Raw genomic sequence first — 57,671 nt, 5'->3', positions numbered from 1 at the left:
CTACAAGTCGGAGCCGGCCAAGTTCGCCGCCGTCGTCGAGGACATCGCCGAGAAGCACGAGAAGGGCCAGCCGGTGCTGGTCGGCACCGTGTCGGTCGAGAAGTCCGAGTACCTGTCGCAGGAGCTGCGCAAGCGCGGCATCCCGCACGAGGTGCTGAACGCCAAGCACCACGAGCGCGAGGCGCAGATCGTCGCGCAGGCCGGCCGCAAGGGCGCCGTCACCGTCGCCACCAACATGGCCGGCCGCGGCACCGACATCATGCTCGGCGGCAACCCGGACCACCTCGCGGCGGCCGAGCTGGCCCAGCGCGGGCTCTCCGCCGGGGACAACCCGGACGAGTACGAGGCCGCGTTCCCGGCCGCGCTGGAGAAGGCCAAGGCCTCGGTCAAGGCCGAGCAGGACGAGGTCAAGGAGGCCGGCGGCCTCTACGTCCTCGGCACCGAGCGGCACGAGTCCCGCCGGATCGACAACCAGCTGCGCGGCCGCTCCGGCCGTCAGGGCGACCCGGGCGAGTCCCGGTTCTACCTGTCGCTCGGCGACGACCTGATGCGCCTGTTCAAGGCCGGCATGGTCGAGCGCGTGCTCTCGATGGCCAACGTGCCCGAGGACGTGCCGATCGAGTCGAAGATGGTCACCCGGGCGATCGCCTCCGCGCAGACCCAGGTCGAGCAGCAGAACTTCGAGATCCGCAAGAACGTCCTGAAGTACGACGAGGTGCTGAACCGCCAGCGCGAGGTCATCTACGGCGAGCGCCGCCGCGTCCTGGAGGGCGAGGACCTGCAGGAGCAGGTCGGCCACTTCATGGACGACACCGTCGAGGCCTACGTCAAGGCGGCCACCGGCGAGGGCTTCGAGGACGACTGGGACCTGGAGAAGCTCTGGTCCGCGCTCAAGCAGCTCTACCCGCTCGCCCTGGACCTCGGGGAGCTGGAGGAGGAGGCGGGCGGCTCCGGCGGTCTGACCTCCGAGTTCCTCACCAAGGTCGTCCAGGAGGACATCCAGGCGCAGTACGGCGCCCGCGAGGACCAGCTCGGCGAGGAGATCATGCGCGAGCTGGAGCGCCGGGTCGTCCTGTCGGTGCTGGACCGCCGCTGGCGCGAGCACCTCTACGAGATGGACTACCTCCAGGAGGGCATCGGCCTGCGGGCCATGGCGCAGCGCGACCCGCTGATCGAGTACCAGCGCGAGGGCTTCGACATGTTCACCGCGATGATGGAGGGCATCAAGGAGGAGTCCGTCGGCTACCTGTTCAACCTGGAGGTCCAGGTCGAGCAGCAGGTCGAGGAGGTCCCGGTCGAGGACGCCGAGGTGGTGCTCGACAAGCTGGAGAAGGACGCCGCCCGCCCGGAGATCAAGGCCAAGGGCCTGGAGGCCCCGAAGCCGCAGCGGCTGCACTACACGGCCCCCTCGGACGAGATCGGCGGCGGCGTGGTCGAGGGCGACTTCGACGACCTCGCGGCGGAGGACGAGGGCGACGGCCTGACCCGCGCCGAGCGCCGCAAGGCCGCGAAGTCGGCCAAGGGGCGCCGCCGCAAGGCCTGAGCCGCCACCGCGCCACAGCACAGGGCGCCGTTCCCGTACGGGGGCGGCGTCCTGCGCCGTCACCGGGCCTCCACGGCGGTGCACTGCCACTGACCGGCCGGGCCGCGCTGTTCGAGGCGGAAGGCCACCATGTGGTGCCGCCGGCCGAGGTCGACCCGCACGCACGCCTCGACGGCGTCGGGCGAGGGCGATCTGTCGTGCACCGGGCCCAGGCGCGGCCGGGCGCCGGCGCCGCCGCGGCGCAGGGCGCCCGTGCGGACGAGGGAGGCGAGCTGGCCGTAGCCGTCCAGGCTGGTGTGCCGCATCAGCTGGCCGGACGGGCGGGCGCCGGTGAGCACCTCGACGAGCCGGTGCGCGAAGCGCGCCGCGAGTGCGCGGGGGTCGTGCCCGGGCGGGGCGCCGGCGCAGTCGGCCCGGGGGTGCCGGGGCCGCCGCCCGGCGGGGTGCGGTGCGCCGTCGTGCAGGTGGCGGTGGGGGCGGGCGGCGAGCGGTGGGGTCACGGGTGTCTCCTCGGGGCCGGGTGGGCGGGCGGTGGTGCTCCGGGGCGTGGTCACGGGTGCTTCCTCGGGTGGACGGCGGGGGTGGACGGCAGGACTGGATGGCGGGGGTGGACGGCAGGGCTGGACGGCGGGGGTGGACGCGGACGGGTCGGGGGTGCTTCCTCGAGCGAGTGGTGCGGGTACGGACGGGTCCTTGGTAGCGGCGGTCGGGAGGGGGCGGCAAGGGGATTGCGCAACCGTGGGGAGCGGAGGGTGAAGTTCACCTATCCGGGCGAACAGCCCGTTGCGGCGGCGGCCTCCCGGGCCGTCCCGGAGGCACGCGGTTGACGTGCGACGACGGGCGGGTAGGCCCGAAAGGGGACGGCCGCGTTCGCCGGTCCGGGTGGTGCGGCCGGGGTCACGCGTTGCGGCGGTCCGCGGTCGGCGCGCAGGATCGGATCCTGACCGGGAACCGCGGGAGCGGGCGCGACGCCCCACGACGACAGGCGGCCGGCATGACGACACCCGGCATGACGACACGGGCAGCAGCGGCGCAGTCCCCGGCCCGGACGGGTGCCGCCCGGGGAGCACCCCGGCGCGGGCTGGTCCTGGGCGGCGGCGGCATGCTCGGCGCGGCCTGGACGGTCGGCGCGCTGTGCGCCGTCGAGGAGGCGACCGGCTGGCGCCCCGGCGACGCCGACGTGCTGCTGGGCACCTCGGCCGGCTCCATCCTCGGCGCGCTGCTCGCCGCCGGCGTGCCGGTCGACCAGCTGCGCGACCACCAGCGCGGACTGCCGCTCACCGAGGGCCCGCTGGCCGGCGTGGCCTTCGACTACGAGACGGCCGTCGGCGGCGCCCTGCCGCCCCGGCCGCGGGCCGGGATCGGCTCGCCTGGCCTCCTGCGGGACGCCGTCCGCCACCCGCGCGAGTACCCGCTGCTGACCATGGTGTCGGCGGTGGCGCCGCACGGCCGCGGCTCGCTCGCCCCGGTCGGCGCGCTGGTCCGCGACCTGCACGGGCCGGGCGGCTGGCCGGCCGGCTCCGCGCTGCGGGTCGCGGCCGTGGACTACCGCAGCGGCCACCGGGTGGTCTTCGGCGACCCGGACGCCCCGGCGGTCGCCATCGCGGACGCCGTGATGGCCTCCTGCGCGATCCCCGGCTGGTTCGCGCCCGTCCGCCTGGACGGCTCGGCGTACGTGGACGGCGGCTGCTGGTCGGCCACCAACGCCGACCTGCTGCTCGGCCGCGGTCTGGACGAGGCGTACGTGCTCGCCCCGATGGCCCTGCGCCTGCACCCCCGCGCCGGGCGCGCCGACCGCGGCACCCTCGCCGCGCTGTACGAGTGGCGCGCCCGCGACCGCCCGCGCGGCGTGCTGGCCCAGGTGGTCAGCCGCTACCGCCGCGCGGTGACCAGGCAGCTGCTGCGCGAGGCCGCGTTGCTGCGGGCGGAGGGCGTGCGGGTGCGGCTGCTCGCGCCGACGCCGGCGGACCTGGCGGCGATGGGTCCGAACATGATGGACCCGGCCCGCCGCGGCGCGGTGCTGGAGAGCGCGCTGCGCACCAGCCGGGAGGCGCTGGCGGCGGCGCGCTGATCCGCGGCCCGCCGATCCGGCGGGACGTGATCACGGCGGGCGCCCGGCGCTTATTCTTGGGGGCGCTGGAAGCTGTGCCGCTGGACGAACGCTGGACGAACCGGAGAGTGCCACCGATGCGCGTGTACGTGCCCACCACCCTGACCGGCCTGGCGGCGGCGCACCCGGGCGGCGTCCTGGACCAGGCCGCGGCGTACGCCGTGACGCCCGCGCTGCGCGAGTGGTACGTCAGCGACGACATCGAGGAGCTGGAGTACGCGGCGCTGAACCGGGCCGCGCAGTCCTCGCTGCGGCTGCTGGCCGCCGATCCCGACGCGCCGCGCCGCCGCGTCGTGGTGGCGCTGGACGTGGCGGACTCCGCCGTGCGGCCCTTCCCCGGCGACGAGTACCAGGACCAGGCCTCGCTGGGCCGCGTGGTGCTGGCCGGTCCGGTGAAGCTCGCGAAGGCGGCGGCCGTGCACGCGGACGTCGCCGACGACGAGGTGCTCGCGGACGTGACGGCGGCCGTGGCCGCGGTGGCCGCCGCCGACGAGGGGGACCAGGACGCCCAGTTCACCGTGGACGGCGCCGAGGACCACGACCTGCTCTGGTTCGCGACCCAGGAGATCCCCGGGCTCCTCGCCTGACCGCCCGCCCGGCCGGTCCGCGGCCGCCCCTGCGTGAGCCCCGTCCTACCGGCCCGTCGGTGCCCGGAGTTACCGTTCGGATCGTGCGTAATCACATCGTCTGGGACTGGAACGGCACGCTCTTCCACGACATGGAGGCGGTGCTCGGAGCGAGCAACGCCGCGTTCGCGACCATCGGCGTCGGGCCGATGACCATGCAGGAGTACCGCGAGCAGTACGAGATCCCGATCCCCCGCTTCTACGAGCGCCTGCTCGGCCGCATGCCGTCCCGGGCCGAGTGGCTCCGCCTCGACGACGCCTTCCACGACCGCTACCGCGAGCTGAGTCCGGCCTGCGGCCTGACCGACGGCGTGCGCGAGCTGCTGTCGGGCTGGCAGGAGGCGGGGCACAGCCAGTCCCTGCTGTCGATGTACGAGCACGACAAGCTCGTGCCGCTGGTCGACGGCTTCGGCCTGACCGGCACCTTCCTGCGCGTGGACGGCCGCAGCGGCCCCTCCGGCGGGCAGAAGGGCGAGCAGCTGGTCCGCCACCTGGCGGCCCTCGGCGAGCGCGTGGACCCCGCCCGTACGGTCCTCATCGGGGACGCCGCGGACGACGCCCTCGCGGCGATCGGCGCGGGCGCGCACGCCGTGCTGTACACCGGCGGCTCGCACACCAGGGAGAAGCTGGAGCCGGTCGGCGTGCCCGTCGTGGACACCCTCGCGGAGGCGGTCGAGCTGGCCGGACGGCTGACGGCCTGAGCTGCGGCGATGCCGCCGTCCTGACGGCGGACGTGGCGCGCGCCACGTCCGCCGTTGGCGTGTCTGGACGGGCGGATCCGCCGGGGGCTGGTCAGGCTGGACTGACATCGGTACAGCAGCAGGACGGAGCCGCCATGCCCATCGACGCAGTGACCCAGGTGCCGGAGCCGGTCAACGAGCCGGTGCGGGCGTACGGGCCCGGCAGCGCCGAGCGGGAGCGCCTGGTGCGGCGCCTGGACGAGCTGGCGGCCGAGCAGGTGCCGCTGCCGATGACGATCGGCGGGGAGCAGCGCTTCGGCGGCGGCGAGCGGATCGACGTCGTCCAGCCGCACCACCACGCGGCCAAGCTGGGCGTGCTCGGCAACGCCACCCGGGAGGACGCCCGCGCGGCGGTGGACGCGGCGCTGGCGGCCGCCCGGGAGTGGCGCTCGCTGTCCTTCGACGACCGCGCGGCGGTGTTCCTGCGCGCCGCGGACCTCCTCGCCGGGCCCTGGCGGGAGACGCTCAACGCGGCCACGATGCTCGGCCAGTCCAAGACCGCGCAGCAGGCGGAGATCGACTCGGCCTGCGAGCTGATCGACTTCTGGCGCTACAACGTCCACTTCGCCCGGCAGGTCCTGGCCGATCAGCCGGTCTCGTCCCCGGGGGTGTGGAACCGCACCGACCACCGCCCGCTGGAAGGTTTCGTCTACGCGATCACGCCGTTCAACTTCACCGCGATCGCCGGGAACCTGCCCACCGCCCCCGCGCTGATGGGCAACACGGTGGTCTGGAAGCCCGCGCCGACCCAGGCGCTGGCCGCCCACCACCTGATGCGGCTGCTGGAGGCGGCCGGCCTGCCGCCCGGGGTGATCAACCTGGTGACCGGCGACGGCCTCCAGGTGTCCCCGGTCGCGCTGGCCGACCCGGCGCTGGCCGGCCTGCACTTCACCGGCTCGACCGCGACCTTCCAGTCGCTGTGGCAGACGATCGGCGCGAACATCGGCGGCTACCGGACGTACCCGCGGATCGTCGGCGAGACCGGCGGCAAGGACTTCCTGCTCGCCCACCGCTCCGCCGACCCGGAGATCCTCAAGACGGCGCTGATCCGCGGCGCCTTCGAGTACCAGGGCCAGAAGTGCTCGGCGCTCTCCCGCGCCTACCTGCCGCGCAGCCTCTGGCAGCGGATCAAGGACGACTTCCTGGCCGAGGTCGACGCCCTCGCCGTCGGCGACGTCACCGACCTCTCCAACTTCATGGGCGCGCTCATCGACCGGCGGGCCTTCGAGAAGAACCGGGACGCCATCGAACGGGCCAAGCGCGACCCCACGATCGAACTGGCGGCCGGCGGCCAGTACGACGACGCGATCGGCTGGTTCGTCCGGCCCACCGTCCTGGTCTCCTCCGACCACCGCGGCGAGATCTTCCGCACCGAGTACTTCGGCCCGATCCTCGCCGTCCACGTCTACGAGGACTCCCGCTGGGACGACGTGTTCGCCAGGATCGACGCCGCCGCCCCGTACGGCCTGACCGGTGCCGTCATCGCACAGGACCGCTACGCGATCGCCCGTGCGGTGGAGGAACTGCGCTTCACCGCCGGGAACTTCTACATCAACGACAAGCCGACCGGCGCCGTCGTCGGCCAGCAGCCCTTCGGCGGCGGCCGTGCCTCCGGCACCAACGACAAGGCGGGCGCCGCCCAGAACCTGCTGCGCTGGACCTCGGCCCGTTCGATCAAGGAAACCTTCGTGCCGCCGACGCACCATGCGTACCCGCATATGGGCTGAAAGCGAACATCCGGTTCCGGTTTGGACATGGTGTCCAGGACGGACCGGTCACCCGGCAGCTTTGCGCCTCCCTGTCCCTGTCCACCTTCGATTGATCCGGTTAGGCTGGCTGGCGTCGTCGGGTGGCTCCGCAGGACGAATCGTCCTACCCACTGCGAAGGCGTTTCATGCGCGCCATGAACCCTTTTCAGTCGGATGGTGCGGCAGGATTGCGGTAGACCCGTCGGTGTTCATCCACACACGACCGAGTCACGCAACGGCGCGCGACAGGAGCCAAGAAGTCATGCAGACCAAGCTGGACGCAGCCAAGGCCGACCTGCTCAAGAAGGCCGCCGCAGCCGCTGAGAACAGCCAGGTGGGGGGAGCGGCGCCGGGGGAGGGTCTGAGCAACGGCGCTCTTACCGCGTACCTGCACCACTACTACCTCCACACCGCGCCCGAGGACCTGGTCGACCTCGACCCGGTTGACGTCTACGGCGCGGCCGCCTCGCACTACCGCCTGGGCCTCAAGCGCCCCCAGGGCACCGCCGAGGTGCGGGTGCACACCCCCTCGGTCGAGGAGAACGGCTGGTCCTGCGGCCACACGGTCGTCGAGGTCGTCACCGACGACATGTCCTTCCTGGTCGACTCCGTCACCAACGAGCTGTCCCGCCAGGACCGCGGCATCCACATCGTGATCCACCCGCAGCTGGTCGTCCGCCGTGACATCACCGGCAAGCTCCTGGAGATCCTCGACGTCGACGCGTGCGCGCGCAGCCAGGCCGCCGGCGCCGAGTGGCCCGCCGACGCGACCGTCGAGTCGTGGATGCACATCGAGATCGACCGCGAGACCGACCGCGAGGACCTGCGCTCGATCGAGTCCAACCTGCGCCGCGTGCTCGGCGACGTCCGCGAGGTCGTCGAGGACTGGACCAAGATGCGCGACAGCGCGCTGCGCCTGGCCGACGAGCTGGCCGAGGAGCCCCCGGCCGGCCTGCCCGAGCAGGAGGTCGGCGAGGCCTGGGAGCTGATGCGCTGGCTCGGCGACGACCACTTCACCTTCCTCGGCTACCGCGAGTACGACCTCGTCGAGCACGAGGGCGAAGAGGTCCTCAAGGCCGTCGCCGGCACCGGCCTCGGCATCCTGCGCGCCGACCCGCACAGCCACGACGACCGCCACCACTCCGTGAGCGAGGCCTTCGGCCGCCTCTCCGCGCCGGTGCGCGCCAAGGCCCACGAGAAGAAGCTGCTCGTCCTCACCAAGGCCAACAGCCGTGCCACCGTGCACCGCCCGGCCTACCTGGACTACGTCGGCGTGAAGAAGTTCAACGCCGCCGGCGAGCCCATCGGCGAGCGCCGCTTCCTCGGCCTGTTCTCCTCCGCCGCGTACACCGAGTCCGTCACCCGGATCCCGGTCGTGCGCCGCAAGGTCCAGGCCGTCCTGGACGGCTCCGGCTTCTCCAGCGAGAGCCACGACGGCCGCGACCTGCTGCAGATCATGGAGACCTTCCCGCGGGACGAGATGTTCCAGACGGCGGCCTCCGAACTGCTCTCGATCGCCACGAGCGTGCTCTACCTGCAGGAGCGCCGCAAGCTGCGCCTCTTCCTGCGCCAGGACGAGTACGGCCGCTACTACTCGGCGTTCATCTACCTGCCGCGCGACCGGTACACCACCCGGATCCGCCTGCTGCTCACCGACATCCTCAAGGAAGAGCTGAACGGCGACGCCATCGACTACACGGTGTACGCCACCGAGTCGGTGCTGACCCGCCTGCACTTCGTCGTCCGGGTGGCCCCCGGCACCGAGCTGCCGCAGCTCACCGACACCGACATCGAGCGGATCGAGAACCGCCTGGCCGAGGCCGCCCGGTTCTGGATGGACGGCTTCCACGACCAGCTGCACACCGAGCTGGGCGAGGAGAAGGCCGCCGAGCTCGGCCACAAGTACGCCAACGCCTTCCCCGACGGCTACCGCGCCGACTTCCCGCCGCGCACCGCCGTCTCCGACATCAAGCAGATCGAGTCGCTGCACGGCGCGGGCGACTTCCGCCTCAACCTGTACCAGCCGGTCGGCGCCGGCGACGACGAGCGCCGCTTCAAGATCTACCGGGTCGGCGGCCCGATCTCGCTCACCGAGGTCCTGCCGGTGCTCCAGCGCCTGGGCGTCGAGGTCCTGGACGAACACCCGTACGCGCTGCGCCGCTCCGACGGCACCACCGCGTGGGTGTACGACTTCGGCCTGAAGCTGCGCGAGGCCACCGAGCTCACCGACGAGGCGCGCGAGCGCTTCCAGGAGACCTTCGCCGCCACCTGGACCGGCCGGGCCGAGAACGACGGCTTCAACGAGCTGGTCCTCACCGCCGGGCTGACCTGGCGCCAGGCGATGATGCTGCGCGCGTACGCCAAGTACCTGCGCCAGGCGGGCTCCACGTTCTCCCAGGACTACATGGAGGACGCGCTCCGCAACAACACCCACAGCACCCGCCTGCTGGTCAACCTCTTCGAGGCCCGGCTGAGCCCGAGCCACCGCTCGGGCGCCCTGGAGCTGACCGAGGGCATCCTGGAGGAGCTGGCCGGCGCGCTCGACGAGGTCGTCTCGCTGGACGAGGACCGCATCCTGCGCTCCTTCCTGAACCTCATCAAGGCCACCCTGCGGACCAACTTCTTCCAGCACGACGGCTCCGGCGAGTGGCACTCCTACGTGTCGATGAAGTTCGACCCGAAGGCCATCCCGGACCTGCCGGCCCCGCGCCCGGCGTTCGAGATCTGGGTCTACTCGCCGCAGGTCGAGGGCGTGCACCTGCGCTTCGGCAAGGTCGCCCGCGGCGGTCTGCGCTGGTCCGACCGGCGCGAGGACTTCCGCACCGAGATCCTCGGCCTGGTCAAGGCGCAGATGGTGAAGAACACCGTCATCGTGCCGGTCGGCGCCAAGGGCGGCTTCGTCGCCAAGCAGCTGCCGGACCCGTCGGTGGACCGCGACGCGTGGCTGGCCGAGGGCGTCTCCTCGTACAAGACGTTCATCTCGGCGCTGCTCGACATCACCGACAACCTGGTCGGCGGCGAGGTCGTCCACCCGGCCGACGTGGTCCGCCACGACGAGGACGACACCTACCTGGTCGTCGCCGCCGACAAGGGCACCGCGACCTTCTCGGACATCGCCAACGGCGTCGCCGAGTCCTACGGCTTCTGGCTGGGCGACGCGTTCGCCTCCGGCGGCTCGGCGGGCTACGACCACAAGGGCATGGGCATCACCGCCCGCGGCGCCTGGGAGTCGGTCAAGCGCAACTTCCGCGAGCTCGGCGTCGACACCCAGGCCGAGGACTTCACCGTCATCGGCATCGGCGACATGTCCGGCGACGTCTTCGGCAACGGCATGCTGCTCAGCGAGCACATCCGGCTGGTCGCGGCCTTCGACCACCGCCACATCTTCCTCGACCCGAACCCGGACGCGGCCCTCTCGTACGCCGAGCGCCGCCGCCTGTTCGACCTGCCGCGCAGCTCGTGGGACGACTACGACAAGTCGCTGATCTCGGCCGGCGGCGGGGTGTTCCCGCGCAGTGCCAAGTCGATCCAGGTCAGTGCCCAGGTCCGGGCCGCGCTCGGCATCCAGGAGGCCCGGCTCACCCCGGCCGAGCTGATGAAGGCGATCCTGCAGGCGCCGGTCGACCTGTTCTGGAACGGCGGCATCGGCACCTACATCAAGGCCTCGACCGAGACCAACGCCGAGGTCGGCGACAAGGCCAACGACGCCATCCGCGTCAACGGCGAGCAGGTCCGGGCCCGGGTCATCGGCGAGGGCGGCAACCTCGGCTGCACCCAGCTCGGCCGCATCGAGTACGCGGCGGCCGGCGGCCCGGAGAGCACCGGCGGCTGGATCAACACCGACGCCATCGACAACTCGGCCGGCGTGGACACCTCGGACCACGAGGTCAACATCAAGATCCTGCTCAACGGGGTCGTCGCCGAGGGCGACATGACGGTCAAGCAGCGCAACACGCTGCTGGCCGAGATGACCGACGAGGTCGGCCACCTGGTGCTGCGCAACAACTACGCGCAGAACGTGGTGCTGGCCAACGCCGTCGCCCAGGCGCACAGCATGGTCAACGTCCACTCCCGGATGATCAACCGCTTCGAGGCGGCCGGCCAGCTCGACCGGGGGCTGGAGTTCCTGCCCGCCGAGCGCCTGATCCGCGAGCGCCAGCAGAACGGCCGCGGGCTCTCGCAGCCCGAGATGTCCGTCCTGCTCGCGTACACCAAGATCACGCTGGCCGAGGAGCTGCTCGCCACCGACCTGCCCGACGACCCGTACTTCCGCACCGCGCTCCACGAGTACTTCCCGAGCGCCCTGCGGACCAGGTTCGCCGAGGCGATCGACGGCCACGCGCTGCGCCGCGAGATCATCACCACGCTGATCGTCAACGACACGATCAACCGCGGTGGCTGCACCTTCGCCTTCCGCCTGAAGGAGGAGACCGGCGCGACCTACGAGGAGATCGCCCGGACGCACACCGCCGCGCGGGCCGTGTTCGGCCTGGAGGAGATCTGGGGCGAGATCGAGGGCCTGGACAACAAGGTCCCGGCCCGGGTCCAGACCAAGATGCGGCTGCACTCGCGCCGCCTGGTCGAGCGCGCCACCCGGTGGATGCTCAACAACCGCCGCCAGCCGCTGGACATCGCCGCCACGATCGCGTTCTTCCGCGACCGGATCGCCCAGGTGTGGGGCTCGCTGCCCAAGCCGCTGCGCGGCGAGGACCTGGCGTGGTTCGAGTCGATCCACGGCGAGCTCGCCGCGGCGGGCGTGCCGGAGGAGCTGGCCACCCGGATCGCCGGCCTGTCCTCGGTCTTCCCGACCCTGGACATCACCGAGGTCGCGGACCGCTCCGGCAAGGACGTCGCGGACGTCGCCGAGCTCTACTACGACCTCGGCGACCGCCTGCAGATCTCGCACCTGCTGGACCGCATCATCGACCTGCCCCGCACCGACCGCTGGTCGTCGATGGCCCGGGCCGCGATCCGCGAGGACCTCTTCGCGGCGCACGCGGCGCTGACCGCCGACATCCTCGTCTGCGGCCCGGAGGGCGCCACCCCGGAGGAGCGCTACACCGCCTGGGCGGAGCTCAACGGGACGCTGCTGAACCGCGCGAAGAGCACGCTCGACGACATAAGGGGTTCGGACAACTACGAGCTGTCCAGCCTGTCGGTCGCGATGCGCGTCATCCGCACCCTCCTGCGCACCGGCTCGATGCGCTAGGAAGTCAGGACGGCAAAGGGGCGGGGCGCCGAGCTGGAGCGGGTCTATCGCGACGACCGTCGGGCGCAGGGTCGCGGTGCGCGGGATGCGTCCGCTGATCCGGGCGGCCTGGAAGGCGCAGACGCCGCCGTCCGGCAGCCGCAGGTAGCCGCGGCCCGGGGTGTCCTCGGGGAGGGCGGCGGCGTCGCCCAGGTGGATCAGCAGGTCGGAGTCGGCCGGGTCCTCGGTGCGCAGGGCGATCCGGAGCAGGGCGGCCTCGTCCACCTCGGTGCCGGCGCTCTCCTCGGGCCGGCCGGTGGTGACCGCGAGGTGGACGCCGAGCGGGCCGCCGCGGCGGGCGACGGCGGCGAGCGCGCGGGCCAGCGGGCGGCCGGCCGGGGAGGTGGGGGAGAGCAGCGCGTCGTAGTCGTCGACCACGACGACCAGCCGGGCGGGGACCGGGGAGCCCGGGGCGGCGGGCCGGGGGCCGTCGGCGCCGCGCGGCCCGATGATCCGGGGCGCGGGGGTCGCGGCGGCTCCGACGGCGGCGGGCACCGGTACCTGCGGGGCGTCCGCACCTGTGCCGAGGCCCTGCCGACCGGCCGGTCCCTGTCGGCCGTCGAGGCTGTGCTGACCGGCAAGGCTGTGCTGGCCGTCCAGGCTGTGCTGGCCGTCAAGAATGCGGGCGGCGTGCCAGGAGGCGAAGTCGAGGCCGTCGAACAGCCGCTCCCGCAGCGCGAGTTCGTCCTCCAGCGCCTCCGCGGCGAGCAGCGCCTGGCGCGGGTCGGAGGCGGCGTTGACCCGCCCGGTGACGTGCGGGAGCTCGGTGCAGCCGTCCAGCCCGTCCTCGGTGGCCCGGCCCTCGACGATGGTGACGGCCAGCCGCTCGGGCCGCTCGGAGACGGCGAGCGAGGCGACGAGCGTGCGCAGCAGCTCCGTCTTGCCGGAGCCGCGCGCGCCGCCGATCAGCAGGTGCGGGCCGCCCGGGTCGGGGGAGGGGAGGGCCAGTTCGGGATCGGCGAGGTCGAGCGTGCAGAGCTCGTCGCGGGTGGTGCCGAGCAGCGCGGTGGCGGCGCCGATGCCGCCGGCGTGGGCGTCCCAGCGGGCGGAGAGCTTGGCGGGGGTGACGGTGTCGAGCTGCAGCAGGTCGAGCAGCCGCAGGGCGTCCGGCAGGGGGCCGCGGGCGGCCGGGGCGGCCTCGCGCAGCGGGGCGAGCACCCGGGCCAGCCGCTCGGCCCAGGCGTCGGAGACGGCGTCCAGCGAGACCTCGTGCAGGGTCTCGCGGCCGCGGGCGACCGGGCGGTCGAGCGAGAGGTGGGTGCCGACCTCGCCGGTGATCAGGGCGGTGGCGCCGACGCCGCGGGGGAGCAGTTCGGGCTGCTCGGCGAGGCAGATCGGGAAGATGCCGACCGCCGGGCCCTGGCGCAGCAGCAGGTCCAGCGCCTGCCGGGCGGTCTCGGTGGCCGGGCGGCCGTCGACCACGACGACGGTGGCGGGGTGGCCGCCGAGGCCGACCGGGCCGCTGAGCCGGGCGGTGAGCTCGGTGAGCCGGGCGGTGGCCTGCTCGTCGTCGAGGCCGAGCAGCAGGCGGCAGTCCTGGCCCTCGACGGGGCGCAGGTGGGGCAGCCAGAGGGCCCAGGCCCAGGTGTCGACGCGCTCCTGCGGGGTGCGGGCGTGGTCGGAGTCGACGACGACGAGGCTCAGGCCGCTCGGCGGGTGCAGGGCGGCGAGCTGGGCGACGACGGCGCGGGTGAGCGCGTCCAGCCGCTCGCGCGGGCCGCTGAGGCCGAGGCTGCCGGCGGTCTGCAGGTCGAGGGTGACCGGGACGGCGGGCAGTGTCGTGCCGGGGGTGGTGCCGGGGCCGCCGGGGCGGTCGGCGGTGCCCAGGCGCAGGGTGAGCGCGTCGGGGTGGCCGGGGCCGCGCTCCCAGAGCCGGGGGCCGGGGCCGACGGCGTTGAGCAGGAGGGTGGCGAGGTCGGGCCAGCGTTCGCGCTGGGCGGCGGCCTGGCGGATCCGGACGGCGGCGTGGTGGCGCTCGGCGCTCTCCTGTCCGGGCGGTTCGGCGGTGCGGCCGAGCCGCAGCGAGAGCAGTCCGCGGCCGCGGCCCGCGGCGGGCTCGGGGGCGGCGGGCGGTTCGGCGACGGGCGGCGCGGGCCGGACGGGGCCGGGGGCGGCGAGCTGGAGGTGGCCGTGGCCGTCCGGGACGGCGGCGCGGGCGGGCTCGCCGGGTTCGGGGGCCGCGAGCTGGAGGGTGGACTCGCCGATCCGCAGCAGGGCTCCGGGGTCGAGCGGGACGGCCTCCTCCAGCGGGCCGGGCGGGACGATCCGGCCGTCCAGGGTGGTGCCGTTGGTGGAGCCGAGGTCGCGGACGGTGACCCGGCCGTCCTCGGCGAGGTGCAGGGACAGGTGCAGCCGGGAGACGTCCGGGTCGTCGAGCGGGACGTCGGCCTCGCCGGAGCGGCCGACCCGGATCTCCCGGCCGTGCAGGCGGTGCACGCCGCCGGCGTCGGGGCCGCCGACCACGCGCAGTTCGGCGGCGGCCGTCGCGTCGTCGGGGTCGTCGGCGGTCGGGTCCGGCTCGTTGAGGCTGAGGACGGCGCCGTCGAGGAGCGGAGGATGGCCGAGCAGGGTGTGTTCGTCCACCCGGTGCGCCCCGGCGTAGAGGTGCACGTGGGTGGCGGCCCGGGGCCCGCGCACGCCCACGGCGCCCGCGAGCGCGCCCGCGAGGGCGCCGAGCGCGGTGCCCACGGGCGCGGTGACCAGTACGTCCACGTAGGGGATGGCGGTGCCGGCGGCGGTCGGGCCGCTGCGCGGTCGGAGGACGGTCAGCCGGATCTGCATCTCGCCCGCGGGTCCCTTCTGCTGATGTGAAGCCTGGTACCGCTGCCTCGCGGCTCGGGCGGCCGCTGGGCCACAAAGGTGGCGAGTGTCCATCCTGCCATCCGTCACGGACGGTCCGCGCACGGTACCGGATTTGACGATCTTGCGATGATCGCCATGTTGGAGGTGGCGGAGGGTCAGGTCAACCGGTGCTCCGGCGGTGCCCGTGACCCTTCCCTAGGGGATGTCCCCCAACCCGTCCCCGAGACCGGTCGGACGGCCTGCCGGTCGCCTCCGAAACCCGAACGGTCACCGTTAGAGTGGCCGCAGACAGGGGCCCGGCAGGCTCACCGCACCGGCGGAGGAGCGCCCCGCGCGGGCGGCACGGCGAGGAGTGCGACAGGTGCGGCCAGTCGGCAGCAAGTATGTGCTTGAGGAGACCCTCGGACGGGGGGCCACCGGCACCGTCTGGCGCGGGCGGGTGCGCCCGGACGCCGACGTGCCCGGCGGCGAGCTCGGGCAGGCCGTGGCGATCAAGGTGCTGCGCGAGGAACTGGCCGCGGACCCGGACGTCGTGATGCGCTTCCTGCGCGAGCGCTCCCTGCTGCTGCGGCTCACCCACCCCAACATCGTCCGGGTGTGCGACCTGGTCGTCGAGGGCGAGCTGCTGGCCCTCGTGATGGACCTCGTCGAGGGCCCCGACCTGGCCCGCTACCTGCGCTCCAACGGCCCGTTCAGCCCGATCGCCGGCGCCCTGCTGATGGCCCAGGTCGCGGACGCGCTCGCGGCCAGCCACGCCGACGGCATCGTCCACCGCGACCTCAAGCCGGCGAACGTCCTGCTCGCCTCCGTCCTGGTGGACGGCACCGAGCAGATGCACCCGATGCTGACCGACTTCGGCATCGCCCGCCTCGCCGACTCCCCGGGCATCACCCGCACCCACGAGTTCGTCGGCACGCCCGCCTACGTCGCCCCGGAGTCCGCCGAGGGCCGCGCCCAGACCTCCGCCGTGGACGTCTACGGCGCCGGGATCATGCTGTACGAGCTGGTCACCGGCCGCCAGCCGTTCCAGGGCGACGGCGCGCTCGCGGTCCTCCAGGCGCACCTCGCCCAGGAGCCGCAGCGGCCCAGCACGATGCCCGAGCCGCTGTGGACGGTGATCGAGCGCTGCCTGCGCAAGGACCCGGCGCAGCGGCCGTCCGCGACCTCGCTGGCGCGGGCGCTGCGCGTGGTGGCGGCGGGCGTCGGCGTGCACGCCTCCCCGGCGGCCGTGGACGCGGCGATCGCGGTCGGCGCGCTGCTGCAGCCGGACCCGCAGCCCGCCTCGGTGCCGGGCACGGCCACGGGCGCGCCGTTCGCGCCCGCGAGCGAGGACCGCACCCAGGTGCTGCCCGCCGGCGGCCCCGGCGCCCCGCAGTTCGACCCGGCCGCGGCGACCCGGGTGATGGGCACCCAGCCGCCGCCCGCGCCCCCGTACGGCAGTGCGGACCGCACGCAGGTGATGCCGCCCACCGCGGTGCCGCCGCCCCCGCCGGGCCCGCCGCAGGAGGAGGCGCCGCACCCGTGGCAGACGCAGCTGCGCGCCGCGCGGGACCGCAACCAGCAGACGCAGGTCGGCTACTTCGGCCCGGAGGACTTCGAGGAGCCGCAGGTCGCCCCGCAGCCCTACCAGGCGGGCCAGGGGGGTCAGGGCGGATACCCGGGCCAGGGCGGTCACCCCGGGGCGTACCAGCCCCAGCAGCCCGGCGGCCCCCGGCCCGACCAGCGCCGCCAGGGCCCGCCGCCGCCCGGGTACGCCCAGCGCCCGCCGGTCGCCCCGCCGCCCTACCGGGCGAACCAGGCGAACCAGGGGGGACAGGCGGGCCAGGGCGGCCGTCCGCAGCCGCCCGGCGGCTACCGGCAGGCCCCGGAGGGCTACGGCCGGTCGCAGGCCGGCTACCCGCCGCCGCCGCCCCCGCCCGCCCCGGTGCGCCGGGCCGAGCCGCCCGCGCCGCAGCGCCGGGAGCCCCCGCAACGCCGCGAGGAGCCGCCGGCCCGCCGGGAGGCGCCGCCGGCGCCGTCGCGCCGCGAGCCGGCCCCGCCGCGCGAGCGGCGCCCGCGCAGCCGCAACCGGATGTACATCCCGGGGCTCGGCTGCCTCAAGGGCTGCCTGATGGTGCTGCTGGTGCTGGCGGTCGCCGCCGTGGCGCTGTGGAACTTCACGCCGCTGCCGCACTACTGGGACAACGTCCAGGGCTGGTACCACACGGCCTACGACTGGGTGACCAACGTCTTCGACAGCGCGAAGAACTGACGCCCCGCCGGGTCCGGCCGCCCCCCCCGGCGGCCGCCCGGACGGCGGGATTGACGCTTTGTCGACAATTTCGAAGATTTCTCGCCCGCGAGTGCCGCCCCGGGGCCCTCAGGCGGCCCGCGAGGGGGGTCGGGGCGCGTAGGTTGGTCGGTGTTGTCCCGCCCCACCGAGCGCACCGGACCTTCCGGCGCGCTCCCGCGCCGCCCACGGAGCAGCATTGGCACGCAAGATCGGCAGCCGGTACACCGTCCACCAGGTGATCGGCCGGGGTTCGGCCGGGACGGTCTGGCTCGGCGAGGGGCCGGACGGCCCGGTGGCGGTCAAGCTGCTGCGCGAGGACCTGGCCGCCGACCAGGTGCTGGTCGGCCGCTTCGTGCAGGAGCGCGCCGCGCTGACCAGCCTCGACCACCCCCGGGTGGTCGGCGTGCGCGACATGGTCGTGGACGGCAGCGACCTCGCCCTCGTCATGGAGCTCGTCCAGGGCACCGACCTGCGCTCCCGGCTCGAACGCGACGGTGCCCTGCCCCCGCAGACCGCCGCCTCGGTCATCGCCGACGTCGCCGACGGCCTGGCCGCCGCGCACGCGGCCGGCATCGTCCACCGCGACGTCAAACCCGAGAACGTCCTGCTCGACCTCGCCGCCGCCCCCGGCCCCGGCGGAGCCCCCCGGGCCAAGCTCACCGACTTCGGCGTGGCCCGGCTGGTGGACGCCCCGCGCCGCACGCGGGCCACCCGGATCATCGGCACCCCCGACTACCTCGCCCCCGAGATCATCGAGGGCCTGGAGCCGCGCGCCGCCGTCGACATCTACGCCCTCGCCACCGTGCTCTACGAGCTGCTGGCCGGCTTCACCCCCTTCGGCGGCGGCCACACCGGCGCCGTGCTGCGCCGCCACGTCACCGAGCAGGTGCCGCCGATCCCCGGCCTGCCGGACGGGCTGTGGCGGATCATCTCCGAGTGCCTGGCCAAGGCCCCCGCCTCCCGGTTGCGCGCCGCCGAGCTGGCCGCCAGGCTGCGCGAGCAGCTGCCCGCGCTGGCGGGCCTGCCGGTGCTCGCCGTCCCCTCGCAGGGCCGCGCCCCGGCGGAGGAGGCGATCACCCCCGGCGAGGCCGTCTACGCCGAGGTGGACGCCGCCCCCGGCGCCCACAAGCGCCGCCGCGGCCCGGCCGTCCCGCTGGTGCCCGGCGTCGCCCCGGACTCCACCCGGGACACCCACACCAGCCTGCGCCGTCCGTCCGCGGACGAGCTGGCCGCCTACGCCGCCGAGTCCCGCGCCCAGCGCACCGCCCCCGGCGCGGGCCACCGCCGCGACCGCCAGGCCCTGCTGCGCCGCCGCCGGTTGCTCGCCGTCGTGCTGGCCACCGTCCTGCTGCTGGCGGGCGCCGCCGCGGCCTGGACGGCCTTCGCGGCCACCGCCCCGGACCGCGGCCACCCGGCCCGTCCGGCCGTCCACAGCACCGCCCCGCGGGCCCCCTAGAACCGCTCCAGGGCGGCCGGGGGACCCCGGTGTCGTCATGACCACCCCCGGAACCATTACGCTGGGGGCGTGGCAGCCGTCGATCCTTCCGAAGAGCTCAAGAACCTCGAATCGACCATGGGGTCGATCGAGGCCGTCCTCGACCTGGACAAGATCCGGGCCGACATCGCGGTCCTGGAGGAGGAGGCAGCCGCCCCCACCCTGTGGGACGACGTCGCGAACGCGCAGAAGGTGACCAGCCGGCTCTCCTTCCTCCAGGGCGAGCTGCGCCGGGTCGAGGGCCTGCGCAGCCGCATCGACGACCTGGGCGTGCTGTTCGAGCTGGCCGAGGCCGAGGACGACGCGGACACCCGCACCGAGGCCGAGACCGAGCTCAAGTCGCTCCAGAAGGCTGTCGAGGAGCTGGAGGTCCGCACCCTCCTGTCCGGCGAGTACGACGCCCGTGAGGCGCTGATCAACATCCGCGCCGAGGCCGGTGGCGTCGACGCCGCCGACTTCGCCGAGCAGCTCATGCGCATGTACCTGCGCTGGGCCGAGCGGCACGGGTACCCGACCGAGGTGTACGACACCTCGTACGCCGAAGAGGCCGGGATCAAGTCCGCGACCTTCACCGTGAAGGCGCCGTACGCCTACGGCACGCTCTCGGTCGAGCAGGGCACGCACCGCCTGGTCCGCATCTCGCCGTTCGACAACCAGGGCCGTCGCCAGACCTCCTTCGCCGGCGTCGAGGTGCTCCCGGTCGTCGAGCAGTCCGACCACGTCGACATCGACGAGTCCGAGCTGCGCATCGACGTCTACCGCGCCTCCGGCCCCGGCGGCCAGGGCGTCAACACCACCGACTCGGCGGTGCGCATCACGCACATCCCGACCGGTGTCGTGGTCTCCTGCCAGAACGAGCGCTCGCAGATCCAGAACAAGGCCTCCGCGATGAACGTCCTCCAGGCGAAGCTGCTGGAGCGGCGCCGCCAGGAGGAGCGCGCGGCGATGGACGCCCTCAAGGACAGCGGCAGCTCCTGGGGCAACCAGATGCGCTCCTACGTCCTGCACCCGTACCAGATGGTCAAGGACGTCCGGACGGCGTTCGAGGCCGGCAACCCGCAGGCCGTCCTGGACGGCGACATCGACGGCTTCATCGAGGCCGGGATCCGCTGGCGCAAGCAGCGCGAGACCGCGAACGAGGCGTAAGGAGCTCGGCCTCGATGAAAATCAAGCACAGCATCGAGGCCGGTATCCGCCGGCGCAAGCAGCGCGAGACCAGCGCCGAGTAATCGGGCGACGACGCAGGAGGGCCCCCGACCGGGATCGGTCGGGGGCCCTTCGCGTTCGGTACGTCCCGTCGTGCCTCAGGCCAGCGCCTGCCGGGCGATCAGCGCCACCGCGAGCAGTCCGGCCAGCAGGGCCAGCAGCACCGCGGGGGAGAGCGCGGCGAACGGACCCTGCTGCTCCTGCAGCCGGGCCCGGTTGGCGCGGCAGACCGGGCAACGGCCCTCGCTCACGCGTCCGTTGCAGTTGGCGCACACCAGATGGTCGCAGGTCATGCGATCTCCTCCTCGCTGCTAGAACCAACGCACCGGACGGGGCTTTGGTTCCTTCGCGTGCCCTGTGCGGGGGAGCGGCCGGGCACGGTCGCTCACTCCACTCTGCCAGGTTCCGACCGTTCCGGCTCCCGGGCTGTGAGATGCCTCGCAATTTTCGGGGCATAAGGGGACATTGTCCCCCAGTCTCCGGTAACCGTCCGCTCCGGGCCCTGCGGGCCGACGGTGGATTCGCGTATGGTCCCAAGCCGGGAGCGGCCCTTTCCGTTCCCTTCGCCCGCCCCCGGACCGGGCCCACAGGGGTGGACCGACCGAGGACTGGCGCCGCCTAGGATGGCCTCCGTGATGCAGCCGTGATCAGATTCGACAACGTCTCCAAGACCTATCCCAAGCAGAACCGTCCCGCCCTGGACAACGTCTCGCTGGAGATCGAGAAGGGTGAGTTCGTCTTCCTGGTCGGCTCGTCCGGCTCGGGGAAGTCCACCTTCCTGCGCCTGTGCCTGCGCGAGGAACGCCCCTCCACGGGTGAGGTGCACGTCCTCGGCAAGGACCTGGGCAAGCTGTCCAACTGGAAGGTGCCGCACATGCGCCGCCAGCTGGGCACCGTCTTCCAGGACTTCCGCCTGCTGCCCAACAAGACCGTCGCGCAGAACGTCGCCTTCGCCCTCGAAGTGATCGGCAAGCCCAAGAGCGCCATCAACAAGGTGGTGCCCGAGGTGCTGGAGCTGGTCGGCCTCGGCGGCAAGGAGGACCGCATGCCCGGCGAGCTCTCCGGCGGTGAGCAGCAGCGCGTCGCGATCGCCCGCGCGTTCGTGAACCGGCCGATGCTGCTGATCGCGGACGAGCCCACCGGCAACCTCGACCCGCAGAACTCGGTCGGCATCATGAAGCTGCTCGACCGCATCAACCGCACCGGCACCACGGTGCTGATGGCGACCCACGACCAGGCCATCGTCGACCAGATGCGCAAGCGCGTCATCGAGCTCGACAAGGGCCTGCTGGTCCGCGACCAGGCCCGCGGCGTCTACGGATACCAGCACTGACCCACCCCCGCTGAACCGTAGGGCCGCCGGCCCGAGCCGTCCGACCCAGCAGTACCGACCCTGGAGTTGTTACACGCATGCGCGCCCAGTTCGTCCTGTCGGAGATCGGTGTGGGTCTCCGCCGCAACCTGACCATGACCATCGCGGTCGTCGTCAGCGTCGCGCTCTCCCTCGCCCTCGCCGGTTCCTCGCTCCTGGTCCGCGACCAGGTGAACTCCATGAAGGGGTACTGGTACGACAAGGTCGAGGTGAGCATCTACTTCTGCACCAAGTCCGACGCCCGGAACTCCCCGCAGTGCGGGCAGGGCGCGGCCACCGACCAGCAGGTGCAGGACGTCAAGGCCCAGCTGGACAAGATGGACTCGGTGGTCCAGTCGTCGACCTTCGAGAGCTCCGCCGAGGCGTACAAGCACTGGAAGGAGATGAACCCGGACAACCCGCTCATCTCCGTCCTCGGCCCGGACGCCATGCCGCAGTCCTGGCGGGTGAAGCTCAACGACCCGACGAAGTACGACGTCATCCAGAGCGCCTTCGCCGGGAAGCCCGGCGTCAAGTCGGTGGAGGACCAGCGGAAGATCCTGGAGAACCTCTTCGGCCTGCTGAACGGTCTGCAGACGGCGGCCTTCGTCATCATGGTGCTGATGCTGTTCGTCGCGCTGCTGCTGATCGTCAACACCGTCCGGGTGTCGGCGTACAGCAGGCGGCGTGAGACCGGCATCATGCGCCTGGTCGGCGCCTCCAACTTCTACGTCCAGATGCCGTTCATCGCCGAGGCCGCGTTCTCCGCGCTGCTCGGGGCCGTGATGGCCTCCGGACTGCTGCTCGGCGGGCACTTCTTCGTCCAGAACTGGCTGGCCGACCGGGTGCAGTTCATCCACTTCATCGGGCTGAGCTCGGTGCTGGCGGTGATCCCGCTGCTGGTCGTGGTGGGCATGGCGATGGCCGGTGTCGCGGCGTTCTTCACGCTGCGCAAGTACCTCAAGGTCTGATCCTCCGGGCCCCGGGCGGCCCCGGACGGCACTGCGCCGTCCGGGGCCGCCGTCGTTCCGCGCTCGGCCGTTCCGGCCCGCGGCGCCGCGCGCGGTGTCTACACTCCGATGCCATGCTGGAAACTCCGCGCAGGGCACGTCAGGTGGCCACCCTCAGCCTGGTGTTCGGCGCCGTGCTGCTGGCCGGGGCCGCCACCGGCGCCTGGGGGGACCCGAGCGAAGCGCCGCGCCGCCCGTCCGCGGACGCCGTCCGGCCCGCGTCCGTCGTCCCCGGTGTCACCGCGGACCCGGCCGGCACCGCACTCTCGGAGCAGCAGGCCGAGCACCTGCTCGGCGCCAGCGGCGACCGCTGGGGGGCGTACTACAGCGCGCAGGAGTACGCGGAGTTCAGCCAGGGCCTGGACGGCCGCTACCTCGGGGTGGGCCTGTCGGTGGGCCGTGGCGAGGACGGCGTCACCGAGGTGTCCCAGGTCGCCCCGGGCGGTCCGGCCGCCGCGGCCGGGATCGCCCCCGGGGACCGGCTGCTCAGGATCGACGCCGACCAGGCCGACCGGCTGCCGGTCACCGAGGTCGTCGCCCGGCTGCGCGGCCGCGACGGCGAGCGCAGGGCCGGCTCCGAGGTCACCGTCGACGTCCGGCGCGGCGACGGCGAGGTGCGCGAACTGCGCTTGCGCCGGGCCCTGCTGGACAGCCAGCAGGTCACCGCGGAGCACCTGGACAAGGGCGTGCTGCGGATCGTCGTGCGGGCCTTCACCACCGGCGTGGCCGACCAGGTGCGCGCCGCGCTGCGCGCCCCGCACGGCGGCGTGGTGCTCGATCTGCGCGGAAACTCCGGCGGGTTGGTCGACGAGGCCGTCGCCACCGCCGGGGCCTTCCTGGACGGCGGCGCGGTCGGCTCGTACCAGGAGCGCGGCGACACCAGGGAGTTGACCGCCCCGGCCGGCGGTGACCAGCGCACCCCGCTCGTGGTGCTCGTGGACGGCGGCACGATGAGCGCCGCCGAACTGCTCGCCGGCGCGCTCCAGGACCGCAGCCGCGCGGTCGTGGTGGGCTCGCGGACCTTCGGCAAGGGCACCGTCCAGCAGCCGAGCCGGCTCGCCGACGGCGCCGTGCTGGAGATGACCGTCGGCCGCTACCACACCCCGGCCGGCCGCTCCCTCGACGGCACCGGCCTCACCCCCGACGTCCCCGCGTCCGGCTCCGAGGACGCCGACGCCCTGGCCCTGCGCGTCCTGGCCGGGCTCGGCACCCGGGCCTAAAGGGGCTGCCCCGCCGGGCCCGAAGTGCGAGAATGACGGCGCTATGGCAAAGGAAACCGGACACAAGCTGATCGCGCAGAACAAGAAGGCGCGACACGAGTACTCGATCCTCGACACCTACGAGTGCGGCCTCGTGCTCACCGGGACCGAGGTGAAGTCACTGCGCGAGGGGAGGGCCAACCTGGTCGACGGCTACGCCTACATCCAGAACCACGAGGCCTGGATCGACAACGTCTTCATCCCCGAGTACACCCAGGGGACGTGGACCAACCACGCCGCGCGCCGCAAGCGCAAGCTGCTGCTGCACAGGATGGAGATCCACAAGATCGAGACCAAGGTGCGCGACGCGGGCCACACCCTCATCCCGCTCTCGCTGTACTTCAAGGACGGCCGGGTGAAGCTCGAACTGGCGCTCGCGGTCGGCAAGAAGCTGTACGACAAGCGCCAGACGCTGCGCGAGAAGCAGGACACCCGCGAGACGGCACGCGCCGTGGCGGCCGCCCGACGGCGCCAGGGTTAATCCGCTGGACCCTCGCCCGTCGCCTCGCGTACTATGGCGCCAGCAACACGGACGGTCACAGTCCGAGCTGTTTCTCAAAAAAACATGGGGATGATCGGTTTCGACAGGGGATGTTGAAACAGGGGAAGCGAGCCGAGGAACGCGGCAATGATCTCGTTAACCACGTGTCGCAAAAAAATAATCGCCAACTCTAAGCGCGATTCCCAGCAGTTCGCTCTCGCTGCCTAATAAGCACCGATAGCGCTTGGGTGTCAGACCGGGGAGTTCCCGACCCGGACCCTGGCATAATCTAGGGAACTCAACCGTCCGCCCGGGCTGCGAGGGTGGATGGGAAATCAAACAGCAGCTGGGCCTGTTGGCGGCTCGTCCGTGTGACCGCCAGGGCCGAGAAAAGCACAGCGGACTGCGCTCGGAGAAGCCCTGAATTAACTCCACTGGACCCGGGTTCGATTCCCGGCATCTCCACCACCCCATGTTCACAAGTGAAGGCCGTCCCCCGCAATGCGGGGGACGGCCTTCACGTTTCCCCCGACCGAGGCGTAGGATCATCCGTCCGCTCGTTTTCCGGAGCCGGATTCCGTCGCAACCACCGAGGCCATGCAGAGCAACACGGACACCACCCCCGCCACCGACCACGAGACCGTGCGCGAGCGCGAGATCGCCGGTGAGCAGCAGCACCTCGACACCGTCTACCACCGGCTCGAGGAGAAGCTCGCCGAGGCCGAGTACATCCTGGAGGACGCCGCCAAGCGGGTCCAGGTCGGCACGCCCGGCGCGCTCGCCGAGCGCGACGCCCAGGTCTACCGGGCCGGTGCGCACCTCCAGCGGCTCAACAACGAGTTCGAGGACTTCCTGTTCGGCCGGATCGACCTCCAGCGGGCCGACGCCCCGGAGGAGCACGGCATCCCCTCCGACACGCCGCTCGACCCGGCCGACCCCGCGGTGGCCGAGACCCTGCACATCGGCCGGCTCGGCGTCCTGGACGCCGAGTACGGCCCGCTGGTGATCGACTGGCGGGCGCCCGCCGCCGCGCCGTTCTACCGCGCCACCCCGGTCGAGCCGGGCCGGGTGATCCGCCGCCGGGTGATCCGCTCCAAGGGCCGCAAGGTGATCGGCGTCGAGGACGACCTGCTGCGCCCCGACCTCACCCCCACCCTGGGCGGCGAGGAGCTGGCGGTCGTCGGCGACGGCGCGCTGATGGCCTCGCTCGGCCGCGCCCGCAGCCACTCGATGCGCGACATCGTCTCGTCCATCCAGAAGGAGCAGGACGAGGTCATCCGCGCGGCCGCCGGCGGTGCCACGCTCGTCACCGGCGGCCCGGGCACCGGCAAGACCGCCGTCGCCCTGCACCGCGCCGCGTACCTGCTCTACCAGGACCGCCGCCGCTACGCCGGGGGCATCCTGGTCGTCTCGCCGACCCCGCTGCTGGTCTCCTACACCGAGGGCGTGCTGCCCTCGCTCGGCGAGGAGGGCCAGGTCGCGATCCGCGCGGTCGGCTCGCTGGTGGACGGCATCGAGGCGGGCACCTACGACAGCCCCGAGGCCGCCCGGGTCAAGGGCTCGGGCCGCATGGTGCAGCTGCTGCGCCGGGCCGCCCGCGCGGCGCTGGAGCTGGGCGCGCCGCAGGAGCTCAAGGTGGTCGCCCGCGGCGAGGTGCTGAAGCTCGACGCCGGCCGGCTGAAGGCCGTCCGCGGCAACGTGGTGGGCTCGGGCGGCACGCCGCTGAACCTGCTGCGCCCGCGCGCCCGCCGGCTGCTGCTGGACGCCCTGTGGCAGGAGGCCACCCGGCACCTGCCGAAGCCCACCGACCACTACGCCCGCGAGCAGCGCCAGGAGGAGAAGGAGTCCTTCGACGAGTACGTCTCGGACGAGGCGTCGTTCCTGGACTTCCTGGACGCCTGGTGGCCGGCGCTGTCCCCGCGCAAGGTGCTCGGCACGCTCAAGCACGCGCGCCACACCAACCGGATCGCGCGCCGCGCCGTCACCCCGGACGAGGCGAGGCTGCTGGCGGGCTCCTGGCGGCACCTGTCGGCGGCCGGCGAGGGCGCGCTGTCGGCGCACGACGTCGCGCTGGTGGACGAGCTCCAGGTGCTGCTCGGCGAGCCGGCCCGGCGGAAGGTCCGCGAGGTGGACGCGGTGGACCTGCTGACCGGCCTGGAGGAGGTCACCACCTTCGCCGACCGCAGCGCCCGCCAGCGCGACCGCCAGCCGGTGGAGCGCACGGAGTACGCGCACGTGATCGTGGACGAGGCGCAGGACCTCACCCCGATGCAGTGGCGGTTGATCGGCCGCCGGGCCCGGATGGCGACCTGGACGATCGTCGGGGACCCGGCCCAGTCCTCCTGGCCGTTCCCGCAGGAGGCGCAGGCCGCGCTGGACGAGGTGCTCGCGGGCAAGCAGCGCCGCCGGTTCACGCTGACCGTCAACTACCGCAACCCGGCCGAGATCGCCGAGGTGGCGGCCAAGGTGCTGGCGCTCGCCGCGCCGGGCACGCCGTCGCCGCGCGCGGTGCGCCACGTCGGGGTGGAGCCGCGCTTCGCGGCCGTCACCGACCCGTCGCCGGAGGCCTTCGGCGCGGCGGCCAAGGCCGAGCTGGAGCGCCTGCTGTCCGAGGTGGACGGCACCGTCGCGATCGTGGTGCCGATGGACCGCCGGGCCGAGGCGGCCGGCTGGGCCGAGGGCCTGGGCGAGCGCGTGGTGGCGCTGGGCAGCCTGGAGGCGAAGGGCCTGGAGTACGACGCGACGGTGGTGGCCGACCCGACCGGGATCGCCGGCGAGTCCGAGGCGGGCCTGCGGGTGCTCTACGTGGCGCTCACCCGCGCGACCCAGCGGCTGACCGTGCTGTCCGGTCCGGACGACCTGCCGGACTCGGCCGGCGTGCCCGCGCTGCTGCACGGCTGACGCGCGGCTGACGGCGGGTCCGCGGCCACGAAGAAGGCCCCTCACCGGATGGTGAGGGGCCTTCAGACGTTTACGACACCGACCCGCCATGCTCGCCTCGCGGCAAGTGGTCCCTCTGAGGGACGAAGGTTGGGCCCGGGGGCTTGGATCGAGCCGGTGTCCCGTCCAATGTAACGCATCGGCCCGGAGAGGCAAGAAGTCGCGGGCCCTGTTGTCGCCCGCCCGCCGTCGGCCCGCCGCCCGTCCGGGGGCCCGCTTGTGGGGTCCGCACACTCAATGAACGTTATTTCTGGCTACGCCCTGGTAGGTGCGACGATCGAGGTCTAGCATGCGCAGGTGATGCCTTCAACAAAATGTTGAACCTGCCGATGGACGGAAGAAGGAAGCGTCGATGGCGACGGTGCCAAGTGTCTCCAACTCGATCACGGTGCGGCTCGAAGTCCCGGCCCAGAGCAACGCGGTCAGCGCGATCACCACGGCGGTCGAGTCCTCCGGCGGATCGGTCACCGGCCTCGACGTCACCGCCTCCGGCCTGGAGGCGCTGCGGATCGACGTGACGGTGGCCGCCTCCTCGGTGGCCCACGGCGAGGAGATCGTCGAGAAGCTGCGGGCGATCGACGGCGTGTCGATCGGCAAGGTGTCGGACCGCACGTTCCTGATGCACCTCGGCGGCAAGATCGAGATGTCGTCCAAGCTGCCGATCCGCAACCGTGACGACCTCTCCATGATCTACACCCCGGGCGTGGCCCGCGTGTGCATGGCGATCGCCGAGAACCCCGAGGACGCCCGCCGCCTCACCATCAAGCGCAACAGCGTCGCCGTCGTCACCGACGGCTCGGCGGTGCTGGGCCTGGGCAACATCGGCCCGGCGGCCGCGCTGCCGGTCATGGAGGGCAAGGCGGCCCTGTTCAAGCGCTTCGCCGGCATCGACGCCTGGCCGATCTGCCTGGACACCCAGGACACCGACGAGATCGTGGCCATCGTCAAGGCGATCGCCCCGGGCTTCGCCGGCATCAACCTGGAGGACATCTCCGCGCCGCGCTGCTTCGAGATCGAGGCCCGGCTGCGCGAGGCCCTGGACATCCCGGTCTTCCACGACGACCAGCACGGCACGGCGATCGTGGTGCTCGCCGCCCTCACCAACGCGCTGAAGGTGGTCGGCAAGGACATCGCCGACATCCGCGTGGTGATGTCGGGCGCCGGCGCCGCCGGCACCGCGATCCTCAAGCTGCTGCTGGCCGCCGGCGTCGAGCACGCCACCGTCGCCGACGTGCGCGGCGTGGTCCACCAGGGCCGTGACGACCTCAACGACAGCCTGCGCTGGATCGCCGAGCACACCAACCGCTCGGGCCGCACCGGCAGCCTCAAGGAGGCCGTGGCGGGCGCGGACGTCTTCATCGGCGTGTCGGCCCCGAACGTCCTGGACGGCGACGACCTGGCCACCATGGCCGAGAACGCGATCGTCTTCGCGCTGGCCAACCCGGACCCGGAGGTCGACCCGGCGATCGCCCGTCAGACCGCCGCCGTGGTGGCCACCGGCCGCAGCGACTTCCCGAACCAGATCAACAACGTGCTGGTCTTCCCGGGCGTCTTCCGCGGCCTGCTGGACGCCCAGAGCCGCACCGTGAACACCGAGATGATGATCGCCGCCGCCCGGGCGCTGGCCACCACCGTCGGCGACGACGAGCTGAACGCGAACTACATCATCCCGAGCGTCTTCCACAAGGACGTCGCCAAGACGGTGGCCTCCGCGGTGCGCGAGGCGGCCCTGGCGGGGGCTCAGGGCGAGCCCGTTCCGGCCCGTCCCACCCCGGGCATCGTCGGCACCCTCGACACGGCTTCCTTCCCCACCGTCAAGCTCTGACGGGGGAGCCCGCGGCGGTGCCGCGGATCGGTCAAATGACCGAATAGCGCCCGTACTCGCCCAAGTCCGCCCCGAACCCTTGCGACACAAGGGCGAGGGGCGTGTTTGGGCTTGTCGTGCCTAGGGCGTACGGTAGCCCTGCACGGGGCAGGCGTGTCCGACAAGTACGGAACGTCCCCCTGGTCTTCCGGCGTGTCGTCCCGACCGCCGCCCGCTCCCGGTCCGCCGGAGCCGACGGAGCGTCACACCTCCGACGGGAGGGTGATGTTCGGGTGGCTCGGCCGGGGCCCGATTGGCTTTCTCGGGGCCGGTCGGGGCAGGATTCGTATCCAGGCAGGCGGGCGGGCCTTCGAAGGCTCCGGCGCGCGGCATCGGGTGCGGACCCGGCCTGCGACCACGCATTGCCTGCACGAGCACTGTGTGCGGACCTGCGGCCCATCCGGGTGCCCCCCGGTGGGAGCACCGATGGGCCCCCGCACACCGCAAGCGAACAGACCACAGGAGTACACATGAACCGCAGTGAGCTGGTGGCCGCGCTGTCCGAGCGCGCCGAGGTGACCCGCAAGGACGCCGACGCCGTTCTGGCCGCCTTCGCCGAGATCGTCGGCGAGGTCGTCGCCAAGGGCGACGAGAAGGTCACCATCCCCGGTTTCCTGACCTTCGAGCGCACCCACCGCGCTGCCCGCACCGCGCGCAACCCGCAGACCGGCGAGCCGATCCAGATCGCCGCGGGCTACAGCGCCAAGGTGAGCGCCGGCTCCAAGCTGAAGGAAGCCGCCAAGGGCGCTGCCTGAGCCACCCCTTGAACGCCCGAGAGGCCGGGCTCCCCGCGGGGAGCCCGGCCTCTCGCCGTCGGCGGACGCCGCCGGTCAGGCGTCGACCAGCTGCTCGCTGGGCAGCTCGACGTGGGCGCCGAGGTCGCGCAGCTTGTCCATGAAGTTCTCGTAGCCGCGGTTGATCAGGTCGATGCCGTGGACGGTCGAGGTGCCCTCGGCCGCGAGCGCCGCGATCAGGTACGAGAAGCCGCCGCGCAGGTCCGGGATGACCAGCTCCGCGCCCATGAGCTTGGACGGGCCGGAGACGACCGCGGAGTGCAGGAAGTTGCGGGCGCCGAAGCGGCACGGGGTGGCGCCGAGGCACTCGCGGTAGAGCTGGATGTGGGCGCCCATCTGGTTGAGCGCGCCGGTGAAGCCCAGGCGCGACTCGTACACCGTCTCGTGGACGATGGACAGGCCGGTGGCCTGGGTCAGCGCGACCACCAGGGGCTGCTGCCAGTCGGTCTGGAAGCCCGGGTGGACGTCCGTCTCCAGGGCGATCGCCTTGAGCTCGCCGCCCGGGTGCCAGAAGCGGATGCCCTCGTCGTCCACCTCGAAGGCGCCGCCGACCTTCCGGAAGGTGTTGAGGAAGGTCATCATCTCCAGCTGGCGGGCGCCGCGGACGTAGATGTCGCCCTTCGTGGCGAGCGCCGCGCAGGCCCAGGAGGCGGCCTCCAGGCGGTCCGGCAGGGCGCGGTGGGTGTAGCCGCCCAGCTCGTCCACACCGGTGATCAGGATGGTGCGGTCGGTGCCCAGGGTGATGATCGCGCCCATCTTCTGCAGCACGCAGATCAGGTCGACGATCTCCGGCTCGATGGCCGCGTTGCGCAGCTCGGTGACGCCCTCGGCGAGGACGGCCGTGAGCAGCACCTGCTCGGTCGCGCCGACCGACGGGTAGGGCAGCTCGATCTTGGTGCCGCGCAGCCGCTGTGCGGCGACCAGGTAGGTGCCCTGCGGGTGCTTCTCGATGGTGGCGCCGAACTGGCGCAGCACCTCGAAGTGGAAGTCGACCGGGCGGCCGCCGATGTCGCAGCCGCCGAGGCCGGGGATGAAGGCGTGGCCGAGGCGGTGCAGCAGCGGGCCGCAGAACAGGATCGGGATCCGTGAGGAGCCGGCGTGCGCGTCGATGTCGGCGACGTTCGCGCTCTCGACGTGCGACGGGTCGAGGATCAGCTCGCCGTCCTCGTCACCGGTGCGCACGGTCACGCCGTGCAGCTGGAGCAGGCCGCGGACCACCTTGACGTCGCGGATGTCCGGGACGTTGCGCAGTCTGCTGGGGCCCTGGCCGAGGAGGGCGGCGACCATGGCCTTGGGGACCAGGTTCTTCGCACCGCGGACGCGGATCTCGCCTTCGAGCGGGTTTCCGCCGTGGACCAGCAGGACGTCGTCGGTCATCGTTCTCGCAATCCGGGGTGCCAGAGAAATGGGGAAGGGCTCCTGCGAGCCGGTGGTGGAACGTTCGTACGGGCGCGTTCGGGCCCCCGGCGAAACCGAGTCGGCACCGTGTAAAGGCGTCCACCATCCGTAGATGGTAGTGGGCGTCCCGATGGTTCCCGTGAGCCTCTCCCGTGATGGTGCTCTCTTCCGGGGTTCCGGCGCCCGCCGATGCGCCCGTACGGGTGTTCGTCCGGCGTGGCGGGGTTTCGTGTGTTGCGGTGTCCGCGCCCGCCCGTTCTGCGGGATCATGTGTGGCATGACGGCGGCCCATTCGCACGGAGGCCGGTCCCACACCGGCCGTCTGCTCGTCGCGACGCCCGTGCTCACCGATCCGAACTTCGCCCGGGCGGTGGTGCTCCTCCTCGACCACGACGCCGAGGGGGCGCTCGGCGTCGTGCTCAACCGGCCGACGCCCGTCGAGGTGGGCAGCGTGCTGGACGGCTGGGGAAGGCTGGTCGGGCAGCCGGCCGTGGTGTTCCAGGGCGGGCCGGTGGCGCTGGACTCGGCGCTCGGGCTGGCGGTGGCCCCGGGGGAGCCGGGCACCGGCGAGCCGCTCGGCTGGCGGCGGGTGCACGGCGCGATCGGGCTGGTGGACCTGGAGGCGCCGCCCGAGGTGCTGGCCGGCGAACTGGGCGCGCTGCGGATCTTCGCCGGGTACGCGGGCTGGTCGCCCGGCCAGCTGGAGGCGGAGATCGAGAGCGGCGCGTGGTACCTGGTGGACTGCGAGCCGGGGGACATCTCCAGCCCCGAGCCGGAGCGGCTGTGGCGCTCGGTGCTGCGCCGCCAGCGCGGCCCGCTGGCACTGCTGGCGACCTACCCGGACGACCCGACGCTGAACTGACGGCGGGGGCCGTCGGTGCGACACTGGCCCGGTTTCCCGGGGCGCCCATAGACTTGGCACCTATGAGCACTCTTGAGCCCGAGCGCGGCCTCGGCACCGGCACCCTGGTCGAGCCCGTCCCGCAGGTGTCCAACGGGGACGGCGACCACGAGCGCTTCGCGCACTACGTCCAGAAGGACAAGATCATGGAGAGCGCGCTCTCCGGGTCCCCCGTGGTGGCGCTCTGCGGCAAGGTGTGGGTGCCCGGCCGCGACCCGAAGAAGTACCCGGTCTGCCCGATGTGCAAGGAGATCTACGACGGCATCGGCAAGCCGCAGGGCGGGGACGACGACAAGTAGTCCCGCGGGGCCGCCGCACCGCGCCGTTTTGCATCGTGCGGCGTTTGCGCAGTGGTCTATGCCAATCGTTCCGGGCGCGGGCAGGATGTCGGAATGGACCTCATTCCCGCACCTTCGAGTGCCGTCCGCCGCCCGGGCGAGGACTTCCCCCTCGACGACGCCACGACGCTGACCGCCCCGCCGGCGCTGGCCGGTGCCGCGCACTGGCTGCGCGCGGCGCTGTTCGCCGCAACCGGGCTGCCGTTCGCCCCGGGTGCTCCCGGGGCGGGCGTCGAGCTGGTCCACGACGCCGCCCTGGCCGCCGAGGCGTACCGGATCTCGGTCCGCCCGGGCCACGCGGTGATCACCGCGGGCGGTCCGGCCGGCGCGCTGTGGGGCGCGCAGACGCTCCGCCGGCTGCTCGGCCCGGACGCCTTCCGCCGGGCCCCGCTGCGCCGCACCGGCTGGGTGCTGCCCGGCGCCGACATCGAGGACGCCCCGCGCTTCGGCTGGCGCGGCGCGCTGCTGGACGTCGCCCGGCACTTCCTGCCCAAGGCGGACGTGCTGCGCTTCGTCGACCTGCTGGCCGTCCACAAGCTCAACGTCCTGCACCTGCACCTGACCGACGACCAGGGCTGGCGGGTGGAGATCAAGCGGTACCCGGAGCTGACCGCGCGCGGTGCGTGGCGGGAGCGCTCGATGGTCGGCTACCGCAGCGCCGGGCGTCGCGACGACCGGCCGCACGGCGGCTTCTACACCCAGGACGACCTGCGCGAGATCGTCGCGTACGCGGCGGAGCGCGGGGTCACCGTCGTGCCGGAGATCGACCTGCCGGGCCACACCCAGGCCGCCGTGGCCGCCTACCCCGAGCTCGGCAACACCGACGTCGTGGACACCTCGGCGCTCGGCGTGTGGACGGACTGGGGCGTGAGCCACAACGTGCTCAACGCCTCCGAGGCGACGCTGCGCTTCTTCGAGGGCGTGCTGGAGGAGGTGCTGGAGCTCTTCCCGTCCGAATTCGTCCACCTCGGCGGCGACGAGTGCCCGAAGGAGCAGTGGAAGGACAGCGCCGCCGCCCGGACGCGCATCCGCGAGCTCGGCCTCGCCAACGAGGACGAGCTGCAGAGCTGGATCATCCGGCACTTCGACCGCTGGCTGGCCGAGCGCGGGCGGCGGCTGATCGGCTGGGACGAGATCCTGGAGGGCGGCCTCGCGCCGGGCGCCGCCGTCTCGTCGTGGCGCGGCTTCGGCGGCGGGATCGCGGCCGCGCGCGCCGGCCACGACGTCGTGATGTGCCCCGAGCAGCACGTCTACCTGGACCACCGGCAGGCGGACGGCCCCGACGAGCCGATCCCGGTCGGGTTCGTCCGGACGCTGGAGGACGTGTACCGCTTCGAGCCGGTGCCCAGGGAGCTGGACGAGGCCGCCGCCCGGCGCGTGATCGGCACCCAGGCCAACCTGTGGAGCGAGTTCACGGACACCGCCAGGGACGTCGACTACCGGGCCTTCCCGCGGCTCGCCGCCTTCGCCGAGGTGGCCTGGTCCGCCCTGCCCGCCGAGCCGGCCGAGCGCGACTACCCGGCCTTCGCGCGCCGGCTGGCGGCACACCTGGAGGTCCTGGACGCGCTCGGCGTCGAGTACCGCCCGGCCGACGGCCCGCACCCGTGGCAGCGCCGCCCCGGAGTGGTCGGCCGTCCGATCGAGGGGCCGCCGCCCGTCCGATAGGCGTTCGGGCCGGGCGGCCGGAATGCCGGGCAGCGGGAATGCCGGGCCGCGGGAATGCGGGGGAGGCGGAACACGGGGAACTTCCGGATGGTCATCCGACGTCAAGAACAGATGAACATCTGTTCCGGTCCGGCCCGGGCCGGGGCAGATAACGCCCGGTATCCGCCCCAAACGGGCAGTCCCGTTCACCGGCCCCGAAGTGATCATCGAGCATTGTGTGCCAGAGTTGCCCAACCCGGCCCGATCGCCCGTACCCTACGGGCCAGGCCGGACTGCTGACGCGGACACCACGGCCGAAGGCCGCGGGCGGCAGGCGATCGATGAGCAAGTGGAGCACGGTGGGACCCAGGTGAACCGGACGATCATGCTGCCGGCCTCGCTCGACGAGGCCGTCGACGCGCTGGCCGCCGCCCCGGCCGCGGTGCCCGTGGCCGGCGCCACCGACCTGATGGAGGCCGTCAACGCCGGCCGGCTGCGCCCCGCCGCCCTCGTCGGCCTCGGCCGGATCACCGAACTGCGCGGCTGGCGCTACGAGGACGGCGGCACCGCCGTGCTCGGCGCCGGCCTCACCCACGCCCGGATGGACCGCCCGGACTTCGCCGCGCTGATCCCCGCCCTCGCCGACGCCGCCCGCACCGCCGGACCCCCGCAGGTCCGCAACGTCGGCACCCTCGGCGGCAACATCGTCACCGCCGCCCCGGCCGGCGACACCCTCCCGGTGCTCGCCGCCCTGGAGGCCACCGTCACCCTCGCCCGGGCCGGTGGCACCCGGGAGGTACCGGTCAGTCACCTCCTCACCGGCCTCGACCCGGTGCGCCCCGGCGAACTGCTCACCTGGGTGCGCGTCCCGCTGTTGCACGCGCCCCAGGTCTTCCTCAAGGCGACCGGCCGCAGCGGCCCGGCCCGCGCCACCGCCTCCGTCGCCCTCGTCCTCGACCCCGCCCGGCGCTCCGTGCGCTGCGCCGTCGGCGCCGTCGCGCCGGTGCCGCTGCGGCCGCTGGAGGCCGAGGCCTGGGTGGCCGGCTGCATCGACTGGGACGGCAGCCGGGAGATCGACCCCGCCGCGACCGCCGCCTTCGGCGAGTACGTCGCCGCAGCCTGCGTCCCCGACGGCTACGGCGCCGAGGGTGCCTGGGAGGCCGTGACCGAGGGGCCGAGCGCGGCCGCCGTTCGGCTACGGCGTACCGTGTCGGTGCTGGCCCGACGGGCACTGGGAAGGGCGCTGAAGTGAGCACAGACCCCATCGACACCCTCGACGCCGACCCGCTCGGCTTCTCCCCGCAGGTCAGCCGTGAGCTGCGCCCCTGCGCCTCCTACACCCTGCGGGTGAACGGTTTCGAACGGCCCGTCACCGACGCCTGGATCGGCGAGAGCCTGCTCTACGTGCTGCGCGAGCGGCTCGGCCTGGCCGGTGCCAAGGACGGCTGCGAGCAGGGCGAGTGCGGCGCGTGCTCGGTGCAGGTGGACGGCCAGCTGGTGGCCGGCTGCCTGGTGCCGGCCGCGCTGGCCGCGGACAGCGAGATCAACACCGTCGAGGGCCTGTCGGCGGGCGGCGGCGCGAGCGACGTGCAGCAGGCGCTCGCCGAGTCCGGCGCGGTCCAGTGCGGCTACTGCGCGCCCGGCATGGCGATGGCCGTGCACGACCTGCTCCAGCGCAACCACCGGCCCACCGAGGTCGAGGCCCGGCAGGCGCTGTGCGGCAACCTCTGCCGCTGCACCGGCTACCGCGGGGTGCTGGCCGCCGTCCAGAGCGTCGCCGACGCGCGCGCCCTGGAGGCCGAGGAGGCGGAGGAGGCCGCGCTCGCCGAGGAGGCCTCCGCCGCTGCCGCGCCCGCCGCCGAAGGGGCCGCCGGGCAGCCGGCCGCCGAGGCGCCCGCGGAGGAGCCCGCCGCCGAACCCCCCGTCTACACCGACGCCGACGCCTGGATCGAGCACGTCCCGCAGCCGCCCGCCGAGGAGCCGGCCGCCGCGGTCCCCGGCCAGGGCCTGCCGTACGGCGCCGACGGCCTGGGCGGCTACGACGGCCAGCACGGCTACGACGGCCAGGGCGGCTACGACACCGGGGTGTACGACACCGGTTCGTACGAGATCCCGGCCGTCCCGCCGCAGCCGACCGACGACCAGGTCTACTACCAGCCGCAGGGCTACCCCGAGCAGCCGTACCAGGCCACCCCCGCGCACGGCACCTACCTGCCCGGCGCCGGCTACCCCGAGGGCTACCCCCAGCAGCCCGGCTACGACGGCGGCTACGACGCCCCCGTCTACGAGCCCACCCCCGCCCACGGCACCCCGGTGCCCGGTCCCGGCTTCGACGGCACGCCCGGTCCCGGCTTCGACGGCGCGCCGTACGTCCCCACGCCCCCGCACGGCGTCCCGGCCGAGGGCGGCGCCCCGGCCGGCGTCCCGTACGGCGCCACCCCCGCCCACGGCATCCGGCTCCCCGAGGACGACCACGCATCATGACGTCGCCTACCGACATCGGCGCAGCAACCCAGCAGGACGGCGACGGGGCCGGCGCGCCGGAGCCGTTCGGGCTCGGCAGCTCGCCGCTGCGCAGCGACGCCCTGCCCAAGGCGCTCGGCATCTACCCGTACGCCGCCGACCTGTGGGCCGAGGGGCTGCTGTGGGGCGCGCTGCTGCGCTCGCCGCACCCGCACGCCCGGATCAAGGCCATCGACACCTCGGCCGCGCTCGCCCTGCCCGGCGTGCACGCCGTCGTCACCGCCGCCGACCTGCCGCCCGGTCCGGACGGCCTGCCCGACGGCGCCCCGGCCGGGCCGATCGTCGCCGACCGGCCGGTGCTGGCCTCGGGCGTGGTGCGCCACCACGGCGAGCCGGTGGCCGCGGTGGCCGCCGACCACCCCGACACCGCGCGGCTGGCGGTCGGTCTGATCGTCGTCGAGTACGAGCCGCTGGAGGCCGTCACCGACCCCGAGCAGGCCTTCACCGCCCCGCCGCTGCACCCGGACGGCAACCTGTTCCGCCACCTGCCGCTGCGCAGCGGGGACCCGGACGCGGTCGGCGAGATCGTCGTCGAGGGCCTGTACCAGGTCGGCCGGCAGGACCCGGCCCCGCTCGGCGCCGAGGCCGGCCTCGCCGTGCCGCGCCCGGACGGCGGCGTCGAACTGCACCTGTCCTCCACCGACCCGCACGGGGACCGCGACCGCACCGCCGCGTGCCTCGGCCTGGAGCCGGACCGGGTGCGACTGGTCGTCACCGGCGTGCCCGGAGCGACCTCGGACCGCGAGGACCTCTCCTTCCAGGTCACCCTCGCGCTGCTGGCGCTGCGCACCGGCCGGCCGGTGAAGATGACGCTCACCCGCGAGGAGTCCTTCCACACCCACACCTCGCGCCACCCCGCGCTCCTGCGCTACCGCCACCACGCGGACGCCGAGGGCCGGCTGGTGAAGGTCGAGGCGCAGATCCTGCTGGACGGCGGCGCCTACGCGGACGTCTCCGCCGAGGCGCTGGCCGCCGCGACGGCGTTCTCGGTCGGCCCGTACGTCTGCCCGAACGTCTTCGTGGACGCGTGGGCGGTGCGCACCAACAACCCGCCGGCCGGGCGGATGCGCGGCGAGGGCGCGCTGCAGTCCTGCTTCGCCTACGAGTCGCAGCTGGACCAGCTGGCCGCCCGGGTGGGCGTGGACTCGGTGGAGATCCGCCGCCGCAACGCGATGGCCACCGGCGACCCGATGCCCACCGGACAGGCCGTCACGTGCCCGGCGCCGGTGACCGCGCTGCTGGAGGCCGTCGCCGCCGAACCGCTGCCGGCACTGCCGGTGGACGACCCGGACGCCGAGTGGCTGCTGCCGGGCGGGCCCGGCGGCGCCGGCGACCCGGCCGCCGTGCGGCGCGGGATCGGCTACGCCGTCGGCATGGTGCACATGCTCGGCGCCGAGGGCGAGGACGAGGTGTCCACCGCCACCGTGCGGGTCAGCGGCGACCACGCGACCGTGATCTGCGCGGCCGTCGACTCCGGCCAGGGCTTCGCGACGCTGGCCCGGCAGATCGTGCAGACCGTGCTGGGGGTCGGCGAGGTCTACATCGCGCCGGCCGACAGCGACCAGTCGATCGCCGGGCCCTCCGCCCGCGGGCGGCACACCTGGGTGTCCGGCGGCGCGGTCGAGCGGGCCGCGCTGATGGTCCGCCACCAGCTGCTCCAGCCGATCGCCGCCAACTTCGGGATGTCGGTGGAGCTGCTCCAGATCGCCGACGGCAAGATCACCTCGTACGACGGGGTGCTCGGCATGCCGGTCGCCGAGGCGCTCGAGGGCAAGGAGCTGTGGGCCACCGCGCAGTGCCGCCCGCACCCGACCGAGCCGCTGGACGAGGCCGGGCAGGGCGACGCGTTCGTCTCCATCGCCTTCTGCGCGATGCGCGCGGTCGTGGACGTGGACATCGAGCTGGGCGCCGTCCGGGTGGTCGAGATGACCGTCGCGCAGGACGTCGGCCGGGCGCTCAACCCGCGGCAGATCGAGGACCGGATCGAGGCGGGCGTGGCCCAGGGCGTCGGCCTGGCGCTGCTGGAGGAGCTGCGCACCGAGGGCGGCGTGCTGCAGAACCCGTCGCTCACCGGCTACCGGCTGCCGACCGCGCTGGACACCCCCGAGGTGCGGATCGCGGCCCTGCTGGAGGAGCGGGACGTGGTCGCGACCTTCGGCGCCAAGGCCGTCAGTGCCGTGCCCGCGGTGGTCGCCCCGGCGGCCGTCGCCGCCGCCGTCCGGGCCGCGACCGGTCTGCCGGTGGGGCGCCTGCCGATCCGGCCGGAGGACGCCGTCGCGGTGTGAGAGAAATGCGGAACGAGGAATTGCCGGTCGACTTTCGCAGTCGACCGGCAATTCCTTTTACCGAGGCCGTGACGGGATTCGAACCCGTGTGTACCGCTTTGCAGACGGTTCCCTGAGCCTCTCGGGCACACGGCCAGTGAATTCAGGATGGCGGATTCCGTGAATGGGGTCAACGCTGTTTTGTAAATTCTGTATGGCAATGTGTGCTACCGTCGGGGACAAGTGGCGTTTTCCCGCCACTCCGGACGAGCGCGTCGTACCCGGTGACGACAAGACGGCGCAGTTCAGCGGCAATCCGGCCGCTGTGGACTGCGGAGGTTCGTACCGTCATGGCCTGGCTCGTTCTGATCGTCTCGGGTGTCCTGGAAACCGTCTGGGCGGTCGCCCTGGAGTCGTCCAAGGGCTTCACCCGCCTCGTCCCCGGCCTCGTCTTCGGCGTCGCCCTGCTGCTGAGCATGGGCGGACTGGCGTACGCGATGCGCACCATCCCGATCGGCACCGGCTACGCGGTGTGGGTCGGCATCGGCGCGGTCGGCACCGCGCTCTACGGCATGGCCGTCCTGGGCGACGCGGTGACCCTGGCCCGGATCGGCTGCCTGCTGCTGATCGTCTCCGGCGTGGTCGGCCTGAAGGTGCTCCACTGACCCGGTCCCGGGGTGTGTCCCGAGGCGTGTCCTAGGTCCTGCGGCGGAGTCGACCACCGACTCCGGTCAGGGGTCCAAACACCGGACGGCCCTTACGATATTACGTATGACCACTGCCTCCCCCACCTCGGTCGACTCCGCCCCGATACCCGTCGAGAACGACCCCGGCGGCGGGGTGCTCAGCGGCCGCTACCGCGCCCTCACGCTGGGGATCGTGTCGGTGGTCCTGCTGCTCGCCTTCGAGGCGACGGCGGTCAACACCGCGATGCCGGTGGCGGCCCGGCAGCTGGACGGCCTCGGTCTGTACGCCTTCGCCTTCTCCGGCTACTTCACCACCACGCTGTTCGCCCTGGTCGTCTCCGGCCAGTGGTGCGACCGGCGCGGCCCGCTGCAACCGCTGTTCACCGGCATCGCGGTGTTCGGCGCGGGCCTGGTGGTGGCCGGGACGGCGCCGGGGATGTGGCTGTTCGTGGCCGGGCGGGCGGTCCAGGGCCTGGGCGGCGGGCTGGTGATCGTCGCGCTGTACGTCGTGGTCGGCCGGGCCTACCCGGAACGGCTGCGGCCCTCCGTGTTCGCGGCCTTCTCCTCGGCCTGGGTGCTCCCCTCGATCGTCGGACCGGTCGTCTCCGGAGCCGTCACCCAGCACCTGGGGTGGCGCTGGGTGTTCCTGGCCGTGCCGGCGCTGATCCTGCTGCCGCTCGCGGTGATGGGTCCGGCGCTGGCCCGGTCGGAGCGCGAGCACCCCGTGCCGAAGGGCGCGGAGTTCGACCGCCGCCGCACCGTGCTGGCCGCGATGGCGGCGCTCGGCGCCGGCCTGCTGCAGTACGCGGGCCAGCGGCTGGACCCGATCGGGCTGCTCCCGGCGGCGGCCGGTGCGGCGCTGCTGCTGCCGGCGGTGCTCGGGCTGCTGCCCGAGGGCACGCTGCGGGCCGGGCGCGGTCTGCCGACGGTGATCCTGCTGCGCGGCGTGGCCGCCGGGGCGTTCTTCGCGGCGGAGGCGTTCATCCCGCTGATGATGGTCACCCAGCGCGGCCTGTCGCCGACGCTGGCCGGGCTCACGCTGACCAGCGGCGGGCTGTCCTGGGCGCTGGGCTCGTGGCTGCAGGGCCGTCCGGGCGCCGAGCGCCACCGCGAGGCGATGATCCGGGGCGGGTTCGTGCTGACCGCGGTGGCGATCGCGGGGGCGGCGCTGGTGCTGGTCCCGGCCGTGCCGGTCTGGGCGGCGGCGGTGGCCTGGGGCGTCGGCGGCATCGGGATGGGGCTGACGGTCGCGAGCGTCAGCGTGCTGATGATGAAGCTGTCCGCGCCGCAGGACGCCGGGGCCAACTCGGCCTCGCTGCAGATGAGCGACGCGCTCGGCAACGTCCTGCTGGTGGGCCTCGCCGGGGTGCTCTTCTCGGCGCTGGGCGGCGGTTCGGTGGCGGTCGCCCACGGGAACGCCGAAGGCGCCGGGTCGCCCGGCGCCTTCGCGGTGATCTTCCTGACGATGACCGGGGTGGCCCTGCTGGGGGCGCTGGTCTCCGGCCGGGTCCGCAGGGCCTGACGGTCAGCCGACGGCGGCGGCCGGGGCGGCGGCGGTGGGGGACGGCGGCGCCGCCGGGGTGCCGAGGAAGCTCTCCCAGCCGCCCGCCGGGGCCTGGCCCGGGGCGAGGGTCTGCAGCTTGCGCAGCACCGCCGGGTCCTGGGCGTCCAGCCAGTCGACCAGCTGGCGGAAGGACACCAGCCGGACCTCGGGCTTGCTCGCGATGGACTTGAAGGCGTCCTCGACGGCGTTCATGTAGATGCCGCCGTTCCACTCCTCGAAGTGGTTGCCGATGATGTACGGCGCCCGGTTGCCGTTGTAGGTGCGGTCGAAGCCCATCAGGTAGGCGTCGCGCGCCTGGGCCTGGAAGCCCGGGTAGAGCGCGGGGTCGGCCTTGGTGTTGGGGCCGCACTGGTTGAACATGATGTTGTAGTCCATCGACAGCACCTGGAAGGTGTGCCCGGGGAACGGGATGGACTGCAACGGGAGGTCCCACAGGGCGCCGCCCTGGATCTTCTGCGGCCAGACCTGGCTGCCGTTGCCGCTGCTGTCGTAGCGCCAGCCGCGCTTGACGGCGGTGGGCAGCAGGTTGCGCTGGCCCTCCAGACACGGGGTCCGGCTGCCGATCAGCTCCTTGCCGTAGTCGAACGGCAGCGCCGGCAGGTCGGTGAACCCGGTGTTCGTCCGCCAGTTCGTCACGAAGTCCATGGCCTGCTGGATCTCGCTGTCCCACTCCTCCGGGGACCACTTCCCGACGCCGGTGGAGCCGCAGAAGTGGCCGTTGAAGTGGGTGCCGATCTCGTGGCCCTCCAGCCAGGCGGCGTGGACGTTCTCCAGCGTGTCGTGGATGTGCTGGTCGCTGAGGTAGCCGATCTCGGAGGCGCCGGCCTTGTGCTGGGGCGGGCGGTAGAGGTCCTTCTTGGACTCCGGCAGCAGGTAGAGGCCGCTGAGGAAGAAGGTCATCGACGCGTTGTGCTCCTGCGCCAGCCGGCGGAAGCGGGCGAACAGGCCGTTGTCGAGCTCGCCGGCGCCGTCCCAGGAGAAGACGACGAACTGCGGCGGGCGCTCGCCCGGCTTGAGCCGGTCGGGGACGGGCTGGCGGGGCTGGGCGCCGGTGTCGGAGGTGGAGCCGTCGCCGATCAGCACGACCTGCGGCTTGGCCGGTGCCGGGGCCGGGGTGGCGGGCGGCTCGGTGGTCCCGGCGGGGGCCGGGGTTCCCGTCGCGTGCTCTCCGCCGCCGGCGGCGGTGGTCCCGCAGCCCGCCACCAGGGCGGCGGCGCCGGCCGCGCCGGCGGCCAGCAGGGTGCGACGGGATAGGGAGTCCATGGTCACTCCGTTCATGAGGCGTTCGGCAGGCGTGCAGGCATGCGAAAGTCCGGTCGGACAAGTGGGGTGATAGAACCCGTGACCGGGTCAGCATGGCATGCGAACGCATTCGGTCTGCGAGTCGCCACGTACGGTCTCAAGTGATCGCCCGATGGATGCAACCGGACGGACTCGCTCCGTCGTCGATGGTGTGCGAGGTCGGACCCGCCGTGCCTGGGTGAGGCGGTACCTCGTCGCGCTCCGTGACGGAGCCACCACTCGGCGTACGGGTGACGGCCCTGACCCTGCCGTTTGGGGGGGATTGGTATGACCATCGTATGGACGTGCCTTAGGGTCCCGTCCGGTTCAATTGGTTCCCAGGAAACTCCCAGGAATCGGGAAGTCGTCGGCAGAGGGGAGCGCCCGTGGGCGCCCAACAGCGCAGGAGCCCGTGGCCGGGCACCATCGCGGCCGGTGCCGCGATGGTCCTCGGCGCCTGGCTGCTGCACGACGGCGGCCCCGGTGAGCTCCCTCCCGCGCCCGGCGCCGGGCAGTCCCTGAGCGGGTTCGCCCCGGTCTCGGTCGTCCCGCCGCTCGGCCCGTCCGTGCCGACCCGGATCCGGATCCCCGCCGTCAAGCTCGACGCCCCGGTCACCGGTCTCGGCCTGGAGGCCGACGGCCGGCTCCAGGCGCCGCCCGCGGCGGACCGCAACCTCGCCGGCTGGTACCGCGGCGGGGCGACCCCGGGCCAGCGGGGGACCGCCATCGTCGCGGGCCACGTGGACAACAAGAGCGGCCCGGCCGTCTTCTACCATCTGGGTGCTCTCCACCGCGGTGACCGGATCGAATTCGTCCGCGCGGACGGCGCCACCGCCGTCTACCAGCTTTACGCCATCGAAGTGCACGACCGAAAGGACTTCCCGGACGACCGGGTGTACGGACAGGCCGCCGACGCGCAGCTGCGGGTGATCACCTGCGGCGGTGCGTACAGCGAGGAACACGGCTACGAAGGCAATGTCGTGGCCTACGGTTTCCTGGCCGACACCACCCGGCCGGGGAAAGCGGCATGACCCCGATCACCCTCGCCAACCGCTGGAACCCACTCGACTGGCCGCTGACGCACGGCCCGATCCCGTACGCCGTGCTGGCCGCGGGCTGGGGTGCGCTGCTCGTGCTCGCCGTCGCCCGCAACCGCTCGTGGTGGAGCTTCCGGCTGCCGGCCGCGCTGTTCACCGCGGCGGGGATCAGCCTGCTGCTGGGCGTGGTCGTCGACGACTGGTGGCACCCCTTCCCGGAGGGCACCCCGGACTACGTCACGTGGTGGATCGCCGTCGCCCTGGTGGGCTTCTGCCTGGTCGGCTACCGCTTCCGCGGGATCTCCTGGCGGCGCCGCGGGCTCGTGCTCGGCCTCGGCTCGCTGGTGCTGCTGATGTCCGCGTCGCAGATCAACATCGGCTTCGGCCAGTACCCGAACGGCAAGATCATGCTGGCGCCGTTCCTCACCGACACCGGGGCGAAGATCGCCCCGAAGGTCGCCGAGACCGCGAGCGCGCCGCCGGACAAGGCGCTCTCGGAGGTCTGGACGCGCCCGCCCGGCCTGCCCGCCAAGGGCACCGTCTCGCAGGTGTACATACCCGGGGCCAAGTCCGGCTTCGTCGGCCGCAGCGCCTACGTCTACCTGCCGCCCGCCTACCAGGCCAGCCCGCGGCCGCTGCTGCCGGTGCTCGTGCTGATCACCGGTCAGCCCGGAACGCCCGGGGACTGGGTGCTCAACGCCCAGGTGAACGAGTCGCTGGACGCGTTCGCGGCGGAGCACGGCGGCCTCGCACCGATCGTCGTGATGCCCGACCAGCTGGGCTCTACCTGGGGGAACACGCTCTGCATGGACTCGAAGATCGCGAAGGCGCAGACCTACCTCGCCGCCGACGTCCCCGACTGGATCGACAAGCACCTGCAGACCGCCAAGGGCCGGGGGTCCTGGGCCGTGGGCGGCGCCTCGATGGGCGGCACCTGCGCCCTCCAGCTCGGCATCAACGCGCCCGACGTCTACGGCACCGTCCTCGACATGTCCGGCCAGGAGGAGCCCACCCTGGGCACCCGGGACGAGACCGTCAGGAAGGCCTTCGGCGGTGACCAGGCCAAGTTCGAGGCCGTCGACCCGCTCTCGGTGATGGCCCACCGCAAGTTCCCCGACACCAACGTCGCGATCGTCGTCGGCCGCTGGGACAACGACTTCCGGTCGGGAATGGAGAAGGTCTACCAAGCCGTCCAGACGGCGGGTATGAAGGCCAAGTTCGACCTGGTCCAGGGCGGGCACGGCTGGGGGGCCTGGCGGATCGGCATCGCCGAGCAGCTGCCCTGGATCGCCCGCCAGACCGGGCTGCTCAAGTGAGCCGCACCCAGGCGGCCGCAGCCGTCGTCGCCAGGCCGGAGGTGGTCGTGGACCAGGAGCCGGTCACCCGTACGCCCGTCACCCGCACCCCGGAGCCGCGGCCGCAGCGCGTGCGCCGGACCGCCCGGCTGGTCGGTGCTCGGCTGCGCTCGGCCCCGCTCACGATGGGGGCGCTCGTCGTCCTGTGGGGCGTCGGCGCGGCCACCGGGAGCCTGTCCGGCGGGCCGTCGGGCCGCGTGCTCCGGCAGGCCGGGACCGGCGTGCAGACGCTCTCCGAGGGCCGCTGGTGGACGCCGTTCACCTCGCTGTTCTGGTGCGCCGGGATCGGCGCGTACGTGTTCACCAGCCTGCTGCTGCTGCTCGTCGGCCCGGCCGCCGAGCGGCGGCTCGGCCGGTGGCGCACCCTCGGGGTGCTGGTCGTGGGGCAGGCCGCGGGCACCCTGCTCGGCACCGCGCTGGTCGCGGCCGGCTCCCGGGCCGGCGAGCAGTGGACCGACTCGGTGGTCGACCAGGTCGCGATCGGCCCCGGCCCCGGCCTGTTCGCCCTGGCCGCGGTGCTCGGCTACCGGCTCACCGTCCTGTGGCGCCGCCGGATGCACCTGCTGGTGCTGCTCGTGCCGCTGGTCATGACGCTGTACGTCGGTCACCTGCAGAGCGTCCAGCGGTGCGCCGCCGCGCTGCTCGGGCTCGGCGCGGGCGCGCTGCTCACCCGCGGGCGGCTGCTGCTGCGCACCCACCGCTCCTCGCACACCGAGACCCGGGTGCTGGTGGCGCTGTGCCTGGTCGCCGCCGCCTTCGGCCCGCTGATCGCCTCGCTGTACGACAACGCGGCCGGGCCGTTCAACACCTTCTCCGAGCTGTACTTCTCACACCGGCTCAGCCCCGAGGAGGTCGCCGACTTCTGCGCGATGTCGGTGCACGACTGCGCCCGCGCGCACGCCGTCGAGCGGATCTTCGACACGCCGGGCCGGCTGATGGCGGCGCTGTTCCCGGCGCTGCTGCTGGTGCTCGCCGAGGGGCTGCGCCGCGGGCTGCGGTTCGCCTGGCGGATCACCGTCGTCACCGAACTGCTGTGGGTGGCGCTGCTGGTGTGGCTGTACAACGACTCCGGGCCGGACGCCGGGGACGTGATCCAGTACTTCGTCGAGGCGCTGCTGCTGCCGCTGCTGACCACGGCCCTGCTGCTCGCCACCCGCCAGCGGTTCCGGCTGCGGCTGGCGGGCCGGGCGGTCCGCCGGCTGGCGGTCGTCCTGGGCGGCGCCGCGCTCGCGGCCGCTGCGGCGTACACGGTCCTCGGGGTGCTGGTCGCCGGCCAGTTCGAGCCGGGGGCCACGTTCCGCGGGCTGGTGCACGGCCTGCCCGCGCAGTTCCTGCCGCCCGCCTACAACGACCTGCTGCCGGACTACCCGATCGCGGTCGGCCCGGTGGCGCGGTTCCTGGAGACGTACTGCGGGCTGGCGTTCTGGGCGGTCGCGCTGACCGCGCTGCTGCTGGCCTTCCGCCGGCCGGTGGTCCACACGGACGCCGCGGCCGCGGAGCGGGCCCGCGCGCTGCTGACCGCGCACGGCGGCGGGACGCTGTCCTTCATCACCACGTGGGACGGCAACCACTACTGGTTCGACGAGGAGGGCCGGGCGGCCGTCGCCTACCGGGTGCTCAACACGGTGGCGCTGACCACCGGGGACCCGTTCGGCGAGCCCGCGGCCCGCGCCGGGGCGGTGGCCGGCTTCGCGCGCTACTGCGACGCGCGCGGCTGGACCCCGTGCTTCTACAGCGTCTCCCGGGACACCAGGGCCGCCGCCGAGCAGCTCGGCTGGCGCTCGGTACAGGTCGCCGAGGACACCGTGGTCGCGCTGCCCGAGCTGGCCTTCACCGGCCGCAAGTGGCAGGACATCCGCACGGCCCTCAACAAGGCGGGCAAGCAGGGCATCACCGCCGAGTGGTGGGCCTACCACGAGGCGCCGCTCGCGCTGAAGGACCAGATCCGCTCGATCTCGGAGGAGTGGGTCTCCGAGAAGGGCCTGCCCGAGATGGGCTTCACGCTCGGCGGCCTGGAGGAGCTGGACGACCCCGACGTCCGGGTGCTGGTGGCGGTGGACGAGCAGGGCGTCGTGCACGGGCTGACCAGCTGGATGCCGGTGTACGAGGACGGCGTGCCGGTCGGCTGGACGCTGGACTTCATGCGCCGGCGCTCGGACGGCTTCCGCGGCGTGAACGAGTTCCTGATCGCCTCGGCCGCGCTCGGCTTCAAGGAGGAGGGCGCGCGCTTCCTGTCGCTGTCCGGCGCGCCGCTGGCCCGCTCGGGGCAGGACGAGCCCACCGGGCTGCAGCGGATGCTGGACTGGATGGGCCGGGTGCTGGAGCCGGTGTACGGGTTCCGCTCGCTGCTCGCGTTCAAGTCCAAGTTCCAGCCGGAGTACCGGCCGATGTTCATGGCCTACCCCGACCCGGCCGGGCTGCCCAGCATCACCCGGGCGATCGGCAAGGCCTACCTGCCGCACCTGACGGCGGCGCAGGGGGTCCGGCTGATGCGCCGGCTGTCGGGCTGACCGGGAGCGGTGCGGGCGGTCGCCGGCCGCGGGCGCGGGGGCGCTCGCGGACGCCGGTCCGCCGGTCAGCCGAGCAGCTCGGCGAGTGCGCGGTCGGCGTCCAGGTGCAGGTGCTCCTCGCCCTCCGGGACGAGCAGCCGGCTGCGCCACAGGAAGCGGCGCAGGTCGGCGGTGTCGAACCGGAGCAGCGCGGTGCCCTCCGGGGCCCGCAGCTCGACCATGGTGCGGCGTCCGGCGGCGGGGCGGACGTGGACGTCGCCGAGCCCGGCGGGCAGCTCCAGGCCCGCCGAGAGCAGGTGGCGGGCGAACACCCAGACGATGTCGTCGGCGGCCTCCGCGCCGTCGCGGGGGCCGTCGGCGGGCTCGTCGAGGGAGAACTCCGCGGGGAAGCCCATCCGGACGGCGAGCGGGTCCTCCGGGCGGTAGGCGAGGGTGACCCGCAGGCGGACCGAGCGGTGGAGGGTGAGGAGCAGGCGGGCCTGGACGGTCTCTTCGACGGCGCTGTGGTGCACGGCAGGGTCCTTTCGGGGGTCGGGCGGGGCCTCGGTGGGGCGGCCCCACACCGGTGAGAGCGGGGGGACGGCTTCCGCTTACGTGGTTCAGGGGGTTTTTCGGTGTGACCTGCGTCACGTCGATTTCCGGCCGTCCGCCGGCCGCGGGGCTCCCGGGCGGAGCCGGGTCGGAGCGCTGGAACGGTGCCGGGGCCGGTAGGCTGGGCGGGTTGTCCGATCGCCGCCCGACTGCGGGAGGAGGCCGCAAAACCGCCTCTGACCTGCGATGATCCCCTTCGGAGCCCGTGAGTACCGCCGCCGCCTCCTCGATGCCGCTCTTCTCCGACGTGTCGGAGCCGGACGCTCCCGTCCGGGCCGCCGGCCATGCCGCACCCGCCTCCTCGCACCACCTCTCGCCGGCCTTCCCCGGCCGTGCCCCCTGGGGTACGGCGGGCAAGCTGCGTGCCTGGCAGCAGGGGGCGCTGGACAAGTACATCGAGACGCAGCCGCGCGATTTCCTCGCGGTCGCCACCCCGGGCGCGGGGAAGACCACCTTCGCGCTCACCCTCGCCTCGTACCTGCTGCACAACCACCTCGTGCAGCAGGTGACCGTCGTCGCGCCGACCGAGCACCTGAAGAAGCAGTGGGCCGAGGCCGCCGCGCGCATAGGCATCAGGCTGGACCCGGCGTACTCGTCCGGGCCGCTCTCCCGGGACTACCACGGCATCGTGGTCACCTACGCGGGCGTCGGGGTGAACCCGATGCTGCACCGCAACCGGACCGAGGCCCGCAAGACCCTCGTGATCATGGACGAGATCCACCACGCCGGTGACTCGAAGTCCTGGGGCGAGGCCTGTTTCGAGGCCTTCGAGCCGGCCGCCCGGCGGCTCGCGCTGACCGGTACGCCGTTCCGCTCGGACACCAACCCGATCCCGTTCGTCCAGTACGAGGCGGGCGGCGACGGCATCCGCAAGTCCGTCGCCGACTACACCTACGGCTACGGGCACGCGCTCGCCGACCACGTCGTGCGCCCGGTGATCTTCCTCAGCTACAGCGGCAACATGCGCTGGCGCACCAAGTCCGGCGACGAGCTGGAGGCCCGGCTCGGCGAGCCGATGACCAAGGACCTGATCGCCCAGGCCTGGCGCACCGCGCTGGCCCCGCAGGGCGAGTGGATCCCGTCCGTCCTCCAGGCCGCCGACCGGCGGCTGACCGAGGTCCGCAAGGCCATCCCGGACGCCGGCGGGCTCGTCATCGCCACCGACCAGACGGTGGCCCGCGCCTACGCCAAGATCCTGCGCGAGATCAGCGGCGAGAAGGTCACCCTGGTGCTCTCGGACGAGGCCGAGGCGTCCAAGCGCATCTCCGACTTCTCGGCGGGCACCTCCCGCTGGATGGTCGCGGTCCGCATGGTGTCCGAGGGCGTCGACGTGCCCCGGCTGGCCGTCGGGGTGTACGCGACCTCGATCTCCACCCCGCTGTTCTTCGCCCAGGCCGTGGGCCGCTTCGTGCGCGCCCGCAAGCGCGGCGAGACGGCCTCGGTCTTCCTGCCGACCATCCCGATGCTGCTGGGCTTCGCCAACGAGATGGAGCTCCAGCGGGACCACGTGCTGGACCGCCCCAAGAAGGAGGGCGAGGGCCTGTTCGACGAGGAGGACCGGCTGCTCGCCGAGGCCGAGCGGGCCAACGACGGCCCGGACGGCGCCGGCGGCGACGAGTTCTCCTACGAGGCGATCGGCTCCGACGCGGTCTTCGACCGGGTGCTGTACAACGCCATGGAGTTCGGCATGCAGGCCCACCCGGGGAGCGAGGAGGAGGAGGACTACCTCGGCATCCCGGGCCTGCTGGAGCCGGACCAGGTGCAGATGCTGCTCCAGAAGCGTCAGCACCGCCAGATCCAGCGCAGCAAGACCAAGCCCGCCGAGGAGGCCGACCTGCTGGAGCTGCCGGCCGAGCAGCGGCCGGTCGTCACCCACCAGGAACTGCGCGAACTGCGCAAGGAGTTGAACGCCCTGGTGGCGGCCTGGCACCACCGCACCAGCCAGCCGCACGGCACGATCCACAACGAGCTGCGCCGCGAGTGCGGCGGCCCGCTGACCGCCCAGGCGACGGCGAATCAGCTGAAGGCGCGGATCGCCCGAATCCGGGAATGGGCGAAGTAACGGTACGTCAGTGGATTCCTCCCGTTCGGTAAGGGGGGAATCCGGAGCGCGGTAACGCGTTATGACATTCCGGTATAGCTGGTGGAATTGTCGGGGCGATCGGTGTGATCATCCGATAGTGTTCCGCGTGCCGCGCTGCCACCGGACCCGTCCGTGCTGCGCGCCGACCCGACCGGGCCGGCCGTCAGCGACGGTGGAACGGCGGGCACCTCACCACCCGGCAGGCGACGGATCTCGCGGTCGGGCCAGTCAGACCAAGGAGCACAGCGAACGTGTCGTACCCCCCTCAGCCCGGCCAGCCGTACCCGGGCCAGCCGTACCCCGGTCAGCCGTACCCGGGCCAGCCGGAGTACTCGGACAAGTCGAAGATCGTCGCGGGCATCCTGCAGCTCTTCCTCGGCGGGTTCGGCATCGGCCGCTTCTACACCGGTCACATCGGCATGGGCATCGCCCAGCTCCTGACCTGCGGTGGTTTCGGCTTCTGGGCCCTGATCGACGGCATCATGTTCCTGGTCAGCAACGACCGCACGGACGCCCAGGGCCGTCTGCTGCGCGGCTGACCTTGAGCACGCCACGCACGGCACGCCGCCCCGGCTCCGGCCGGGGCGGCTTCGCCGTGCCCGCGCGCCTGCGCACCGCGGGCCCGCCGCTGGCCGTGCTCCTCGGCGGCCTGGCCGGCTCGGCCTACCTGTGGTCGCGCGACCCCCACCTGCCCGGGCAGGCGCTGCCGTTCTGCCCCTGGCGCCGGATCACCGGCCTGCAGTGCCCCGGCTGCGGCGGCACCCGGATGACCTACGACCTCCTGCACGGCGACCTCGCGGCCGCGTTCCACGACAACGCGATGCTGCTGATCTCCCTCCCGCTGGTCGCCCTGATGTACGTGACCTGGCTGCGCGAGGGACTGGCCGGCCGCAGCTGGCGGCCGCCGCTCGGGCGGCGCGGCACGGCGGCGGTGCTCGGCACCGCAGTGGCCTGGACGGTGCTGCGCAACCTCTGGTGAGCGGCCCCGTGCCCGCGGCGGAAACGGCTCCCGCGGCCCGGCCCCCCGAGGCCCCCGACACTCCGGAGTGTCCGGACTTCGGACTGTGCTCGAACTAGCGGTCGGGTGGGGCGGTCGATATGCGGCCTTCTGCCCCGATTCGTTCCGGGTGCCGCAATCGATCACGACCGAATTTTGGACAACCACTTCCGTCGCGACATTTCCTTCACTACCTTTCCCACACGCTCTTCCGCCGGGTCACCCCCGAGAGACGGGCGCCGCAGGGCTCGCACGGGCGTCATGGATTCGCACCGCGATTCGCACTGCGCGACCCGAGCGCGGCCACCCCCCCATCTGCGCGCGAAACCCCGTCCCGGGCCGGCCCCTACCGGTCCGTGAGCCGCCGCGGAAAGGAATGCCCGTCGTGACAGCCGAGACCTCCCAGACCCTGGACCGTGGCGTCCGGGTGCTCAAGCTCCTCGCCGACTCCGAGCGCGGCCTCACCGTCACCGAACTGGCCGCCCGGCTGGCCGTCAACCGGACCGTCGTCTACCGGCTGCTGGCCACCCTCGAACAGCACGGACTCGTCCGCCGGGACATCGGCGGCCGGGCCCGGGTCGGCCTCGGCGTGCTGCGCCTGGCCCACCGAGTGCACCCGCTGCTGCGCGAGGCCGCCCTGCCGGCCCTGCGCAGCCTGGCCGAGGACCTCGGCGCCACCGCCCACCTCACCCTGGTGGACGGCAACGAGGCGCTCGCGGTCGCCGTCGTCGAACCGAGCTGGACGGACTTCCACGTCGCCTACCGCACCGGCCTGCGCCATCCGCTCACCGAGAGCGCCGCGGGTCGGGCGATCCTGGAGGCGCGCACCTTCCCCCACCAGCGGCGGCCCGAGCAGGGCTTCGTCATCACCCGTGCGGAGGAGCAGTCCGGGGCGTGCGGCGCCGCCGCCGCGCTGCTCGGGCTGAGCGGCGTCGAGGGCAGCGTCGGCGTGGTGATGCTGAACGGGCTGGTGCCCGAGCGGGTCGGGCCCCGGGTCGTCGAGGCCGCCACCGAGGTCGCCGACGCCCTGCGGTAGTGCCCGGGCGGGACGTCCGGTGTGTTTGGATTCCTCCTGTGTCCGACTCCAAGCTGACCAAGGCCCTGACCGCCCCGCGCACCCGTGCGCTCACGCTCTGCGGGGTGCTGGTCGCCGCGCTGTTCGGGGTGGCCGGGTTCGTCCCGCTGCCGTACACGCTGACCTGGCCCGGCGTGACCGCGGACACCCTCGGCAGCTACCACGACAAGCCCGTGCTCACCATCACCGGGGCGCCGCTGCGCACCACCGGCGGCGAGCTGCGGATGGTCACCATCTCGGCCACCAACCCGGGGGAGCGGACCACCCTCTGGCGCTCCCTGGAGGCCTGGGTCGACCCGAACGAGGCGGTGCGCCCGACCGAGTCGGTGTACCCGCAGAGCAACCCGGCCAAGGCCGAGCAGGAGACGGCGCAGCAGATGACCGAGTCGCAGGACAGCGCGACCACGGCCGCGCTCGCCTACCTGCACCTGTCGCCGGACCAGGTCAAGGTGAAGGTCGACCTCGGCGACGTGGGCGGCCCGAGCGCCGGCCAGATGCTGGCGCTCGGGATCATCGACAAGCTGGCCGGCGACGGCAAGGGCGGCGACCTCACCGGCGGGCTGACCATCGCGGGCACCGGCACCATCGACGACCAGGGCAACGTCGGGGCGGTGGGCGGCGTGCCGCTGAAGACGCAGGCGGCCGCGCGGGACGGTGCGACGGTGTTCCTGCTGCCCAAGGACGAGTGCACGGACGCCGGCGTGAACAAGCCCGCGCAGTTGCGGCTGGTGCCGGTCGGCACGCTCGCCGAGGCGGTCTCGGCGCTGGACGCGCTCAAGAGCGGCGGCAGCGTTCCGTCCTGCTGAGCGCCGACCGGGTTCCGGCTATTCGGCGGCGGCCTGGTCCACCAGCGGCAGGATGCGGTAGGGGACCGGGTTCTCCAGGGCGATCGCCGTCGAGGAGCGGACGATCCCGTCGAAGCCCACCACGCGGTCGATCACCCGCTGGAGGTCGGCGTTGGAGCGGGCCACGATCCGCACCATCATGTCCCCGGCCCCGGTGATCGTGTGCAGTTCCAGCACCTCGGGCACGCTCGCCAGGTGGGCCCGGACGTCCGCGCCCTGGCCCTGGGAGATCTCCAGGGTCGCGAAGGCCGTCACCGGGTAGCCCAGCGCGGCCGGGTCCACCTCGGGGCCGAAGCCGCCGATCACGCCCTTGGCCTGGAGCCGGTCCAGCCGGGCCTGCACGGTGCCGCGGGCCACCTGGAGGCGGCGCGAGCACTCCAGCACGCCGATCCGGGGCTCCTCGGCGAGCAGGCGGATCAGCCGGCCGTCCAGCGCGTCGATCGCGTCGTTCGTGCCGCCGGCCGGGCCGGCCGCGGGCGCGGTGGCGGGGGCGGACGCGGTGGCGGAAGGGCCCTGTGGGGTGGGGGAGTTGGGCGAGCCGGGCGAGCTCGGGGAGTGGTCGGGGGGCATCGCGGCTCCGTCCTCCGGTGGGCATTCTGTACAGCGGTGCGGCCGATTCTCCCGCCCCGGCGCACAGCTTGACCAGGATGAAACGGAACAGTTGCGCGCAGGTCGGCCCGGCGCCACCCTCCAGCCACGAACCCGTGCCGCCGGGCCCCACACCGGCGGGCGGGGGACCGTCGTGGTCCCGTACGCCCACCGGGAGGACGTCATGACCGACACCGCAGCCGGACCCCTCCGGCGGCCGAGGCCCTCCGGGAGACCGGTCGGGCTCGCGGCCCGGGGCGAGGAGCCCGACCTCGTCCCGATGGGCCGCGCCGACGCGGTGGTCTTCGCGGTCGGCGACGCCGAGCGGGCCGCCCGGCGCTATACGGAGGCGCTCGGCCTGCGCTGCACCGCCTACGCGGGGCCGGAGACCGGCGAACCGGAGACCGTCTCCTACGTGCTGGACGCGCCCGGCACCCGGTTCGTGATCACCTCGCTGGTGCAGGTGATCGGCCCGCGCGGGCGGGAGCTGGCCCGGCACCTGGCCCGCCACGGGGACGGCGTGCTGGACCTCGCGGTGGCCGTGCCGGACGTGTACTACGCGTACGACTACGCGGTGGACCGGGGAGCGGTCTCGCTCGCCGAGCCGTACGTCGTGCGGGACCGGCACGGCACGGTGGCGCTCGCCGCGATCGGGATGCCCGGCGGGACCCGGCACACGCTGGTGGACCGCTCGCGCTACGCCGGGCCGTACCTGCCGGGGTACGTGCCGTTCCGGGGCTGGTGAGCCCGGGGGCCCGGCCGGCGGGGCGTCAGCGGACCGCCGTCTCGACGATCGGCGGGTGGCCGTTCCAGTAGACGAACACCGAGTTGGCCTGGTTGTCCTTGGTGAAGTCCACCCGCATCCACTGGTCGCCGTTCCACACCTGCATCTGCCAGCCCGGGTCCGGGGTGGCCGAGACGAGCGAGGCCCGGTCCGGGCGGATGTCCAGGGCGACCCGGCCGCCGGGCACCGGGTAGCTCTTCACCGAGGACGTCGCCGTGGTGGCCGCGGGCACCGGGCGGCGCGAGGCCGACGGGGCGGCGGCCGTGGAGGCCGGCGCGCGGGACGCCGTGGCGGACGGCGAGACGGGCTGGGCGGACACGTCGGGCTGCGGCGCGGACCGCTCCTCGCCCGGGCTCGCGGTCGGCGTGCGCGGGCCGCCGCCGGTGGCCGGGGAGGGCAGCGGCAGGGCCTTGGGCTGTTCGAACGCGTCGCCGGTCAGCACGGCGTGCACGCCGAACCAGGACAGCGCCACCGCCGCCCCGGTGGCCGCCGCCCAGGCGCCGAGTTGTACCAGTCCGTTCCGCATCGTGCGGACATCCTGCCGTACTCCGTGCCCGGGCGGACCGGCACCCCCGTTAATAGGAAGGGGAGTTGCACAATGTCCGGGCCGCGCCCCCGCCGCCCCCCGACCGACCCCCGAGGTACAGACCAGTGACCGCCCATGGCGTACCGTGCAGGGCCATGGCAACAGTGCTCGTGGTCGAGGACGACCCCTTCGTACGTTCCGCGCTCATCCGGCACCTGACCGACACCGGTCACGCCGTCCGCAGCGTGGGCACGGCCCTGGAGGCGCTTCGGGAGGTCGCCCAGGTCGGCTGCGACCTGGTGATCCTCGACCTGGGGCTGCCCGACCTGGACGGCAGCGAGGCGCTCAAGATGATCAGAGGGCTGACCAACGTGCCGGTGATCATCTCCACCGCCCGGGACGACGAGGCCGAGATCGTCCGGCTGCTCAACGACGGCGCCGACGACTACTTGGTGAAACCTTTCTCCGGAGAGCACCTGAGCGCCCGGATGGCCGCCGTGCTGCGCCGCATCGGCGGCGGAGCCGCCCCCGTCGCCCAGGTGCTGCGGGTCGGCGGGCTGGCCATCGACCTCCAGCGCCGCGAGGCCGTCCTGGACGGGCGGCTGCTCGACCTGACCCGCCGCGAGTTCGACCTGCTGGCCTTCCTCGCGGCCCGCCCCGGCGTCGTGGTGCCGCGCAAGGAGATCCTCGCCGAGGTCTGGCAGCAGACCTACGGCGGCGACCAGACCATCGACGTCCACCTCTCCTGGCTGCGCCGCAAGCTCGGCGAGACCGCCTCCAGCCCCCGCTACCTGCACACCGTCCGCGGCGTCGGGGTGCGGCTGGAGGCCGCCGGGGACCAGGGGGAGCACCGGACATGAGGCGCCCGGACACCGGGCGGTTCGGGCTCTCGCTGCGCTGGGCGCTGATCAAGGCGGCCGTCGCCGGGACCACCATGGTCGCGCTGGCCTTCCTCATCCCGCTCGGCCTGATGGTCCAGCAGACCGCCCGGGACCGCGCCTTCACCGCGGCCGAGCGGCAGGCCGCGGCGCTCGGCCCGGCCCTCGCCATCACCACCGACCAGGACGCCATCGACCGCGCCCTGGCCAGCACCGACGCCGGCGCCCAGAACCGGATGGCCGTCCACCTGCCCGCCAGGGTGCCGCCCGCCGTCGCGCCCGGCGACGGCGGCCCCGGCGGGCCGACCATCGGTCAGGCCCGGGCCGCCGCGGCCGACGTCTCCACCGCGAGCGGACAGGGCCGCTCCTTCACGGTCGGGGTGCCCGGCGGCTACGCGCTCCTCCAGCCGGTCGCGGTCGACACCGGCCGGACGGCCGTCGTCGAGGTGTTCGTCGCCGACGGCGACCTCACCCGCGGCGTCGCCACCGCCTGGCTGGTCCTCTCCGCAGTCGCGCTCGGCCTGGTCGCCATCTCGGTGCTGGTCGCCGACCGGATGGGCACCCGGATCGTCGCCTCGGCCCGCCGGCTCGCCTCCGCCGCCCGCTCGCTGGGCGCGGGCGACCTCGCCGTCCGGGTGCCGGTCGACGGCCGGGTGGCGGCCGGCAGTCCCGAAGAACTGCGGGAGGCCGGCCACGCGTTCAACACGATGGCCGACCGGGTCGTCCAACTCCTCGCCGCCGAACGGGAACTGGCCGCCGACCTGTCGCACCGGCTGCGCACCCCGCTCACCGTCCTGCGGCTCAACGCCGCCTCCCTCGGCGAGGGCGACGCCGCCGACGCCACCCGGCACGCCGTCGCCCAGCTGGAGCGCGAGGTCGACCAGATCATCCGCTCCGCCCGCCGCTCGCCCGGGGACGCGCCCGTCGTCGCCGTCGGCTGCGACGTCACCGAGGTGCTCCGCGAGCGGGTCGGCTTCTGGTCCGCGCTCGCCGAGGACGAGGGCCGCCGCTGGCAGCTCGCCGGGGCCGACCGGGCCCTGCCGGTGCCGGTGCAGCGCGGCGACCTGGCCGCGGTGGTGGACGCGCTGCTCGGCAACGTGTTCCGGCACACGGCGGTCGGCACCGCGTTCTCGGTGGACGTCCTCGCGACGGACGGCTCGGTCATCGTGCTGGTCGGCGACGCGGGCCCGGGCTTCAGCGACCCGGCCGCCGCCCTCAAGCGCGGCGAGGGCCACGGCGGCGAGGGCTCGACCGGCCTCGGGCTGGACATCGTCCGCAAGCTCGCCGAGTCCACCGGCGGCGACCTCGCCCTCGGCCGCTCCGCCGTGCTCGGCGGCGCCGAGCTCCGCCTGCGCCTGCGGACCCGCCCGGAGGTCGCCTCCCCGCGCACCGGGCGGCGCCGCAGCCGTGCCGCGCTGTTCCAGAAGTAGTCGTTCGTGCAAGGGAGTTCACGGGATGGGCTGGTACGTCGAGGCGTTCGAACGGGACGGCGACGCGCTGCTCGCCGAGTACCCGCTGCCCGGATTCACCGAGGCGGACGCCGTCCGGGTGGTGGGCGACCACCCGGACATGACGGCGTGCTTCCCGCTGGACGCCGGGCAGCTCGCCGCGCCGGCCGGCCGGATCGGCACCGCGCCGGATCCCGAGGCCGCCGCCTACTTCCTGAGCGTGTTCGCCAACTGACGCTCCGGACGTCTTCCTTAACGGCCCCCTAAGGGAGTTCTACCCCTCGCTCAGCAGGCCCGTTCGGGCCCTCCGGCGCCGCTAGCGTCGGTCCCGCCGGTCACCCGACCGAGCCGGGACGGCCGTCCGGACACATCCACGCACCCGCGTCCGGCCGGCGGTCTCCCGTAGGCACCCGCGGAGGTAGCGCGCCCATGACGATCCAGCCCGACCGCCGTTCCGGCCACCGCAGGCGCAGCCGCAGGGGCGCCGTCATCGGGGCCTCGGCGGTGGCCGCCGCACTGGTCGCGGGCGGTGCCGTCGTCCTCGCCACCTCGGCGAGCGCCGCCTCGCTCGGCGCGGTCTACAGCCGGACCAGCACCTGGGACTCCGGCTACACCGGCCAGTACCTGGTGACCAACCCGGACGCCGCGGCGATCGACGACTGGACGCTCACCTTCGACCTCCCGGCCGGGGCGAGGATCGACTCGCTCTGGAACGCGACCTTCACCGCCGACGGGCAGCACGTCACCGTCCGGCCGGAGTCGTGGGACAAGCGGCTGGAGCCCGGCAAGAGCGTCGTGGTCGGCTTCGTCGCCCAGGGCGCCGGCGCGGCGCAGGGCGAGCCGGCCAACTGTCTGATCAACCACAC

44 protein-coding genes, 1 tRNA gene, 1 other RNA gene, 1 pseudogene and 1 riboswitch (2 of these 48 only partly in view) are annotated in these 57,671 nt (G+C 73.5%); of the genes and pseudogenes, 38 read left to right on the top strand and 9 right to left on the bottom strand.

The features are described from left to right. Positions 1–1,543 carry the 3' portion of a preprotein translocase subunit SecA gene (secA, locus tag ACFVU9_RS10110; RefSeq protein ID WP_380435433.1) on the top strand. 1,220 nt of this gene lie to the left of the window's left edge, so 1,543 of the gene's 2,763 nt are visible here — the last part of the coding sequence; its start codon lies off the left edge, out of view; the stop codon is at positions 1,541–1,543. 59 nt (positions 1,544–1,602) lie between these two features. On the opposite strand, the gene ACFVU9_RS10105 is transcribed toward secA, so the two are convergent. After that, positions 1,603–2,097: an Rv3235 family protein gene (locus tag ACFVU9_RS10105; RefSeq protein ID WP_387591824.1), complete on the bottom strand. Its 495-nt coding sequence runs from the start codon at positions 2,095–2,097 to the stop codon at positions 1,603–1,605. Between the two features lie 455 nt (positions 2,098–2,552). On the opposite strand from ACFVU9_RS10105, the gene ACFVU9_RS10100 reads away from it, so the two are divergent. From ACFVU9_RS10100 to ACFVU9_RS10080, 5 genes are all read left to right on the top strand, one after another. After that, a complete protein-coding gene (locus tag ACFVU9_RS10100) occupies positions 2,553–3,614 on the top strand; it encodes a patatin-like phospholipase family protein (RefSeq protein WP_387591821.1) in 1,062 nt (353 codons plus the stop codon). A gap of 116 nt (positions 3,615–3,730) precedes the next feature. After that, positions 3,731–4,240, top strand: a complete 510-nt coding sequence (locus ACFVU9_RS10095; protein ID WP_387591818.1) for a DUF6912 family protein — start codon at positions 3,731–3,733, stop codon at positions 4,238–4,240. An 83-nt stretch (positions 4,241–4,323) separates the two neighbouring features. After that, entirely contained in the window at positions 4,324–4,980 is a 657-nt protein-coding gene (locus ACFVU9_RS10090; protein WP_380501591.1) for an HAD family hydrolase, read from the top strand. A gap of 140 nt (positions 4,981–5,120) precedes the next feature. Beyond that, positions 5,121–6,746, top strand: a complete 1,626-nt coding sequence (gene pruA, locus ACFVU9_RS10085) for an L-glutamate gamma-semialdehyde dehydrogenase (RefSeq protein WP_380435453.1) — start codon at positions 5,121–5,123, stop codon at positions 6,744–6,746. A 283-nt stretch (positions 6,747–7,029) separates the two neighbouring features. Then, positions 7,030–11,976, top strand: coding sequence for an NAD-glutamate dehydrogenase (locus ACFVU9_RS10080; RefSeq protein WP_380435428.1), 4,947 nt, complete (start codon positions 7,030–7,032; stop codon positions 11,974–11,976). Between the two features lie 693 nt (positions 11,977–12,669). Here the strand turns inward: ACFVU9_RS10080 and ACFVU9_RS10075 are convergent. Next, positions 12,670–14,796: pseudogene (locus ACFVU9_RS10075) on the bottom strand (FHA domain-containing protein); the annotation flags it as partial. A gap of 382 nt (positions 14,797–15,178) precedes the next feature. On the opposite strand from ACFVU9_RS10075, the gene ACFVU9_RS10070 reads away from it, so the two are divergent. The 3 genes from ACFVU9_RS10070 to prfB all read left to right on the top strand — a co-directional run bounded on the left by ACFVU9_RS10070 (position 15,179) and on the right by prfB (position 19,730). After that, positions 15,179–17,068: a protein kinase gene (locus ACFVU9_RS10070; protein ID WP_387591814.1), complete on the top strand. Its 1,890-nt coding sequence runs from the start codon at positions 15,179–15,181 to the stop codon at positions 17,066–17,068. Between the two features lie 217 nt (positions 17,069–17,285). Next, positions 17,286–18,545 carry a serine/threonine-protein kinase gene (locus ACFVU9_RS10065; RefSeq protein ID WP_380435425.1) on the top strand — a complete coding sequence of 420 codons (1,260 nt, stop codon included), beginning with the start codon at positions 17,286–17,288 and terminating at the stop codon, positions 18,543–18,545. A 69-nt stretch (positions 18,546–18,614) separates the two neighbouring features. Next, positions 18,615–19,730, top strand: coding sequence for a peptide chain release factor 2 (prfB, locus tag ACFVU9_RS10060; protein ID WP_380435424.1), 1,116 nt, complete (start codon positions 18,615–18,617; stop codon positions 19,728–19,730). A gap of 158 nt (positions 19,731–19,888) precedes the next feature. Here the strand turns inward: prfB and ACFVU9_RS10055 are convergent, their stop codons facing one another. Next, positions 19,889–20,083, bottom strand: a complete 195-nt coding sequence (locus tag ACFVU9_RS10055; protein ID WP_359960365.1) for a hypothetical protein — start codon at positions 20,081–20,083, stop codon at positions 19,889–19,891. Positions 20,084–20,433: 350 nt separating this feature from the next. On the opposite strand from ACFVU9_RS10055, the gene ftsE reads away from it, so the two are divergent. The 8 genes from ftsE (at position 20,434) to ACFVU9_RS10015 (ending at position 29,450) form a co-directional block, all read left to right on the top strand. Continuing rightward, entirely contained in the window at positions 20,434–21,123 is a 690-nt protein-coding gene (gene ftsE / locus ACFVU9_RS10050; RefSeq protein ID WP_063349173.1) for a cell division ATP-binding protein FtsE, read from the top strand. 77 nt (positions 21,124–21,200) lie between these two features. Further along, a complete protein-coding gene (ftsX, locus tag ACFVU9_RS10045) occupies positions 21,201–22,112 on the top strand; it encodes a permease-like cell division protein FtsX (protein ID WP_329929190.1) in 912 nt (303 codons plus the stop codon). Between the two features lie 113 nt (positions 22,113–22,225). Then, positions 22,226–23,371 carry a S41 family peptidase gene (locus ACFVU9_RS10040; RefSeq protein WP_387591809.1) on the top strand — a complete coding sequence of 382 codons (1,146 nt, stop codon included), beginning with the start codon at positions 22,226–22,228 and terminating at the stop codon, positions 23,369–23,371. Positions 23,372–23,414: 43 nt separating this feature from the next. Further along, complete coding sequence (gene smpB / locus ACFVU9_RS10035) at positions 23,415–23,891, top strand: SsrA-binding protein SmpB (RefSeq protein ID WP_380435422.1); 477 nt, start codon at positions 23,415–23,417, stop codon at positions 23,889–23,891. Positions 23,892–23,977: 86 nt separating this feature from the next. Beyond that, positions 23,978–24,359, top strand: a transfer-messenger RNA (tmRNA) gene (gene ssrA / locus ACFVU9_RS10030). A 129-nt stretch (positions 24,360–24,488) separates the two neighbouring features. After that, complete coding sequence (locus ACFVU9_RS10025; protein WP_380491202.1) at positions 24,489–26,792, top strand: HelD family protein; 2,304 nt, start codon at positions 24,489–24,491, stop codon at positions 26,790–26,792. Between the two features lie 391 nt (positions 26,793–27,183). Next, on the top strand, positions 27,184–28,656 hold the full coding sequence (locus tag ACFVU9_RS10020; protein ID WP_329929185.1) for an NAD-dependent malic enzyme: 1,473 nt from the start codon (positions 27,184–27,186) through the stop codon (positions 28,654–28,656). Between the two features lie 509 nt (positions 28,657–29,165). Next, the gene (locus ACFVU9_RS10015; protein WP_030242980.1) at positions 29,166–29,450 is read left to right on the top strand and encodes an HU family DNA-binding protein; all 285 of its coding nucleotides are present in this window, start codon (positions 29,166–29,168) and stop codon (positions 29,448–29,450) included. A gap of 75 nt (positions 29,451–29,525) precedes the next feature. Here ACFVU9_RS10015 and murA read toward each other — a convergent pair whose 3' ends face one another. Next, entirely contained in the window at positions 29,526–30,866 is a 1,341-nt protein-coding gene (gene murA, locus ACFVU9_RS10010; RefSeq protein WP_380435420.1) for a UDP-N-acetylglucosamine 1-carboxyvinyltransferase, read from the bottom strand. Positions 30,867–31,155: 289 nt separating this feature from the next. On the opposite strand from murA, the gene ACFVU9_RS10005 reads away from it, so the two are divergent. From ACFVU9_RS10005 to ACFVU9_RS09980, 6 genes are all read left to right on the top strand, one after another. Then, complete coding sequence (locus ACFVU9_RS10005) at positions 31,156–31,749, top strand: YqgE/AlgH family protein (RefSeq protein WP_380491206.1); 594 nt, start codon at positions 31,156–31,158, stop codon at positions 31,747–31,749. Positions 31,750–31,811: 62 nt separating this feature from the next. After that, positions 31,812–32,087, top strand: coding sequence for a DUF3039 domain-containing protein (locus tag ACFVU9_RS10000; protein WP_329929182.1), 276 nt, complete (start codon positions 31,812–31,814; stop codon positions 32,085–32,087). 93 nt (positions 32,088–32,180) lie between these two features. Continuing rightward, a complete protein-coding gene (locus ACFVU9_RS09995) occupies positions 32,181–33,791 on the top strand; it encodes a beta-N-acetylhexosaminidase (RefSeq protein WP_387591802.1) in 1,611 nt (536 codons plus the stop codon). Positions 33,792–34,155: 364 nt separating this feature from the next. Continuing rightward, on the top strand, positions 34,156–35,022 hold the full coding sequence (locus ACFVU9_RS09990; protein WP_359960722.1) for an FAD binding domain-containing protein: 867 nt from the start codon (positions 34,156–34,158) through the stop codon (positions 35,020–35,022). After that, a complete protein-coding gene (locus tag ACFVU9_RS09985; protein ID WP_387591799.1) occupies positions 35,019–36,254 on the top strand; it encodes a 2Fe-2S iron-sulfur cluster-binding protein in 1,236 nt (411 codons plus the stop codon). Before ACFVU9_RS09990 ends, ACFVU9_RS09985 begins: the two co-directional genes overlap by 4 nt. Beyond that, positions 36,251–38,578, top strand: coding sequence for a xanthine dehydrogenase family protein molybdopterin-binding subunit (locus tag ACFVU9_RS09980; RefSeq protein WP_380491213.1), 2,328 nt, complete (start codon positions 36,251–36,253; stop codon positions 38,576–38,578). The genes ACFVU9_RS09985 and ACFVU9_RS09980 overlap by 4 nt, the downstream gene beginning before the upstream one ends. 63 nt (positions 38,579–38,641) lie before the next feature. Here the strand turns inward: ACFVU9_RS09980 and ACFVU9_RS09975 are convergent. After that, positions 38,642–38,713: transfer RNA gene (locus ACFVU9_RS09975), tRNA-Cys, on the bottom strand. Between the two features lie 83 nt (positions 38,714–38,796). Next, positions 38,797–38,862: riboswitch (guanidine-III (ykkC-III) riboswitch) on the top strand. A gap of 45 nt (positions 38,863–38,907) precedes the next feature. Here ACFVU9_RS09975 and ACFVU9_RS09970 point away from each other — a divergent pair. Both ACFVU9_RS09970 and ACFVU9_RS09965 read left to right on the top strand, forming a co-directional pair. Then, the gene (locus ACFVU9_RS09970) at positions 38,908–39,222 is read left to right on the top strand and encodes an SMR family transporter (RefSeq protein WP_359960387.1); all 315 of its coding nucleotides are present in this window, start codon (positions 38,908–38,910) and stop codon (positions 39,220–39,222) included. A 106-nt stretch (positions 39,223–39,328) separates the two neighbouring features. Next, the gene (locus ACFVU9_RS09965) at positions 39,329–40,765 is read left to right on the top strand and encodes an MFS transporter (protein WP_380435109.1); all 1,437 of its coding nucleotides are present in this window, start codon (positions 39,329–39,331) and stop codon (positions 40,763–40,765) included. A 3-nt stretch (positions 40,766–40,768) separates the two neighbouring features. Here the strand turns inward: ACFVU9_RS09965 and ACFVU9_RS09960 are convergent, their stop codons facing one another. After that, complete coding sequence (locus tag ACFVU9_RS09960) at positions 40,769–42,070, bottom strand: hypothetical protein (protein WP_387591794.1); 1,302 nt, start codon at positions 42,068–42,070, stop codon at positions 40,769–40,771. Between the two features lie 461 nt (positions 42,071–42,531). Here ACFVU9_RS09960 and ACFVU9_RS09955 point away from each other — a divergent pair, with 461 nt between their 5' ends. Genes ACFVU9_RS09955 through ACFVU9_RS09945 form a run of 3 tightly spaced genes read left to right on the top strand, consistent with a single transcriptional unit; the run spans position 42,532 to position 46,990 of the window. Next, on the top strand, positions 42,532–43,119 hold the full coding sequence (locus tag ACFVU9_RS09955) for a class F sortase (RefSeq protein WP_380435292.1): 588 nt from the start codon (positions 42,532–42,534) through the stop codon (positions 43,117–43,119). Next, positions 43,116–44,441: an alpha/beta hydrolase gene (locus ACFVU9_RS09950; protein WP_387591791.1), complete on the top strand. Its 1,326-nt coding sequence runs from the start codon at positions 43,116–43,118 to the stop codon at positions 44,439–44,441. The genes ACFVU9_RS09955 and ACFVU9_RS09950 overlap by 4 nt, the downstream gene beginning before the upstream one ends. After that, the gene (locus ACFVU9_RS09945) at positions 44,438–46,990 is read left to right on the top strand and encodes a rhomboid family intramembrane serine protease (RefSeq protein WP_380491222.1); all 2,553 of its coding nucleotides are present in this window, start codon (positions 44,438–44,440) and stop codon (positions 46,988–46,990) included. The genes ACFVU9_RS09950 and ACFVU9_RS09945 overlap by 4 nt, the downstream gene beginning before the upstream one ends. A gap of 65 nt (positions 46,991–47,055) precedes the next feature. On the opposite strand, the gene ACFVU9_RS09940 is transcribed toward ACFVU9_RS09945, so the two are convergent. After that, positions 47,056–47,502 carry an SsgA family sporulation/cell division regulator gene (locus ACFVU9_RS09940; RefSeq protein ID WP_380435113.1) on the bottom strand — a complete coding sequence of 149 codons (447 nt, stop codon included), beginning with the start codon at positions 47,500–47,502 and terminating at the stop codon, positions 47,056–47,058. Positions 47,503–47,810: 308 nt separating this feature from the next. Here ACFVU9_RS09940 and ACFVU9_RS09935 point away from each other — a divergent pair, with 308 nt between their 5' ends. From ACFVU9_RS09935 to ACFVU9_RS09915, 5 genes are all read left to right on the top strand, one after another. Beyond that, positions 47,811–49,643 (top strand): DEAD/DEAH box helicase, encoded by a 1,833-nt coding sequence (locus ACFVU9_RS09935; RefSeq protein WP_380491456.1) that lies wholly within the window; start codon positions 47,811–47,813, stop codon positions 49,641–49,643. A gap of 272 nt (positions 49,644–49,915) precedes the next feature. Further along, a complete protein-coding gene (locus ACFVU9_RS09930) occupies positions 49,916–50,203 on the top strand; it encodes a TM2 domain-containing protein (protein ID WP_380435114.1) in 288 nt (95 codons plus the stop codon). 2 nt (positions 50,204–50,205) lie between these two features. Further along, a complete protein-coding gene (locus ACFVU9_RS09925; RefSeq protein WP_380435115.1) occupies positions 50,206–50,643 on the top strand; it encodes a DUF2752 domain-containing protein in 438 nt (145 codons plus the stop codon). Between the two features lie 403 nt (positions 50,644–51,046). Next, positions 51,047–51,697: a helix-turn-helix domain-containing protein gene (locus ACFVU9_RS09920; RefSeq protein WP_359960406.1), complete on the top strand. Its 651-nt coding sequence runs from the start codon at positions 51,047–51,049 to the stop codon at positions 51,695–51,697. Between the two features lie 38 nt (positions 51,698–51,735). After that, on the top strand, positions 51,736–52,542 hold the full coding sequence (locus ACFVU9_RS09915) for a S16 family serine protease (protein WP_380435116.1): 807 nt from the start codon (positions 51,736–51,738) through the stop codon (positions 52,540–52,542). An 18-nt stretch (positions 52,543–52,560) separates the two neighbouring features. On the opposite strand, the gene ACFVU9_RS09910 is transcribed toward ACFVU9_RS09915, so the two are convergent. Next, entirely contained in the window at positions 52,561–53,022 is a 462-nt protein-coding gene (locus ACFVU9_RS09910; RefSeq protein ID WP_218200569.1) for an Lrp/AsnC family transcriptional regulator, read from the bottom strand. Between the two features lie 331 nt (positions 53,023–53,353). On the opposite strand from ACFVU9_RS09910, the gene ACFVU9_RS09905 reads away from it, so the two are divergent. Further along, positions 53,354–53,914 carry a VOC family protein gene (locus ACFVU9_RS09905; RefSeq protein ID WP_380435118.1) on the top strand — a complete coding sequence of 187 codons (561 nt, stop codon included), beginning with the start codon at positions 53,354–53,356 and terminating at the stop codon, positions 53,912–53,914. Between the two features lie 25 nt (positions 53,915–53,939). On the opposite strand, the gene ACFVU9_RS09900 is transcribed toward ACFVU9_RS09905, so the two are convergent. Continuing rightward, positions 53,940–54,479 (bottom strand): hypothetical protein, encoded by a 540-nt coding sequence (locus tag ACFVU9_RS09900; RefSeq protein WP_387591786.1) that lies wholly within the window; start codon positions 54,477–54,479, stop codon positions 53,940–53,942. 155 nt (positions 54,480–54,634) lie between these two features. Between ACFVU9_RS09900 and ACFVU9_RS09895 the strand changes: the two genes are divergently transcribed. From ACFVU9_RS09895 to ACFVU9_RS09880, 4 genes are all read left to right on the top strand, one after another. Continuing rightward, on the top strand, positions 54,635–55,339 hold the full coding sequence (locus ACFVU9_RS09895; RefSeq protein ID WP_380435120.1) for a response regulator transcription factor: 705 nt from the start codon (positions 54,635–54,637) through the stop codon (positions 55,337–55,339). 32 nt (positions 55,340–55,371) lie between these two features. Then, complete coding sequence (locus tag ACFVU9_RS09890) at positions 55,372–56,787, top strand: sensor histidine kinase (protein WP_380501614.1); 1,416 nt, start codon at positions 55,372–55,374, stop codon at positions 56,785–56,787. A gap of 25 nt (positions 56,788–56,812) precedes the next feature. Beyond that, a complete protein-coding gene (locus tag ACFVU9_RS09885) occupies positions 56,813–57,040 on the top strand; it encodes a hypothetical protein (RefSeq protein WP_387591783.1) in 228 nt (75 codons plus the stop codon). Between the two features lie 194 nt (positions 57,041–57,234). Then, positions 57,235–57,671 carry the 5' end (the start) of a cellulose binding domain-containing protein gene (locus ACFVU9_RS09880; RefSeq protein ID WP_387591780.1) on the top strand. 1,144 nt of this gene lie beyond the right edge of the window, so only the first 437 of its 1,581 coding nucleotides appear in the window; the start codon lies at positions 57,235–57,237; its stop codon lies beyond the right edge, outside the window.

Source organism: Kitasatospora sp. NPDC057936 (assembly GCF_042887525.1).
Classification (GTDB): domain Bacteria; phylum Actinomycetota; class Actinomycetes; order Streptomycetales; family Streptomycetaceae; genus Kitasatospora.
The sequence above is the reverse complement of the archived record's forward strand: the minus strand, read 5'-3'. Positions and strand labels throughout refer to the sequence as shown.

Bases quoted from the DNA above. Each gene is read 5' to 3' on its own strand.
- ACFVU9_RS10100 (WP_387591821.1), top strand. From the start codon at position 2,553: ATGACGACACGGGCAGCAGCGGCGCAGTCCCCGGCCCGGACGGGTGCC.
- ACFVU9_RS10095 (WP_387591818.1), top strand. From the start codon at position 3,731: ATGCGCGTGTACGTGCCCACCACCCTGACCGGCCTGGCGGCGGCGCAC.
- ACFVU9_RS10080 (WP_380435428.1), top strand. From the start codon at position 7,030: ATGCAGACCAAGCTGGACGCAGCCAAGGCCGACCTGCTCAAGAAGGCC.
- ACFVU9_RS10055 (WP_359960365.1), bottom strand. From the start codon at position 20,083: ATGACCTGCGACCATCTGGTGTGCGCCAACTGCAACGGACGCGTGAGC.
- ftsX (WP_329929190.1), top strand. From the start codon at position 21,201: ATGCGCGCCCAGTTCGTCCTGTCGGAGATCGGTGTGGGTCTCCGCCGC.
- ACFVU9_RS10040 (WP_387591809.1), top strand. From the start codon at position 22,226: ATGCTGGAAACTCCGCGCAGGGCACGTCAGGTGGCCACCCTCAGCCTG.
- smpB (WP_380435422.1), top strand. From the start codon at position 23,415: ATGGCAAAGGAAACCGGACACAAGCTGATCGCGCAGAACAAGAAGGCG.
- ACFVU9_RS10025 (WP_380491202.1), top strand. From the start codon at position 24,489: ATGCAGAGCAACACGGACACCACCCCCGCCACCGACCACGAGACCGTG.
- ACFVU9_RS10020 (WP_329929185.1), top strand. From the start codon at position 27,184: ATGGCGACGGTGCCAAGTGTCTCCAACTCGATCACGGTGCGGCTCGAA.
- ACFVU9_RS10015 (WP_030242980.1), top strand. From the start codon at position 29,166: ATGAACCGCAGTGAGCTGGTGGCCGCGCTGTCCGAGCGCGCCGAGGTG.
- murA (WP_380435420.1), bottom strand. From the start codon at position 30,866: ATGACCGACGACGTCCTGCTGGTCCACGGCGGAAACCCGCTCGAAGGC.
- ACFVU9_RS10005 (WP_380491206.1), top strand. From the start codon at position 31,156: ATGTGTGGCATGACGGCGGCCCATTCGCACGGAGGCCGGTCCCACACC.
- ACFVU9_RS10000 (WP_329929182.1), top strand. From the start codon at position 31,812: ATGAGCACTCTTGAGCCCGAGCGCGGCCTCGGCACCGGCACCCTGGTC.
- ACFVU9_RS09995 (WP_387591802.1), top strand. From the start codon at position 32,181: ATGGACCTCATTCCCGCACCTTCGAGTGCCGTCCGCCGCCCGGGCGAG.
- ACFVU9_RS09990 (WP_359960722.1), top strand. From the start codon at position 34,156: ATGCTGCCGGCCTCGCTCGACGAGGCCGTCGACGCGCTGGCCGCCGCC.
- ACFVU9_RS09980 (WP_380491213.1), top strand. From the start codon at position 36,251: ATGACGTCGCCTACCGACATCGGCGCAGCAACCCAGCAGGACGGCGAC.
- ACFVU9_RS09970 (WP_359960387.1), top strand. From the start codon at position 38,908: ATGGCCTGGCTCGTTCTGATCGTCTCGGGTGTCCTGGAAACCGTCTGG.
- ACFVU9_RS09965 (WP_380435109.1), top strand. From the start codon at position 39,329: ATGACCACTGCCTCCCCCACCTCGGTCGACTCCGCCCCGATACCCGTC.
- ACFVU9_RS09960 (WP_387591794.1), bottom strand. From the start codon at position 42,070: ATGGACTCCCTATCCCGTCGCACCCTGCTGGCCGCCGGCGCGGCCGGC.
- ACFVU9_RS09955 (WP_380435292.1), top strand. From the start codon at position 42,532: ATGGTCCTCGGCGCCTGGCTGCTGCACGACGGCGGCCCCGGTGAGCTC.
- ACFVU9_RS09950 (WP_387591791.1), top strand. From the start codon at position 43,116: ATGACCCCGATCACCCTCGCCAACCGCTGGAACCCACTCGACTGGCCG.
- ACFVU9_RS09935 (WP_380491456.1), top strand. From the start codon at position 47,811: ATGCCGCTCTTCTCCGACGTGTCGGAGCCGGACGCTCCCGTCCGGGCC.
- ACFVU9_RS09905 (WP_380435118.1), top strand. From the start codon at position 53,354: ATGACCGACACCGCAGCCGGACCCCTCCGGCGGCCGAGGCCCTCCGGG.
- ACFVU9_RS09900 (WP_387591786.1), bottom strand. From the start codon at position 54,479: ATGCGGAACGGACTGGTACAACTCGGCGCCTGGGCGGCGGCCACCGGG.
- ACFVU9_RS09895 (WP_380435120.1), top strand. From the start codon at position 54,635: ATGGCAACAGTGCTCGTGGTCGAGGACGACCCCTTCGTACGTTCCGCG.
- ACFVU9_RS09885 (WP_387591783.1), top strand. From the start codon at position 56,813: ATGGGCTGGTACGTCGAGGCGTTCGAACGGGACGGCGACGCGCTGCTC.